Below are 55515 nucleotides of genomic sequence, written 5' to 3' on the forward strand. Positions count from 1 at the left end.
GGCCGCGGCTGGGTGCTCTCGGCCGCAGCCGGCGCGTTCGCCCTTGAGTTGCTGTTCACGCTGCTGAACTTCCTGGGCGTGGCGTCGACCTGGCGGGATACCGTGCAGGGCGCCATCATCATCGTCGCTGTTGCTGCCGCCGCGCAGTCCTGGCAGCGCAAGCGGCGCGGGGGCTCTGCGGCCGCGCATTCCGAACAACACATCATCGCGGCACCAGAGCCCGCTGAGGGCACCGACAAGGGAGGGAACTGACATGACGGGAAAGCGTCTAAGTACCGCGGTCGCGCTCACAGCGGCCGCGTCGTTAATAGCCATGACCGGCTGCACCACCGATCCGTCCATCACCGAGGAGACCGGCGGCCCCGGCGGCGCGGCCAGCCCGTCACCGGCGGAAACCACCGAGGCCTCCACGGAATGGTTCGACCAGGCCGTCTACGACGAACAGTTCGAACAGCGGACGGCGGAATTCCAGGGCGATCCGGAGCAGCCGTGGCTTCAGTACATCGACGGCGAGATGACCGACACCGCCGACTTCGCCTCCGAGGGCGCCAAGAAGGTCTGCTTCGCCAACGCGTCGATTTCCAACCCGTGGCGGCAGACCGGCTGGATCACCATGAACCAGCAGTTGCAGGTGCTGCAGGACGAGGGCGTGATTTCCGAGATGGAAACCCGCGACGCGCAGGACGACTCGAACACCCAGATTGCCGACATCGATTACTTCATCAGTGAAGGCGACTGCGACGCGTTCATCATCTCGCCGAACGCTACCGCGGCGCTGACGCCGGCGGTGGAGCGCGCCTGCGAGACCGGCAAGCCCGTTGTGGTGTTCGACCGCGGCGTGGAAACCGACTGCGCCACCACGTTCATCCACCCGATCGGCGGATTCGCCTGGGGCATCGACACCGCCAACTTCCTGAGCGAACGGCTGCAGGAAGGCGACAAGGTGGTGGCACTGCGCATCCTGCCCGGCGTGGATGTGCTGGAGCAGCGCTGGGCGGCGGCGGAGAAGATCTTCGAGGAGAACGGAATCGAAGCCACCGATTACTTCACCGGCGCGGACCCGACCGAGATCAAGAAGATCATCTCCGACGAGCTCGCTACCGGCGATGTCCAGGGTGTCTGGATGGATGCCGGCGACGGCGCGGTGGCTGCGATCGAGGCGTTCGAGGACGCTGGCAAGGACCTGCCGGTCATGACCGGCGAGGACGAGCTGAGCTTCCTGCGCAAGTGGAAGGACACCGGCATCGACGCGCTGGCTCCGGTCTACTCCAACTTCCAGTGGCGCACGCCGCTGCTGGCCGTGCAGAAGATCTTCGCCGGCGAGGAAATCCCGGCCGAGTGGGTGCTGCCGCAGGTTCCGATCCCGGCCGACGAGCTGGACGACTGGCTGGAACGCAACGACGGCATGCCGGACGGCCACTACGCCAAGTTCGGCGGCGAGGACCTGCCGGGCTACCCGGAGGTCTGGCAGCAACGCCAGATTCCGTAGAACTTGCGGGCCGGCCGGGCCCGGGGAGGGTGCCCGGCCGGCCCGCAACTGCCGGTTCGGACATCCGTCGGGAGCCCGGCGCGAGCCGGGCACCGATGGCGCGGCCCGCCAGATTCCGCGGGACCCCGTACGCGCCGGCGCGACAGCGTCCTGCGGCAACCGGACGATGTCCCCACCAGCAGCCGCAGACAAAGGAGAAGGATCAATGGACCGGCCGATCGGCATCAACACCTGGGTGTGGCAGTCGCCGCTGCGCGACGCCGAACTGCCCGGGCTGCTGGCGAAGATCGCCGGCATGGGCTTTGACGGCGTCGAACTGCCGCTGGAGAACACCGGCGACTTCACCGCCGACACCGCCCGGGACGCCCTCGCGGCCACGGGCCTGAAGCCCTACATCGTGGGCGCCATGGCACCCGGCCGCGAATTGGTCCTGGCCGACGCCGGGTCGGTGCAGGCAACCCAGGACTATCTGGCGGCCTGCATCGACCTGGCACACGACGTCGGCGCGCCGGCGGTGTGCGGTCCGTTCTACTCCAGCACGGGGCGCGTGTGGCGGATCGACGCCGAAGACCGCGCCGAAGCGTACCGCCAGCTGCGGGAGAACCTGGCGCCGCTGGCCGCCCAAGCCGAGGCGGCCGGCGTCGTACTGGGAATTGAGCCGCTCAACCGGTACGAGACCTCGCTGGTCAACACCGTGGAACAGGCGCTCGACGCGCTGGGACCGCTGCTCGGCCACGGGGTGGGGCTGGCGCTGGACAGCTACCACCTGAACATCGAAGAACGCTCCAGCGCCGCCGCCATCCGCGCCGCCGGTGAGCACCTGGTCCATCTGCAGGTGTGCGGCAACGACCGCGGGGCGCCGGGCGGCGACCAGACCGACTGGCCGGCGCTGGTCAAGGCGCTGGACGACGTGGGCTACGCCGGCCCGTTGAACATCGAGAGTTTCACCGCGGACAACGCGGCCATCGCGACGGCCGCATCGATCTGGCGACCGCTGGCGCCGAGCCAGGATCAACTGGCAGCGGACGGGCTGGCATTCCTGCGCAGCCTCTAGCCCGTTCCCGAGTCGGGGTGCAGCCCGGGCCCGGAGGGCAGCCCATCCCGCCGCACCACCGACCGACGAGCACGAAGGAGAAGACGATGACCGCCAATCCGGAGTCGCCGCCGCTGGGGGTGGCGGTGCTGGGACATGCCTTCATGGGCAAGGCGCACTCCAATGCCTGGCGCAACGTGTCCGCGTTCTATCCCGGTGGGCCGGCTGTGGCCCGGCGGGTCCTGGTCGGCCGGAATGCCGACGGGGTGGCCACGGACGCGGCCCGGTATGGCTGGGCGGAGGGCTCCACGGACTGGCGTGCCGTGCTCGAGCGCGACGACGTGCAGATCGTGGACATCTGCACCCCGGGCCACCTGCATGCCGACCTGGCCGTGGCAGCGCTGGAGGCGGGCAAACACGTGCTGGTGGAGAAGCCGCTGGCCAACTCGGTGGCCGAAGCAGAGCGCATGGCGGCCGTGGCCCGCGCCGCCGGAGCGGCCGGCGTCCGCTCGATGGTCGGCTTCAACTACCGGCGGGTGCCGGCGCTGGCCCTGGCGCGTCAATTGATCGCCGAGGGCAGGATCGGCGCCGTGCGGCAGGTGCGCGTCGCCTACCTGCAGGACTGGCTGGCGGACGACTCCGCCCCGATGACCTGGCGGTTGCGCCGGGAGACCGCCGGCTCCGGGGCGCTCGGCGACCTGGCTTCGCACGCGGTGGACCAGATCCACTTCCTGCTCTGCGCGCGGGTCACGTCGGTCTCCGCGACGCTCAACACGTTCGTCGAAACCCGGCAGGGACCGGACGGACCCGAACCGGTGACGGTCGACGACGCCGCGTGGGCCACCCTGCGGCTCGACTCCGGCGCGGTCGCCAGCCTGGAGGTCAGCCGGATGGCCGCGGGCCGCAAGAACGCGCTGCGGATCGAGGTCTACGGGTCCGCCGGGCACCTGGCCTTCGACCTGGAGCGGCTCAACGAGCTCTCCTATTACGACGCCGGTGCCCCGCCGGGGCTCGCGGGTGCGGCGAGGATTCTGGTCACCGAGGAGACGCACCCCTACCTGCAGGCCTGGTGGCCGCCCGGTCACGTGCTCGGCTGGGACCACACGTTCACCAGCCAGGCCGCCGATTTCCTGGCCGCGGTGGCAACCGGCCGGGCGCCCAGCCCAAGCTTCGAGGACGGCCTGGCGGTGCAAAAGGTGCTGGACGCCATGGTGCGCAGCGCCGCGCAGGCGGGCGCCGCCGTCGTCCTTTCCGAAACCGACACCCGCGCCGACTACGCAGGAGCAACCGATGGCACGTAATTTCACGCTGTTCACCGGCCAGTGGGCGGACCTGCCCCTGGAGAAGGTGGCGGAACTGGCCGCGGGCTGGGGCTACGACGGCCTGGAGATCGCGGTGTCCGGGGACCACCTAGATGCGTGGCGCTGGGACGACGACGACTACATCGCCGACCGGCTCGGCATCCTGGAGCGCTACGGGTTGCGGGTGTGGGCGATCTCCAACCATCTGAGGGGCCAGGCGGTGTGCGACGACCCGATCGACTTCCGCCACCAGGCGATCGTCGGGGCACGCGTGTGGGGCGACGGCGAGCCGGAGGGCGTGCGGACGCGGGCGGCCGAGGAGATGAAGCACACCGCGCGGCTGGCACAGCGGCTCGGGGTGAAGACCGTGGTGGGATTCACCGGGTCCTCGATCTGGCAGTACGTGGCAATGTTTCCGCCGGTTTCCGCCGATGTGATCGACGCTGGCTACCGGGACTTCGCCGACCGGTGGAACCCCATCCTGGACGTGTTCGACGAGTGCGGGGTGCGGTTCGCGCACGAGATCCACCCCTCCGAGATCGCGTACGACTACTGGTCGACGGTGCGGGCGCTGGAGGCCCTGGGGCACCGCGAGGCGTTCGGCATCAACTGGGATCCGAGCCACATGATGTGGCAGGACATCGACCCGGTGTCGCTGATCTGGGACTTCAAGGACCGGATCTACCATGTGGACTGCAAGGACACGAAGCTGCGGATCACCGGGCGCAACACGCGGCTGGGGTCGCATCTGCCGTGGGGCGACCCGCGGCGCGGCTGGGACTTCGTCTCCACAGGGCGCGGCGACGTGCCGTGGGAGGCCAGCTTCCGCGCCCTGGCGGCCATCGGGTACGACGGGCCAATCTCGGTGGAGTGGGAAGACGCCGGCATGGACCGGTTGCAGGGGGCGCCGGAAGCCCTCCGGTTCCTCAAGCGGTTCGACTTCGATCCGCCGCAGTCCTCCTTCGACGCCGCGTTTAAGCAGTAGGGACGGCGCGGGGTGGCACCATGGCCGACCCGTTCGCTCCCAGGTATGGGCCTAACTTCCCACGTCTAAGAACCCCGCAAGCCGCTGACCTGCGGCGATGCCGGAAGCATATTCAATGGGTGGGAGCGAAAGTGCTCCCTGCCTGCTGCCAGCCCCCTGCCTCCCGAACACGCTGGCTGTCCAGGTTCAACAGGAATTGTCCACGTTCTGGAAACCGATACGGCCCTGACCTGCGGCGATGCCGAACGGCCGCCCAAAACAAGGACAACCGGGCCCCCTGGCTTGAGCCGCGCTGACCTGCCCGCCGGATTCTCTGCAGCTGGCCAGGACCTTTAGTAGGCTGTGGCCATGCGCGAACTCCAGGCCACGATCATTGACGAACTGGGCGTCCAGCCCTCCATCGACCCGTCGCAGGAAGTCGCACGGCGCGTCGGATTTTTGAAGGACTACCTCAAGACCAGCGGCTCCAGAGGCTTTGTGCTGGGCATCAGCGGCGGCGTCGACTCCAGCCTCGCCGGCAAGCTGGCCCAACTGGCGGTCGACGAACTCGAAGCAGAAGGCGTCGAAGCCAACTTCGTCGCGGTGCGCCTGCCCTACGGGGTCCAGCACGATGAAGCCGACGCGCAGGCAGCCATGGATTTCATCCGGCCGAAAACCTCGTGGACGTTCAACATCAAGTCGGCGGTCGACGGCTTCGAAGCCGAATTCACGACGACGACCGGCGAGGAGATCACCGACTTCAACAAGGGCAACATCAAGGCCCGGGCCCGGATGATGGCCCAGTACGCGCTGGCCGGCCAGCACAACTACCTGGTGCTGGGCACGGACCACGGCGCCGAGTCGGTTACCGGCTTCTTCACCAAGTTCGGCGACGGCGCGGCCGACGTGCTGCCCCTGTTCGGGCTCAACAAGCGCCAAAACCGTCAGCTCTTGGAGCACCTTGGTGCCAGCGACCAGGTGGCGCACAAGGTCCCCACGGCAGACCTGCTGGACACCACGCCCGGCCGCACCGACGAGGACGAGCTGGGCATCAGTTACGACCACATCGACGACTACCTTGAGGGACGCGCGATCCCCGACGAGGTCGCCGAAAAGATCGAGCAGCGCTACCTGATGACCCGGCACAAGCGGACCACGCCGGTGTCAATCCTCGACAAATGGTGGCGGGGCTAGGCCGAACCGTCACGCGGCGGAGCGCTGCTGGCCAAAGCCTTTGACACCGTCGGCCCGGGCACCCGCTGACCCGTCAGCCGGCCAGGTAAAGCGCAGCCTGCCCGCTGAACCGTCACCCGGCCAAGCGCAGCCGGCCCGCTGAAGCGTCAGCCGACCAGGCTCTTCGCCCGCATCACGGCCTTCCGGAACTCTTCCTGGTTCTTCCTGCTGATCATCGCCCTGCCACCGGGGCTGGGCGCCTTGATGACGGTCGGGCGGGTGAACGCGCCCATGTGCTTCGTCCACTGGGTCTTGGTGAAGGTCCCGCACAGCACGACGGCTTGGAGACGAGGCAGCAGCCCCAGGACGGACTTCAGTGCCTTGACCCCGGCGATTGTCTGGACGGCTGTCGGTTCGGCGCCGTCGAGGAAAAACGGCACCGTATTCCAGAGGAGGACTCCCTCGTGCAGCCCCGCTTCCCGGCGTTCGTTCCAGCACCGCTCCGCCGCTTGGTCGGGGTTGTCTACTGAAACGAATCCCGGCCCCTCTGGAGTGACCGTTTGGCTCCCGGGGCTATCGAGCAGAAAGAGCACCCGCGCCTCAACGCCTGCATCCGCCGGGTCAAAATGCGGGACGGGCTCCGTGCGGGTCGGCGCATAGGCGTCCCGCCATTCCTCAAGCTTCTGTATGGACGGCTCGGACGACAGCATGGCTTGCCGCCGCTGCCGTTCGAGTGGATCTGCTAAAGACTGCGGCTTATCAGCAAACATCTGTCCAACATACCCCGAAGCCATAACCCCGTTGGAGGTCGGACGGCGAGCCCCGCCGCCCTGAGCGGCGAGCCCGGTCACCCCGAGCGGCGAGCCCAGCCGCCCCGAACGGCGAGCCCAGCCGGCCCGAGCGGCGAGCACAGCCTGCCGCCGTTGGGTAACGTAGCTGTTGTGAAGATTGCTACCTGGAATGTGAACTCGATCCGTGCCCGCGCCGACCGCGTTGAGTCCTGGCTGCAGCGCTCCGACGTGGACGTGCTGGCCATTCAGGAGACCAAGGCCAAGGATGAGAACTTCCCGTGGGACCTGTTCGAGAAGAACGGTTACGAGGTGGCGCACTTCGGCCTGAACCAGTGGAACGGCGTGGCCATCGCCTCCCGCGTGGGCCTGGATGACGTGGTCCGGACCTTTGACGGCCAGCCGCACTTCGGCAAGTCGGAGGACAGCGCCGCCGCCGAGGCCCGCGCGATCGGGGCGACGTGCGGCGGCGTGCGGGTGTGGAGCCTGTATGTGCCCAACGGCCGGGCGGTCAACGATCCGCACATGCCCTACAAACTGAATTGGCTCAAGGCCCTCAAGGAAGAGGCCGCCGGCTGGGTCCAGGAGGACCCGACGCTCAACGTCGCGCTCATGGGCGACTGGAACATCGCCCCGACGGACGACGACGTCTGGGACATCGCTTGGTTCCGCGCGCAGAACGCCACGCACGTGACCGAACCCGAGCGGGCCGCCTTCCGCGCGTTCGAAGAAGCCGGATTCGTCGACGTCGTCCGCCCGTACACGCCCGGGCCCGGCGTCTACACCTACTGGGACTACACGCAGCTGCGCTTCCCCAAGAAGGAAGGCATGCGCATCGACTTCATCCTGGCCTCCCCGGCGCTGGCCGCGCGGGTCACCGGGGCGATGATCGACCGCGAAGAGCGCAAGGGCAAGGGCGCCTCGGACCACGCGCCGGTCATCGCGGAGCTGGACTGAGATGAAGTTCCCGTACGTCTCCTACCTGCGGGTCTTCGAACCGCTGGATGTGTTCGACGACGATCAGCAGCTGCTCATCATGAGCCAGCGCGGCCGCGGCCGGGACGTGACGGAGGATCTGGACCGCGGTGACTCGCTGCGCCGGATCACGCGCACGGTGTCGGACCCGTTTCCGCACTCCAGCGACGACCTGATCCGGGTCCTGCATTATCCGACGCCCGAGGGCATCACCACGCCGCGGTACTGCCCCAACCAGCTGGCGGTCCGCAGCACCCTGGCCGCCGAATCGCTCTCCAGCAGCCTGCGCGATCCGCTGCTGGGGCTGCTGGTGCCCGAAGCGGCGCGGGACGCCCAGCAGTCCCGGCTGGACCCGGACAACTTCGTGGACGCACTGGCCAAGCTGCACACGCGCAGCTCCACCTGGGGCATCCCGTTCGGCTGGTTCGTGCTGTTCCGCGAGGACGACCACACCGAAAAGGTGGAGAGCGACCACACGCTGCAAACGGTCCGTCTGGCCGCCCCGGTCCCGCAGTGCATCGACCGGGCCCGTTACGCAGCGGCTTCCCTGGCCCTCGCCGCCCCGGGCCTGGACCTGCTGGAAGAACTGACCGAGCTGACCGAGTGGCTGGAAACCTTCACCGCGGACGGCATCGTGGAGCTGGATTACGGCCGCGTGGCCGAACTGGTCTACCCGGACGAATCGCCCTCGGACGTGCACGCCGGCATCGAATCGCTGGCCGACGGCGACATGACCGGCGCCGCCGCCGCGTACCGCCGCCTCGCCGGCCGCTGGATCAAGATCCGCCAACTCGCCCGCGCGTCCTGACCGCCGGCATGACGCCGGCCGACAATTACGACGACGGCGGCGCGGTCGAGGCCCGGACCACCAGCTCGTGGGGCTGGATCCGCGGCACGTCCAGCCGCGCCTTCCCCTGCAGTTCGGCCAGCAGCAGCCGCGCCGCGTAAGCCCCCTGCTCGTCCGGCCGTTGCCGGACGGTCGTCAGCCCCATCGGCTCGGCGAACTCGTGGTCGTCGATTCCCACCACGGAAACGTCCTCGGGGACCCGCAGGCCGCGCTCCTGCGCGGCCCTCAGCGCGCCGAAGGCCATCTCGTCCGCGGAGGCGAAGATCGCCGTCGGCCGTTCCCCGGGGGTATCGAGCAGCGTGCCGGCGGCAATCCTGCCGCCGGCGAACCGGAAGTCCCCCATGGCCAGCCATTCCGGCCGCACCCGCAGCCCGTGCCGGGCCATCGTGTCCCGGAAGGCCAGCTCGCGCCGGCGCGGCACATCCAAGTCGATCCCGTAGGCACCGCCGCCCTGCAGGTGCGCGATCCGCGTATGCCCCAGCCCGATGAGATGCTCGACGGCTTCGGCGGCCGCGGCGTTGTCATCCACACTCACGCTGCGCAAGCCGTCCACCTGGCCGCCCACGATCACGTTCGGATACTCCAGCGCCTGCAGCGCGGCCAGTTCGTCCGGGGTCAGCTGCATGCACATCACCAGCAGCGCGTCGATCCGCTTGCGCAGCATGGACCGGTGGAACACCCGTTCGCGGTTGATGCCGGTGCCGCCCAGGCTGAACACGATCAGATCGTAGCCGGCCGCCCGCAACACACGGTCCACGCCTTCCAGCGCGGACGCGAAGTACCACCGGTCGATCACCGGCAGCAGCACGCCCATGGCCCTCGTGCGGCCGGAGGCCAGGTGGGCCGCGGACGACGACGGCACGTAGCCCAGCGAGTCCGCTGTCGCCAGCACGCGGTCGCGGGTGTCCGTGGAGACCCCGGACAATCCGCGGAGGGCACGGGAAACCGTTGCGGTCGAGACGCCGGCGGCCCGCGCGACGTCGTCGATCCCGGTCACGGTGCGCTCACCCCTTAAGGCCACCAGCCAGCAGGCCGCGGACAAAGTAGCGCTGCAGGCCGAAGAACACCGCAAGCGGCACGATCATGGAAACGAAGGCGCCGGCGGTCAACCGGTGCCACTCGTCGCCGCGGGTGCCCGTCAGCTCGGCCAGCCGCTGGGTAATCGGGGCGACGTCGGCCGTGCCTCCGGAGAACACCAGCGCCACCAGCAGGTCGTTCCAGACCCACAGGAACTGGAAAATGCCGAAGGATGCGATCGCCGGCACGGACAGCGGCAGGATGATCCGCCAGAAGATCGTTGCGTGCCCGGCGCCGTCCACCCGCGCCGCCTCGATGACCTCACCCGGGATCTCGGAGATGAAGTTGTGCAGCAGGAAGATGGCCAGCGGCAGCGCGAAGATGGTGTGCGCGATCCACAGCTGGGCGTAGGTTCCGGCCGGCAGCACCTGGAACTCGCCGATCTTGAGGTTGATGAACAGCGAGAGCAGCGGGATCAGCGCCATCTGCAGCGGCACGATCTGCAGCGCGAACACGACGATGAACAAGGTGTCCTTGCCGCGGAACCTGCCCCAGGCGAAGACGTAGGCCGCCATCGAAGCGATCACCAGGGGAATCAGGGTGCCCGGGATGACGATCGCCAGCGAGTTGATGAAGTACTGGCCCAGGTTGGACGCGGACCCGCCTTGGGAGGCCAGCACGTCGGTGTAGTTCTTGGTGGTGAACTGCAGGTCGCCCAGGATGTTCCACCAGCCGTTGGCCTGGATGTTGTCTTCCGGGCGCAGCGAGGAAATGAACAGGCCGAAGGTCGGCACGGTCCAGATGACGGCGATGATGATCGCCGCGGCGGTGGCCCCGCGCGAGGTCAGGCGCTGCTTCACCCGCCGGGTGATCGGGATCTGCTGTTCGGTGGTGCTGGCCAGGACGGCGTCGGGAGCGGTCGGGACGGCAGGCGTTGCGCTCATCGGATTTCCCTCTGCTTCTTCAGCTGCCGGGCGTTGTAGATGACGATCGGCAGCACCATCAGGAACAGGATCAATGCCAGCGCGGCGCCGCGTCCGGGCTCATTGGCGCGGAACGCCTGCGTGTACATCTCGTTGGCCACCACCGATGTTTCGAAGTTCCCCGCGGTCATCGTCCGCACAATGTCGAAGACCTTCAGCGTGCCGATCGTGATGGTGGTGACCACCACGATCAACGCCCCCCGGATGGACGGGATGGTGATGGAGCGGAACTGCTGCCAGGCGCTGGCCCCGTCCAGCCGGGCCGCCTCCACGATTTCGGTGGGGATGCCCTTGATTGCCGCGGAGAGGATCACCATGGCGAAGCCGGTCTGGATCCAGACCATCACCGCGATCAGGAAGAACGTGTTCTCCGGCGCGTCCAGCAGGAACTGCTTGGGTTCGCCGCCGAACCAGACCAAAACCTGGTTCAGCAGGCCGATCTGTTCGCGTTCGCCGCCGCGGTACGTGTACATGAATTTCCAGATCACGCCGGCGCCCACCATGGAGATGGCCATCGGCATGAACACCAGCGCCTTCAGCGCCTTCTCGCCGCGCGCCCGGTCGATGAACACCGCGTAGGCCAGGCCGATGCCGGTGGACAGCAGCGGCACCAGGACGACCCACAGCAGCGTGTTGCGCAGCGTGACCAGCGCCTCGGGTTGGGTGAACATCCACACGAAGTTGTCCAGGCCGTTCGGCGTTCCGGTGCGGTCCGTGAACGCCAGGTACGTGGTTTGGATGGCCGGCCACACCAACCCAATGGCCAGGAGTACGACGGCGGGGGCCAGGAATCCGATGATCGTCGCCTTATCGCGGAACGACTTCGGGGCCCGGTCCACCAACAGCATGATCAAGGCGATGATCGCGGCGAAGACCGCCAGGGCGATCGCCACCTGCACGAGCTTCTCGCCAACGTCCTCCATGGCACTTGCCTCCTTGGTGCGTGGAAGGGACAGACCGTGCCGGGCCGCACCGCCTGCATCGGGTCACAGGCGGTGCGGCCGGGCTGTCGGTACCGGTTTAGTCCTTGGGCCAGCTGGCTTCGATGGAGTCCACGACCTCTTGCGTCGACTTGCCGTTGATCCACTCCACGATGCCGCTCCAGAAGGAGTTGGCGCCCACCGCGCCCGGCATCAGGTCCGAACCGTCGAACCGGAAGGTGGTGTCCTCCGACTGCAGCAGTTCGATGGACTGGCGGTCCAGGTCGCTGGCGGCCAGCGCCGGGTCGAGGCCCTTGTTGGCGCTGATCGCGGCGCCCTGCTCCACCCGGTTGTTGGCGAACTCCGCCGAGGCCATGAACTGCAGGTAGGCCGAGACCTCTTCGCTTTCGGTGTAGGCGGCCACGAACTCGCCGCCGCCGGTGATGGCGCTGGCGCCGGCCTCCTGGCCGGGAGTGATGAACGCCCAGACGTCGCCGTCCTCAGCCACGTTGGTGCCTTCCGGCCAGTTGGCGGCCTGGAACGTGGCCTGGTGGTGCATGGCGCAGGTACCGTCGATCACCGGGATGCCGCCGTCGTCCACCGAGGTGGAGATGATCGAGCGGACGTCGCCGATGCCGCCGTTGACGTAGTCCTCGTTCTTCAGGATGTCGCCGACGGCGTCGAACGCCTCGGCCACCTGCGGGTCGTTGAACGGGATCTCGTGGTTGACCCACTGGTCGTACACGTCCGGTCCGGCCTGGCGCAGCAGCGCGTCCTCGATCCAGTCGGTGCCCGGCCAGCCGGTGGCCTCGCCGGACTCGAACCCGGCGCACCAGGGCTTCATGGTGCCCTCGTCGGCGATGGTCTGGGTGAGTTCCATCATCTCGTCCCAGGTCTGCGGAACCTCCCAGCCCTTTTCCTGGAAGGTAGCCGGAACGTACCAGACGTAGCCCTTCACGCTGGCCAGCATGGGGGCGGCGTAAAAGGTGCCGTCCACGGTGCCGTAGGTCTTCCAGTCCTCGGACCAGTTCTCGTCGACCAGGTCGGACACCTCCTGCGGCGCGGGCTTCAGGTAGCCGGCCTCGGCCTGGGCGGCCAGCAGGCCGGGCTGCGGGAAGATCGCCACGTCCGGCGGGTTGCCGGCCTGGGCGCGGACGCCGATCTGCGTCTCGAACTCGTTGGATCCCTCGTACACCACGTCGATCCCGGTGCACTCCTCAAAGTCCACCCAGGAGTTCTCCAGCAGATCCTGCTCGGCATCGGTGATGGTCGAGTAGACGCTGACCTCGGCGCCGTCAAAGGTGCCGTAGGCCTCGTAGGCGGCACAGTCTGCGGCGGGCGCCGGTGACTCCTCGGATTCTGTCCCTCCCCCACAGGCGGAAAGTGTCAGTGCCATGGCGCCGAGCGCTGCCACCGGCAGAACGGCCTTTCTGGAGCGTGCAAAGTGCATGATGTGACTCCTTTGTCCGGTGGCCCCGAGAGAGCTGAACAGGTCAGAGTGCAGCCACCAAGTACCCATCTGATAACTCGTAACGTAAACGCTTACAGAGTGTGTCGCAAGGCACATTTTCGGGGCGGTGGCCTTCGATGCCGAATCGTGATCTGCGCCGCATCCGCGGTCTGTGCTGCCTGTTCGGCTGCAATGATCATTAGGCTGGAAGTGGTCCTGACCCCCCGAGTCAAGGAGAGCCAATGACCGCAGCAACCGTTCCCTGGTGGCGCGACGCCGTCATCTACCAGATCTATCCGCGCTCCTTCGCCGACCATAACGGCGACGGAATGGGCGACCTGGCCGGAATCAGCGCCAAGATCCCCTACCTGAAGAACCTGGGGGTGGACGCCATCTGGCTGTCGCCCTTCTACGTCTCCCCGCAAAACGATGCGGGCTACGACGTTGCCGACTACCGCGACGTCGACCCGCTGTTCGGCAGCCTGGACGACTTCGACTCGCTGCTGGCACGCACCCACGAGCTCGGCATGCGGGTGATTGTCGACCTGGTGCCGAACCACACGTCCGACCGGCACGAATGGTTCGTGAGCGCGCTGACCTCCGAGGCGGGAGCGCCGGAACGTGCCCGCTACATCTTCCGCGACGGCAGGGGCCCGGACGGCAATGAGCCGCCCAACAACTGGCAGTCGGTATTCGGCGGCGATGCCTGGACCCGGATCACCGAATCCGACGGCACGCCCGGCCAGTGGTACCTCCACCTGTTCGATTCCACGCAGCCGGACCTGAACTGGGAGAACCCGGAGGTCCGGGCCGAAATGGTCTCCGTGCTGCGGTTCTGGCTGGACCGCGGCGTGGACGGCTTCCGGATCGACGTGGCCCATGGCCTGGTCAAGGCCGAGGGCCTGCCGGATTGGGCGGCCAAGACCTCGATGGTGGCCGGTAGCGAGCGGCTCCCGGGCGAAGACGCGCTGCCCGGCGGCGACGGGGCGGCGGTCGGCCAACCCGCCGGCGCCTCGCCCACCCCCGATGCCCGTGCCTCCGGGGAACAGGTCCTGGAACCAGCCGGGGCGGATGCCCCCGGAGCGGCGGCACAACAGGTATCTGCGCTGCCGGAGGCCGGCGTCCATCCGGAGACTCCGCCCTACTTCGACCAGGACGGCGTGCACGAGATCTACCGCGAGTGGCACAAGGTCTTGGCCGAGTACGACGGCGACCGCATGCTGGTGGCCGAAGCGTGGGTCGAGCCGGTCGAGCGGCTCTTTGCCTACGTCCGCCCCGACGAAATGCAACAGGCCTTCAACTTCGATTTCCTGCTCGCGGGCTGGGATGCCCGGCGGATGGCCCGCAGCATCGAGGATTCGCTGGCCGCTGCAGCTTCAGTGGGTGCACCGAGCACCTGGGTGCTGTCCAATCACGACACCGTCCGCCACAGCACCCGCTACGGCCTGGCCGACCCCACCACCTTTCCCAAGGGCATTGGCCCCGGCGACGAACAGCCCGACGAGGAACTCGGTCACGCCCGCGGTCGCGCCGCTGCGCTGGTGATGCTGGCCCTGCCCGGCTCCGCCTACATCTACCAGGGCGATGAGCTCGGCCTTCCGGAGCACACCACCCTGCCGGAGGAAGTGCGCCAGGACCCGGCGTTCTTCCGCACCGGCGGCGAAGAGCGGGGCCGCGACGGCTGCCGGGTGCCGATTCCCTGGCGCGCGGAGGCGCACGGCTACGGCTGGGGCTCCACCCAACATGAACCGTGGCTGCCGCAGCCCGAGAGCTTCGCGCGCTATGCGGTGGACCAGCAGGTGGGAGTAGCCGCTTCCACCTACGAGTTGTATCGGGCGGCGCTGCGCCTGCGTGCGGAGCAGAAGCTGGGCCAGGGCAGCGTGGAGTGGGCCGCGGAGCACGATCCGGCGTCGGGAGTCCTCAGCTACCGCAACGGGACACTGCAGGTGCTGGCCAACCTGGGCAGTTCCGCCATCCGGCTGCCCGCGGGGGCCTCCATGGTCCTGGCCTCGCAGGAGGGCGCGGTCGCCAACGGGTTGCTGGAGCCCAACGGGGCCGCCTGGCTGACGCCCGCCGCCGACGGGCAGTCCGCCTAGCGGACGCGGTCGGCGCGGACCAGCCGCGAGCGCGCGCCGGCCACCAGGTGGATGACCACCGGGAAGCTGATCCCGATGGTCAGGTCCAGCGCTTCGACGAGGTCGGAGACTTCGTCCGCCACGGCCTGCGGGGATACCCCGAGGCGCGGAACCACCCGGACGCGCAGGCCTCCGCCGCCCTCGTAGTCGTAGGCGGTGACCGTTGCCTGCAGGATGCTGTCGCGTTCCCGCAGTGCGTCGCGGAGCGCCTGCTCGGCCACGGCGGCACTCAGCCGGACGGCGCCGGGTTCGCCTGCGCCGTCGTAGTCAGCGGCGATGGTGCCGGTGCGGCCCTTGCCCTGCTGGGCGGCCCACGCGATCATCAGCAGCACCATCAGGAGCAGCACCAGCGCCACCACAATCCACAGCCAGCTGTCCCGCTGTCCGGGCAAGGTGGCCGCGTCCAGCACCGTCCGCAGGTTGGCGCCGGCCTGTTCCGTGGCGGCGTGCCACCAGCCGGCGAGCGCGGGAACCAGTGCCAGCGCCAACGCGGTGCCGCCGGCCAGCATGAGCAGCAGCCCCAGAAGGGTGATCAGGATACGGTTCAGTGTCCGGGGCGTTTGGTTCACTGTCCCACCACCCCGGAACTGGAAACGAACACGCGCACCTGCGGAACCGGACTGATCCGCGCCCTGCGGACCTCGTCCTCCACCGCCGCCTGGACGGCATCCGCTTCCACCGGCTGGCCGGAGGTTGGCCGGAGCCGGACGTCCACCACGCCGCGCGAGACGACCACCAGCACCTGCTCGCGCGTCACTTGCGCCTCGATGCGGGCACGCCGCGCCAGCGACGCGGCGATGACTTCATCGTCCACCACCACCACGCCGCGGCGGCCGGGAATGCGGTGCCGGTGCAGGTGTCCGGGGAGCACGCCCTGCAGGAAGAAGAGCAGACCCAAGAACAGGATCAGCGCACCGGAGGCGCCCAGGACGGTGGGCGCGATGTTCCCCGGCAGTTGGTGGATCCAGCCGGCCATCTCTTCCGGCGAGGCCAACCACGGGCGCTGCCCGATCGACTTCAACGCCGCTTCGAGCAGCAGGTAAAGGCAGGCCAACGCGACGAGAACCGCGGCGATCACTGCTGCGGTAGCGCGGGAACTGCGCAGTTCGCGGCCGGCCAGGCGCTCGTCGGCCGGGCGCTGGTCAGCCGATCGCTCGCCGGTTTTGAGGTTGGTGCTGCTCACCGGACCCGGCCTCCTTCCTGCACGCGGATGCCGGTGACCCTAATGTCCACCCGGCTCAACTTCGAACCGCTGATCCGGGAGATTCTCTCCAGGATGGTTCCCTTGGCGGCGTGTGCCCGGTCCCAGACCGATCCGCCAAAGCCGTCCACCAGGTGCGGGTCCCGCACCACCCGGTTCAGCGAAGGAATGCCCATGGGAAGCGCCAGGGACAAGGCGAGGGAACCGGCATCGTCGCGCCACGTCGCGCGGATCAGGCCCGGTGAAATTCCCAACAGCTCTGCCGCAACCCCCTGCGCGGTGCTGGTCAACGCCTGCGTGCTGACGCGGGTGTGTCCGGCGTAGCGTCGCCCGGGCGGCCCGGCGGGGAGCGACGCCGGGGGCGGTGAGTACGGGCGGTCCGCGAGCGGCGGTCCTTCCGGGCGGGGAGGCATCTCGTCGGCGTCCACAACGGGGTCCGTCATGAAGACGAGCGGCGTCCGGTCAGCGCATCGCGGATGCTGCGCCAGTCAAGCTTGCCCTCCGCGGCGCGGCCCAGCAAGGCCCCCACGATCAGGAAGACCGCCATCAGCAGGAAGCCCCAGAAGTCAAAAACCAACGCGGCCCACGCCAGCACTGCGCCGACGGCCATGCCGACTACCGTGTAGCTCATCCTTGCTCCTCTCGCCGTCCCGAACATCCTGCTACTGGGCGCCCTGTCGGACAGGCTTCTCGGCCGGCGCCTTGGCGTCCAGGCCGGGCACGTGGACGTCGTTGATCTCCACGTTCACCTCGATCACGTCCAGCCCCACCAATTGCTCGACGGCGGTGTACACAGCCGCGCGTACGCCGCCCGCCAGTTCCTGCAACGGCTTGCCGTAAACGGCCACCAGGCTGATGTCCACGGCAACCTGCGTCTGGCCGACCTCCACATGGACGCCCTGGCCGGCGTCGCTGCCGCCCACGACGTCCCGCAGCGCACTCAGCGCACGGGCTGTGCCGCTGCCCAGCGCGTAGACCCCCGGGACGGAGCGGGCGGCAACGGCCGCGACCTTGGCCACGGCGGCTTCGGAAATGGTGGTGCGGCCGGGAGCGTCCGGGATGCCAACGGCTGCAGCCTGGTCCGGGTCCACGGCTGCCTCCCCGGACGGCAGTCCGCCCGGGACCCCGACGGGTGCGGTGACAGGGTGTGCCCCGGGCGATACTCCGGCGGACGGGGCAGCCGGCCGATCCTCGTTGTGCATCTGTTCTCCCCTGACGCTGTGATGACTCTCAGGGCAAGCCTAACGCCTCATTCCCCGCAGTGTTCGGCCAGCCAGTCCTCCACCGGTTGCAGGGCGTCGGCAAACCCGGCGGCGTCGAAGTGGCCGGTTGCAGCTGCGTGGTCCAGCTGGTCCTCCACCCGGTCCAGGTCGTCGCCCAGCCGAGGCGGAACGCCGCGGCTGAATTCGTCCAGCTCCTCCTGCAGCGCCTTCAGGTCAGAGTCCTCCACGCCGGTCATGAAGCCGAGCGGGACCAGCAGCAGGGAGGCGACGTTTGCGGCCACGGCGGCACAAGCGTGGTCCCGGCTTTCGTAGTTTCCCCAGTCAGTGGCGCCTCCGTCGGATCCCCCGCTTTCGCCGGCGGGGCCAGCGGAGTCCGACGGCGGTGCCTGGCCGGGCGATGCCGTAGCGGGTTGTTCAGTGGCGGGGGCTGGTGCCTGGGGTGTCTCTGCAGGAGCCGTCCCTTGGGTGGCCCCCGAAGCAGTGGGGGCGGGCGCCGTCCTCGTTGATTCCGACGCTGGTTCCGCGCTGCTGCAGGACGTCAGCAGGACGGCGGTTGCCAGGCCGATCGCGGTCGCCTTTAGAAGGGCCTGCACTATGCTCCACGCTCCAATCGTCCCCCCTGGTCCGGTGCCTCATCAGGTGCAGGCGGCAATGGAACCCCTTCCATGGTAGGCCAGTGACCCTGAGTGGAGACTGGGAACTTGGAGCGGACTGAAGCTGACGGGCAGGCCGCCGGCGTGCCGAGTTACAGGGCCAGTTTCCGCCCCGGAGTGGGGATGCGGAGCCGGTCTTCGAGGCCGGTGGCGGAGAACCGGGCGCGGAGTTCTTCGTGGCCTTCGCTCAAGTGCTTCCAGCCCTCTGCGTGGACCGGCACGACGGTGGCCGCGTCCAGTTTGCGTGCCGCCTCGACCGCGGCGTCGGCGGTGAGGGTTAGCGCGGCGTTGTCGAAGGCTCCCACGCGGGCGGCTCCGGCGAAGAGCACCGCCGTGGTGACCGGAGCGAAACGTGCCGCGACGGCGTCGACCGCGTCCAGCGAGGCGTTGTCGCCGCTGACGTAAACAGTCGGCAGGTCGGATCCTGTCAGGACGAATCCGGTCACGGTGCCGGTCACCGGTTCGCATCCTTCCGGTCCGTGCCGGGCGGGGACGGCGGTGACCGTGATCGTGGTCCGGTCAGCGGCCTCGAGCACCGTCCGCTCCCACGGGGCCATGCCGGTGACCGTCGCGAGCCGGTCTGCTGCCTCCAGGGTGCCGAGAACCTTGGCTCCGCCGGATTCCACCAGGCGCCGGCCGGAGGCGTCCAGGTTGTCCGGATGCTGGTCATGCGAGAGGAGGATGGCGTCCACCACCGGCAGGTCTGCGACTTGAACGGCGGGCCCGGAGGTTTTCACCAGCGTTCCGGCTGTTGTCGGGTACTCGCCGGGTTCATCAAAGGTGGGGTCGGTCAGGAACGTCCAGCCGCCGAACTCCAGCAACGCTGTCGGACCGCCAATGTGGGTGATTGCGGTTTCGTTCATGCACCCATGGTGCCCGACGAAGCCGGAGGTGGACAGAGTGGCCGGGCACGACGAAGCCCCGCGTCCTGAACCAGGACTGCGGGGCTTCGTTTTTGCTGGTGGCTCCGACCGACACGGCGAGCCGCGTCCGCCAGTGTCGGATACGCAACCATGGGAAGCGGCCTAGGTTATTTAGGAAATGGAGCTCTCGTCGGGGCACGGCCAAGCTTCGGCCTGGCCCCGGACGGACTGCCTAGAAGATCGAGCGGTTGACCAGGAAGCCGTAATACCGATCATCGATCGGCCGCAGCGGGTCACCTATGAACCCGTAGCGCGGGTGTCTCAGGTTGTACTTCCGAATCTCTTGCAGGAATTTCTTCATCACGGCCTTTCCTGAGCCCCTGCACGTCCTGTCGTCGAGGCACAGAACCACCGATCCGGCGACTGCTGGGCTGGCGAAGCTGGTACCGTCCCACGCGGCAACCCCGCCCCCGATGTCGGTGGTTAAATTGCACACTCCGGGAGCGGCGACGGTGTGCTTCCTGTCTTCGCGCAGGGTAGCGAAGTTCGAGAAGGGCGCGGCCGTGTCATCGAACCCGAACTCGGTGGATTCGTCACTGAAGCACAACGGTGCCACCCGGCCCTTGGGCCGGCCGTCAAAGTCGGCCATTGCAGTCACGGTGATCACCTCGTCGTAAGTTGCCGGAACACTTTGCGCCAAGTCGGTGCCCTCATTTCCCGCGGCCACAACGTGCGTCACGCCTGCCCTGACCGAGCGACAGAATGCCATATGGAGGGGGTCTACGCCTTTCCCGCAGTTCGGGCTGTCGGTGCCTTCCCTGCCGATGCTCATGTTGGCCACCCTAATGTCGTTGTGCCGGTCCTTGTCCATCCGGGTCGAGGTCACCCAGTCGACGGCACAGATCAATTCTGTATCCGTGGTGAAGTCAGCGCCTTCCTCGAACACGCGGACCGACCACAGTGGCACGCCTGGGGCTGCGCCGATGACCCCGATGTCGTTGTTCTTGGCACCGAGCACCCCTGCCACCCCTGTGCCGTGCCCCAGCGGGTCGCCGTCAAAGGGGGGCTCCGGGACCGGTGTGCCTGAGGTGCAGTCCATCTGCCCGCGCACGTTCAGGTCCGGGTGGGTGCCGTCGACCCCGGAGTCGATGACCGCCGCATTGACCTTGATCCGGTTCCGTCCGTCCTTTCCGGCCGCTTCCTTCAGCGAGCCGCCGATGCGCAGCCACCAGAAGGGCGCAAGCTCCTCCGATCCCCGCACCGGCTCCGCTGGCAGCTGAAAGGTCGTTGCGCGGGTGATGAAGTCGACAGCCACATCCGCGTCCACCCTTTCCGCCTCGGGGGCCGTCATGGTGCCGGCATAGCCCTTCAGGGCGTATTTGTAGGTGTGGGATTGGGTGAATCCATATTTTTGCCGGTGACCGGCGGCCATCGCGTCCACGTTCTTGACGCTGTCCTTGAGGATCACAATGTAGCTGTGTTCCTCCTCGGCGGCGAAGGCGGACGGGACGAATGGGGCACCTCCGGCGGCCAGGACAACTGCCATCGCCGCGCCGAGCACTGCCCGAATGTACTTCCTGTTGGACGGGCCATTCCGCTCCTTGGCGGTTGGTTTGCGGTGCTGGGACTTGTCGTTGAGATTCGACATTGCGCCTCCATGAAGATATTTCCACTGGCAGGTGCCCCCGGTCACTCTAATCACAGTGACCTTGGGAAAACCTTGGGGGAAGGCGCGCCCTGAAACAGAACGTCGGGGAGGCTCTATCCCCGCTGAATCGGGGCGAGGGGGCTGTCTCAGGGCATCGACACTACGCCCCGGGCGGGCGCGTTTTTCCACTGCGCGCCGCAATCGCCAAGTCCGAGCGCGACCGTCGAGCACATCCCGTACAACCTCGCGGGCGCCCGGGCACGCAGTCGCAAGGGCGGGGTCGGTTCAAGATGACGCGTCGGATGTTAGCCGAGCCATGACCGCGATCTTCGGGACTCTGGATCAACTTGCCGGCCGGGGAACGCAGGCGGCGTTTTGGTGGAGGAAGTTACTGAGAAACCATTAGAAGCCTGCCACCCAGTTTACGGGGAAGGGTCGGGAAACGAGTTGCCGTGCGACACGCCCGGAAAAGGAAAAAACCCCTGAACTTCTTTGAGTTCCAGGGGTTTTCCTCTATGTAAAGCGGTGGCTCCGACCGGCGTCGATCCGGTGACCTTTCGATTTTCAGTCGAACGCTCTACCAACTGAGCTACAGAGCCGTGGCAACATCTTGCGATGATCACCGATGGCCTTCCGAATCGCTCCGGAAACCAAAGCGACCCTGACGGGACTTGAACCCGCGACCTCCGCCGTGACAGGGCGGCGCGCTAACCAACTGCGCTACAGGGCCTTGCATTTTTTACGAGACTCAATCCTACCAGCCTTTCGAAGCGGTTCTGACCACTCCAGCGGCTGCCATTCATGACGTCTCGCGTACCCCCAACGGGATTCGAACCCGTGCCGCCGCCGTGAAAGGGCGGTGTCCTAGGCCGCTAGACGATGGGGGCCAGGACCACTTGGGATTCATTTCCCCGCTGTGGACCTATAAAACTATAGGGCCTGTCCCGGGAAAAACCAAAACCGGCCACCGTGGCCCGCCGAGGCCTGCACAGGGGCGCTTTTAAGGCCGCCGCCCGCGGGTAAAGTCGGCTGCATGCCGATGGAGTTGTCCCTGCCGGAATTTGAGGACGCGGTGAACGACGCGATCGACCAGATCCCGGAAGACATCATGCGCGAGATGACCAACGTGGGCATCTTCGTCGAAGAGGAATACATTCCGCAGCCGTGGGAAGACCCGGAGACGGAACTGCTGGGCGTCTACGAGGGCACCCCGCTTACCGAGAGGGACCACTGGTGGGACGCCGGGTCCATGCCGGACCGAATCGTCGTCTTCCGGGGCCCCCTCCAACGGATGTGCTCTTCCCGGGAAGAATTGGTCCACGAGGTCCTGGTGACCGTGATCCACGAAGTTGCCCACCACTTCGGCATCGACGACGACCGCCTCCACGAACTGGGCTGGGGCTGACACCCGCGCCGCTCAGTTGAACACAGCAGGCCGGCGGAAGCTGGCCGGCTTCCTCGCCTGCCAACCGCCTGGCTCGACGCCTACGCGGACGACGCGCCCGCTCGGCACCTTCGCAGAGGACCGCACTCCTCGGTGGATCATGCGCGCCTTCCCCGCCCTGCAAGCCAGCTGTTATTGGGGAAACGAGGGGGGCCGACACGCCCACTCATCGTGAATGCAGTGCAAATGACACTGGTGTTGTTTATGTTACTGCTGGGACAAATGTTGCAACTGTGAATGAAGTTGCATATCCTCAACGTGCTGTGTGAATGCAGTTCGGTCTAGTTGGGGTGCCACCCGTTCGCACATTGACCGCTCCGGTCCCAAGGCCGGCCGTCCTGAAAGGGCGCGTGCATTTACCGCGCTCCTAGTAAGGACCCGTTCGGATGAGGCTGCTTCCCTCGGGGCGTCCTGCCCCGCATCGATCGACGACGCCAATACGCGCCGTCGCGCTCTTCTCGGCTACCGCCCTGTTAATCTGCGTTCCGGCCCTGGCGCCGGCCGTCGCCGCACCGGCGGGACAGTTGCCGCAGGTGACGTCGCAGCGGATCATCCTGCCGGCGGCGCCCACGCTGCCGTCCGGCGAGGAGATCGACGACGCCAAGAGCGATGCAGCTGCCACCCAGGCCCTGGTGGACCGGATCGAAGAGCAGCTCAGGGCCGCTTCCGGAAACCTTGCCAACGCGCAGTTCGATTCCATGCGTTCCCAGAACGCCTACAGCGAGTCCCTGCTGAAGCAGCAGGAGCGGACCGCCGAACTCGATGACGCCAAGGCCAAGGCCTCGCAGGCCGCGGAGTACTTCGAGTCGGTCAAGAATCAGGTGGGACAGCTGGCCGGTGAGCTGTACCGGAACGGCGGCGTCAACCCCGCCCTCAGCTCGCTGCTGGACAGCAAGGCCGCCGGCGACGTGCTCTACAAGGCCTCCACGCTCGACGCCCTGACGGCGAACCGCTCGCAGACACTGAGCGAATCCCAGCAGGCCGCCCAGCTGTGGGCATCCTGGGAGCTCTACGTCACGCAGGCCGAAGAGGCCGCGCGGGATGCGGCGGTAGCCGCGGAGGCCGCGGAATCGGACGCGAAGGCCGCCAGCGCCGCACAGGAGCAGCTCGTCGTGCGCTACGAGGAACAGCGGCAGGCCCTCCTGGTGCATCTGGCCGAACTGCGCGGGACCAGCACCGGCGAAGAGGACGCACGCATCACCGCCCTGGAGCGCGCCGAGCAGGAACGAGCGCTCCAGGCGTTGGTGGAGCAGTCGGCGCAGGAGGCCGCTGCCGCCCAGCGGCCCTCCGGAGGCAGTTCCAACGCGCAGGGCTCCACGGTTGCAGCGGCCAGTGAAGAAATCACGCCGGCCCGGCCAGCCGCTCCAGCCGCACCGCCGGCAACCTCCCGGCCAGCCGCTCCGTCCACGCCGCCAGTCACGTCACGGCCCGCGGCGCCTGCGCCGTCCCGGCCTTCGACGCCCGCCCCGGCGCCGCCTCCGCCCCCGGCCCCTCAACCGGCCCCGAAGCCCAAGCCGAACCCGGTACCGCCGGCAGCGGCTCCGGCCCCCGGCAGCAACGCGGGCATCGCCAACGCTGCCATCAACTTCGCCATGGCCAAGCAGGCGAACAACAAGAGCTTCTACGATTGGGGCGGCAGCGGCCCGTGGGGCTATGACTGCTCGGGGCTGACGCAGGCGGCGTTCGGCAGCGCTGGTCGATACCTCCCCCGCGTGGCCCAAGCCCAGCTCGACAACGCACCGCACAAGGTGCCGCTCGCCCAACTTCAGCCGGGCGATTTGGTTTTCTGGGGCGAACCGAATGCCATCTGGCACGTGGCCATCTACATCGGCAACTGGCAAGTCGTACATGCGCTAAATGACAAGGATGGTCTGACGGTAACGAACATCAGCCACATGTACGGCAAGCTGCACACGGTCGGGGCGCGCTGGGCCGTCTGAGGTAGACGCGGCCTTAACGGGCCGGGCCCGGAACCTCTTGGGTTCCGGGCCCGGCCCGTTTTCAAGCTGCTGCTATTCGGCGTCCGGCAGGGGACCGAAGTTCCGGCGGTCGTCCAGGCGCGGATCGTGCTTGTCGGGCACTACCATGACGGGCCCCTTGGCATGGTGCAGCACACCCTGGCTGGTGGAGCCGAGCAGCATGCCGGCGAAGCCGCCGCGGCCGCGGGTGCCCACCACCAGCAGTTCGGCGGTGCGTGACGCCTCGATCAACAGTTCCACCGGGGAGCCGTCCTGTACTTCACCGATGACGTGCAGCCCGGGGAAGTGGCTCTTGAGCCACGCCACGCCCGCGTCGAGCTGCTCACGGATGTCCGCATAAAGCGCTTCGCGGTCCAGCGGTGCCGGCACCCAGGCCAGCGAACCGGTGAACGGCGGCACGGCGCATACGACCTTCAGCGGATAACCGAGCCGCTCGGCCTGCTCTGCGGCCACCAGGGTGGCGTTGCGTGCCTGCTCGGAACCATCGACCCCGACCACGACGACCTTCTCGACGTCCTCGGGGCGGATTGCCTGGTCCTTGAACCGTGGAACCTCAATATCCAGGTCGCCGAGCCGCGGTGCGCAGGCCAGCGGAATCGTCACCGTCGGGCAGGAGGCGTGGGCCGGGACAGCGCTGCTGACCGAGCCCAGCAACCGGCCCATGAAGCCGCCGCGACCGCGCGTACCGACCACGATCAACTCGGCCTGTTCGGAGAGCTCCAGCAGGACTCCGGCGGCGTCGCCGGTTTCCACCCGGGCATCGATATCCAAGCCGTAACCGGTGACTTTGGACACTGCCTGCTCGAGCACGGCTTCGGCGCCTTCGCGGATCACCGAATCATCCAGCGTGGCATAGCCGGCATCCATGCTGGAGGCAGCGAAGACCGGAACGGTGTAGGCGGTCACGACGTGCAGCGGGGTCCTGCGCCGTTGCGCCTCCTCCGCAGCCCAAACCAACGCGCAGATACTCTGATCGGAGCCATCGACTCCGACGACAATGCCGCGGGGTGCGGCGCCCTGTCGGGCGTCTGAACCTGTGGCTTCTGTCATTCGTTCCGCCTCCCTCAACGTCGCACGGGCATCCTCGCCCGCTACCCTCAGCTTACTCTGATACAAGGCGCTTCTCAGTGGCCGAAAAGTTATGTAGGCTTCGATGAAAATTGTGTTAAATAACAGTTTCACAATGCGTGTGCGGGCGGTCCGTTCGCCGTCCGAGGTTCTCCCTACTGTCCAAGGAGTCCGTGCAGTGAGTGGCGTTTCCGTACCAGAAGTGCCTACCGAATACACCACCACGGTGGTCATCGGTTCCGGGCTGCCCGGGCTGGCCGTGGCGAGTGAACTGAGCCGCCAGGGCGTGTCGTCGATCGTCGTGGAGGGGTTGCTCCCTCAGCCGGCCGACCACGGCCGCCGGTCCCCGTTGGCTGATTCGGCGCAACGGAGCGAACGCAACGACCTGCTGCGCTTGCTGCAGGCATACGCCGCGAGCCACGCGCTGGACATCCGCCACAGCACCCACGTTTGCGGCGTCACCAAGACATCGGAGAAAACAGCGCCAGCGGCACCGGCGGATGCGCCCACGCCGCTGGATACCCGCGCGGCCCACGTGCCGGCGATCAGCAGGGACAAGGACCAGAAGTGGGTCATCCGGACCGAAAACGGCTTGCTGGTAGCCGATTCCATCGTCCTGACGGGCTGCGCGCAGAACCAAATGCGCCGGTTGCTCCGGAGCCTGGGCATCGCGGCCGGCGAAAACGTTGTCTCCGTCCTGAAAGCGATCAGCCTCTACCTGGTCGGCGTGGCGGACCTGCTGGCCCCGAGCACACGGGAGATCATTCGGCAGGCGAAAGTGGCCGGCAATGCCATTGCTTCCACCTCCCGGCCGGCCATCGCCTGACTTCGGGAAGGCGTGGAACAGCGGCGTCGTACGCCGCCGCGTGCCGTAGGGGCTAGAATTTTGGGGAAAATCCCGACCATACCACTTACCTGTGGAGGACATTCCCCATGCCCCAAAAGGGAGCAGTAGCCGCCAAGACTTCGGTGCTCGACCGGTACTTCGAGATCACCAAGCGCGGCTCCAACTATTCGCGCGAAATCCGCGGCGGCCTGGCCACGTTCTTCGCAATGAGCTACATCGTGGTGCTGAACCCGCTGGTCCTGGGCGGCGCCGATTCAACCGGCGCCATGCTCGGCGCCGAACGCGTCGCGGCGGTCACGGCCCTCGTGGCCGGCGTGCTGACGATCGTGATGGGGGCCTGGGCCAAATACCCGTTCGCCCTCGCTACGGGCCTGGGCGTCAACGCCTTCATCGCCATAACCGTTGCCACCAACCCCGGACTGACCTGGCCGGATGTGATGGGCCTGGTGATCCTCTCCGGCATCACCATGCTGATCCTGGTCCTGACCGGTTTCCGGACCGCCGTGTTCAACGCCGTGCCGCAAAGCCTCAAGACCGCCATCGTGGTGGGCATCGGCATGTTCATTGCCCTGATCGGCCTGGTCAACGCCGGCTTCATCCGCCGCATCCCCGACGCAGCGGGCACCACCGTTCCCGTCGGCCTCGGCTTCGACGGCGTCCTGCTGGGCTGGCCTACCCTCGTCTTCGTCTTCGGCCTCATCCTGACCATCGCGCTGGTGGTGCGCAAGGTCAAGGGCGGCATTCTGATCGGCGTCATCGCCGCCACCGTGCTCGCGGTGGTCATCGAAGCGGTGGCCGACGTCGGCCCGTCGATGGGTCCCGACGGCCCCAATCCGCTGGGATGGTCCCTGGTGGTGCCCGAGCTGCCGAGCGGCAGCTGGGTGGGGCTGCCCGACCTCAGCCTGATCGGCCAGGCCAGCCTCTTCGGTGCCTTCGGGACGCTGGGTATCACCGCCGCTTCCCTGCTGGCGTTTGCGATCCTGCTGAGCATCTTCTTCGACGCCATGGGCACGATGGTCGGCCTGGCCAACGAGGCCGGGCTGACCGACAAAGAGGGCAACATCCCGCAGGTTGACCGGGTGCTCATGGTTGACGCGGTCGGCGCGATTGCCGGCGGCGCCGGTTCGGTCTCCTCCAACCAGATCTACGTCGAGTCCGGCGCCGGAATCGGCGAGGGCGCGCGCACCGGCCTGGCCAACGTTGTCACCGGCCTGCTGTTCCTGGTGGCCATGTTCTTCACGCCGCTGATCTCGCTGGTGCCGTTCGAGGCAGTGGCGCCGGCGCTCGTCGTCGTCGGTTTCATGATGGTGGCGCAGGTGGGCAAGATCGACTGGTCCGACTGGGGCGTGGCCATTCCGGCCTTCCTGACGTTCACGCTGATGCCCTTCACGTATTCGATCGCCAACGGCCTGGGCGCCGGCTTTATCGCCTATGTGCTTGTGCGCACGTTCCAGGGCCGGGCCAAGGACATCCACCCGCTGATGTGGGCGGTGGCCGCGGCCTTCGTGCTCTTCTTCTGCATGGGCCCGGTCGAGCAGCTCATCGGCTTCCGCTGACCGCAGGTCCGCCGAGGCGAAAGGGACCGGTACCGCCCGCAACGGGTGGCACCGGTCCCTTCGGTTTTGCTCGCTTGGCTTGCGCCGTCGCGCCTAGGCTTGGGCCCGCACTTCCGATTCCGTGCGGGCCAGGTCGGCCCGGTCCAGGTCGCGCAGGGAGGCGCCCTTCGTTTCGCGGGTGAAGATCACTGCCACGACGGTGATGGCCGAAGCGACCACCAGGTACAGAGCAACGGGCAGCCAGTGCTCAAAGTCCTTCAGCAGCGTGGAAGCGATGATCGGGGCGAGCGAACCGGCGAAGATCGAGGTCACCTGGTAACCCAGCGAGACACCCGAGTAGCGCATCCGGGTCGGGAACATCTCGGCCATGATGGCCGGCTGGCCCGCATACATCAGCCCGTGCACGGCAAGTCCCAGGAAGATCGCGGCCAGGATGATGACCGGGCTTTGCGTATCGAACATCGGGAAGGCGACGAAGGCCCAGACCCCCGACAGCACGGCGCCCGCCATGTAGACCGGCCGGCGGCCAATGGTGTCCGACAGGCGCCCATAGAAGGGGATCACGACGAAGTGGAAGGCGTGCGCCAGGATCAGCAGGCCCAGCACCGTGGTGACGTCGAAATCGTGAACGGTCTTCAGGTACGTGATGGAGAACGCCACCACGATGTAGTAGATGATGTTCTCCGCCACGCGCAGCCCCATGGCAGTGAACACGCCGCGCGGGTACTTCTTCATCACTTCCACGACGCCGTAGGAGGTGGACTTCACCTTGGCAGACTCGGCCTGGGCTTCCAGGAAGATCGGCGCCTCGGTGACCTTGGTGCGGATGTAGTAGCCGACGAGCACGATGACTGCAGAGAGCCAGAAGGCAACGCGCCAGCCCCAGGCCTGGAATTCGGCCTCGGAGAGAATGCCTGACATCACCCACAGCACCACCGTGGCCAGCATGTTGCCCATCGGCACACCCGCCTGGGGCCAGGACGCCCAGAAACCGCGCTTGGCCGCCGGGCTGTGCTCGGCCACCAGCAGGACCGCGCCGCCCCATTCGCCGCCGATGGCAAAGCCCTGGACGAACCGCAGCACCACCAACAGGCCCGGCGCCCAGTAACCGATCTGGTCGAAGCCTGGCAGGCAGCCCATCAGGAACGTGGCGGCACCGATCAGGATGATGCTCACCTGCAGCAGCTTCTTCCGGCCCAGCTTGTCGCCGAAGTGGCCGAACACGATCCCGCCCAGCGGCCGGGCGATGAAGCCGACCGCGAAGGTGACGAAGGCTGCGATGATCGCGTCCAGTTCGGTGCCCGCATTCGGGAAGAACAGGGCGCCGAAAACCAGCGTGGCCGCGGTGGCATAGAGGAAGAACTCGTACCATTCCACGACCGTGCCGGCCATGGAAGCGGTGACGACCTTGCGCAGGACCGACGGCGGCGACTCGTGCGTCGCGCCGGAGCCGGGTCCGGTGGGGGTAGCGTGGGCGCTCATCATTCTCCTTGCATGGCGTGCGGATACTGCGGCGCTTGCCGCCGGGACTCCCCCCGCACGCTGTGAGTGTGGTCACAATTAGACGAAGCCGAGTATTCCCCCTTCCCGCATGTGCATCAATGACAAACGTTGCAGGCATGGTCTGCAAAGATGCAGATATGCCTCCCGCACCCCAGCCCGCCAAGCCGGACGACCTGATCATCCTTCTCGCCGTCGCCCGCACCGGCCGGTATACCTCGGCGGCCGAGAACCTTGGCCTGAACCACACCACCGTCTCGCGTCGCATCGCTGCCGTCGAAAAGGCCCTGGGCGGCCGCGTGTTCTCCGGGGCGCCGGGGGGCTGGGAGCTGACCGACCTGGGCCGGAAGGCGGCAGCGGTGGCCGAGCGGATCGAGGAATCGCTGACGGAGCTGGGCCGCACGCCGGATCAGGCCGACCGGTTGGCCGGGGTCGTGAGGATGTCTGCCACCGACGGTTTCAGCGCGTTCGTCGCCGCCCCGGCGATTGCCCGCCTGCAACAGCACCATCCCAGGCTCAGCGTGGAGATCGTTACCGCCGCGCGCCAGGCCTCGCAACACCGGCCGGGCCTGGATTTCGAAGTCGTGGTCGGGCGGCCGCAGGTTATTCGTGCCCGATCCATCCGGCTGGGCAACTATGTACTCGGCCTCTACGGTTCCCGGGATTATCTGGCGGAACACGGCTCACCGGACAGCGTGCGCGCGGCCATGAACCACCCGCTGGTCTATTTCGTGGACTCCATGCTGCAGGTCGACGATCTTGACGCCGCGCGCCGCTTGCTGCCGGCGATGGCCACCGCCCTGGGTTCCACCAACGTGTTCGTCCACGTAGAGGCAACCCGCGCCGGCGCCGGCCTCGGCCTGCTGCCCTGCTTCATGGCCAACCGCCACCCGGATCTGGTCCGCATCCTGCCGGGGGAACTGGAGGAGCGGCTCGGTTACTGGCTGGTGGCCCGCCCGGAGTCGCTGCGGCAACCGGCGGTGGCGGCGGTCGTTGATGTGCTCAGGCGCGAGACCCGCAGCCGGGAAGCTGAGCTGATGGGGAAGGGTGCCGAGAGCAAGCTCCGGTGAAAGGATTAATGACCGAGATGCCGGGCACTGGACCTAACTTGGGGGGATTAGGTTGTCAGCACCCGGCATCCGGCGCCGGATTGAATCCGGCTGAGCAGACATAGCGCTCCAGCCACCATCCATAGTGTCGAAGCCGTTCTTTCTATGCCTGCCTCCGGAGAGCCAGCCGCAAGCGGCTCACTCCCGGGCCTAGTACGGCCGCTGCACGGCCGTTCGTGTCCATCTTACAAACAAATTCCGGCCGAAGTCATAACGTTCCGGGAAAGGCCCCTAATTGGCCGGTCGGTCTTGCCGGATCGCCGATCCTCTGCAAAACTTCTCTACCCTCGGCCCGTCCCACAGCTGTGCCGGCACGGCACCGTGCAGCAACGCCCGGACGAGTCCCGGACCGGTTTCCAGCGGCTGGTCGCTGGCCGCGATCACCACGTTTCCGTGCCGGCGGCCCTTGAGCATTGGCGGATCGGCAATGATCACCCGATGTTCGAACACCTCGCCGATGGTCGCGGCCTCCTCGCGGGCACCGGCCAGCTGGGGCGTATCGCCGCAGTTCACCAGGTAGACCCCGCCGGGCGAGAGGACGCGCCGCACCGCCCGGGTGAATTCCAGCGTGGTCAGTCCGAACGGCGTCTCGCTGCCGGAGAAGACGTCGCGGACGAGCAGGTCCCGGCTGTCCTCGCTCAGTGATTCGGTGACCGCCCTCGCTTCGCCCACCCTGATGCGCACCAACGGCGCACGCGGGATGTCGAACCACTGGCGCACCAGATCGGCCAGCTTCGCGTCGATCTCGACGACGACCTGCCGCGCCTCCGGGTAGGCGGCCGCCAGGTAGCGGGCCATTGAGCACGCCCCGCCGCCTAGGTGGAGGGCCCGCAGCCGTGCCTCGGGGCCCCAGCGGGATGCGATCAGCGCCGCCATCCAGCGCATGTATTCGAAGTCCAGCCGCAAAGGATCCCCGACCACCACGTGGGAGGACTGGACGCCGTTGATCTTCAACAGCCAACTGTCCGCCGAATCAGGCTCGCGGACCAGCTCGGCTATCCCGGAGGAAATTTCATAGCGCCCCTCGGCGGGCCCGCCTGACGCCTCCGGCTCCCGTGCCGTCTCGGCACGGGTGCTTCGCCGCGCCATCGGCTACTTGACCAGCGCTAGCGCGAAGCCGTCCCAGCCCTTGCCGCCCACGGTCTGGATCGCGGTGGCGTCCAAGCGTTCGTCGGAGCCCAGCAGCGCCAGTGCATCGCGGGTACCGCGGATGTCGCGCTCCTCCGCGCTGGCGTCGCCGCCGTTGGTCAGCACCTTGCCGGAACGGACCACGTTATCCACCACAATCAGGCTGCCGGGGCGGGTCAGCTCCAGGGCCCACTCAACGTAGTGCCGGTTGTTTTCCTTGTCCGCGTCGATGAACACCAGGTCGAACGGCCCGACGCCCTCTTCGGCCAGCTGCGGCAGGGTTTCCAGCGCGGCGCCCACCCGGATGCTGACTTTCTCCGCGACGCCGGCGGCCTCCAGGTTCCGCTGCGCCACCTCGGCGTGCCGCGGTTCGTACTCGCAGCTGACCACTTGGCCGTCGTCCGGCAGTCCGCGGGCCAACCAGATGGTGCTGTAACCACCGAGCGTGCCGATCTCCAGCACCTTGCGCGCACCGGTCAGCCTGGCCAGCAGCATCAGCAGCTTGCCCTGGGTTGCGCTCACCTCGATCGCGGGCAGGCCTTCCTGTGCGGCCCCCTCCCTGGCCGCGACCTGGGACTCGTCCTCACCCACCAGGGTGACGGTCAGGTAGTCTTCGACCGCGGTCCACGCCGCTGCCGACTCAACGTCCGGCATGCCCGGCTGGGCGGTCACTGCTGCTCCTGCTCGGCGATGGCAGCCTCCAGCCGGTCCACCTTGCCGGTGAGCTCGCCGTAGTACCCCGGACGGATGTCTGCCTTAAGCACCAGCGACACGCGCGATCCGTGACGGCCCACAGCCTCGGTGGCACGCTTGATCACCGCCATGACCTCGTCCCACTCGCCCTCGATGGTGGTGAACATCGCGTCGGTATGGTTTGGCAGGCCGGATTCCCGGACGATCCGGACGGCCTCGGCAACGGCGTCATGGACCGAGGCGTCATGGGGCGCGGGACCGGCAACGGGCACCCCTGAGGGGGCAACAGAGAAGGCTACAAGCATGGCTTCAGTCTTCCACAGCACCCCAGCCGGCGCACAGGTCCGGTGTCACCTGCCGCAACCCTCAGGCAGCCTGGCGTGACCAACTTTACATGCTTTTGCATAAAAATCCGGGGGTTTTGAACTAAACTGGAGGTGCGGATGTCGCACCCGCACAGTTCCGCCGCTTGCCCGCGGAATGCCACCATCCCCGCCGAGCCACAGGAGACCCCATGAAAGCCTGGCAGTTCACCAATACCCACGAGCCGCTTGAACTGAAGGAAGTCGAGGAGCCGACCGCCGCACCCGGCGGCGTCGTCATCGACATCAAGTCGGCCGGGCTGTGCCACTCCGATGTCGGCATGCTTGAGGACGAGGGCTGGCTCTCGACGCTGGCCAAGCGCCCCATCACCCTCGGCCACGAGGTTGCCGGCGTCATCACCGAGGTCGGCGAAGGCGTCACCGACTGGAAGGTCGGCGACCGCGTGGGCTGCTGCCCGACCACCCCGGCCGGCGCTCCCGGCTACGCCTTCGACGGCGGCTTCTCCCTGAAGACCGCCATCGACCAGCAGGCCCTGGTCCGCATCCCGGACAACGTCAGCTTCGCCCAGGGCGCGGCCGGCACCGATGCCGGCATGACCAGCCACCACGCCGTGATCGCCAACGGCCAGGTCAAGGCCGGCGACAAGGTCGGCATCATCGGCTTCGGCGGCCTTGGCTCCATTGGCGCCCGCGTGGCCGTGTTGGCCGGCGCAGACGTCTACATCGCCGAGGTCAACGAGAAGATCTGGGACCAGGCCAAGGAGATCGGCGCCAAGGACGTGGCGAAGTCCATCGCCGAGTTCAAGGAGATCGGCTTGGACGTCATCGTTGATTTTGCCGGCTTCGGCACAACCACCGCCGAGGCCATCGAGACGGTCCGCCGCGGCGGCCGCGTGGTCCAGGTCGGCATGGGCCGGCTGGAATCGACCATCAGCACCAAGGCCCTGATTCTGTCCGAGCTCACCCTGGTCGGCTCGCAGGGCGGCACCAGGGACGACGTGCAGGGCGTCTACGATTACTTCGCCACCGGCAAGCTCACTCCGACCATCACCGAGATCACCTTCGAAGAAATCCCGGAGGGCCTGGAGAAGCTCAAGAAGGGCGAAGTCGTCGGGCGCCTGGTCGCCAAGATCGCTGACTGACCCTTAACTGAAAGATTGACGACGGCGGTGCGCACCGCCGTCGTCAATCTGCTTTAAGCCGTATTCCGCGGTCGCGGGCCGCCCTCGGCTACCCCCAGCCGGCCAGGCGGAGCAGCGCGGCCGCGCCGGCACCGGCGATGACCACCACCAGGAACGGCGCGCGCAGCAGCAGGGCGACGGCGGCGGCCAGCAGGGCCCCGACCCGTGCGTCGAACGCCAACTGCTGGCCGGTGGAGAAGGCGTTGACGACGGTCAGCGACGCGAGCAGGCCGATGGTCATGGTGGCGGCGATGCGGGACATCCGCTGGTTCTTCATCCACTTGGCGGGCACCAGATAGCCTGCCAGCTTCGTGAGGTAGGAGATGAGGCAGGCGGCCAGTATCCAGATCCACAGGCTCATGGCGTCTTCCTTCCGTCCCCGGCCGGATCGTCGCCGCCCGCCGCCCGGCGCTCGGACCTGGCGAGCGTGTGGGGCCCGTCGTGCTCGGAATACGGCTCGTCGTAGGGCTCGATGTCCGGCGCCATCCCGGCGGGAATGGGTTTGTGGGTGAACCAGCCGATGGCGGCCGCGACCGCCGCCGCCACCAGGATGGGCACGCCGCTGGGAACGAACGGTACGGCAAGCAGGGTGGCCAGGGCGCAGGCAATCGCAATGGCAGCCGGTTCCTTGCCTTTCAGCCTCGGCCACAGCAGCGCCAGGAACGCGGCAACGGCGGCTCCGTCCAGGCCCCACCGCCTCGGGTCGCCCAAGGCGTTGCCGGCCAAGGCACCCACCAGGGTGAAAAGATTCCACAGCAGGAATATGCCCACGCCGGCGGTCCAAAAACCGCGCCGCTGCTCGCCGGGGTCGTCCTGGCCGGACGCCGTGGCGGTGGATTCGTCGATGGTCACGTGGGCGGCCAGCGGCCGCCACCAGCGGGACGGGGAGACGAGCGCGTTCATCTGCATGCCATAGATGCCGTTGCGGATACCCAGCAGGGCGGAGGCCGTCATGGCGGCCAGGCCGGTACCGCCGCCGCCGACCACTCCGATGAACGCGAACTGGGAGCCGCCGCTGAACAGCAGCAGGCTCAGCGCCATGGTCTGCCAGAGGTCGAGTCCCGATGCCACCGACAGCGCGCCGAAGGACACCCCGTACAGCCCGGTGGCAATGGAGATGGACAGCCCCACTTTCACGGCCGGGGACTGGAGAAACTTCACCCGTCTACAGTAGCCGGGAAGGCTGCCGCGGTGCCCCGCCCCCAGCCGTGGATATCGCTGTGGAAACTGTGGACAGGGCCGGGGACTCGGCTGCGGCTACACGGCTTCCTGCGCGTGGCCGTTGATGGCGTCCGCCGCACGGATCAACGCCAGGTGCGAGAACGCCTGCGGGAAGTTGCCGGCCATCCGTTTGTTCACCGTGTCGTACTCCTCGGCCATCAGCCCCAGGTCGTTCGCGTAACCGACCAGCCGGTCCATCAGGTCGCGGGCGTCGCCGATCCGCCCGGAGCGGGCATACTGTTCCACCAGCCAGAAGCAACAGGCCAGGAACGGGTGCTCGCCCGGAGCCAGCCCGTCCAGCCCCGACTCGGTCCGGTAGCGCAGGATCAGTCCGTCCGCATCCACCAGCTCCCGCTCCAGGCGGGCGACGGTACCCAGCATCAGGTCGTCGTCGTACTTCACGAAGCCCACCTGCGGCAGCACCAGCAGCGAGGCGTCCACCTCGGTGCCGTCATAGGTCTGGGTGAAGGAGTTGATCTCGCGGTTGAAACCGTGCTCCATGATCTCCTCGCGCAGCGTGTCGCGCAGCTCCGCCCAGTGCTCGGCTTCGCCGTCCAGGCCGTGCTCCTGCACCGCCCGCACGCCGCGGTCGAACGCCGCCCACATCATCACCCGGGAGTGGGTGAAGTACTTCCGTTCGCCGCGCATCTCCCAGATGCCCTGGTCCTTCTGGTCGAAGTGCTTCTCGATGTAGTGCAGCATGGCCTTCTGCAGCGGCCAGGAGAAATGGTCCTCGGTGCCGCCCATGTTGCGCAGCTTCTCCAGCGCGACCATGACCTCGCCGATCACGTCCGCTTGGTACTGGCCCACCGCTCCGTTTCCCACCCGGACCGGTGCCGACCCCTCATAACCGGGCAGGTGCGGGATGATCCGTTCCTCCAGGTCGCGTTCCCCGGCCACCCCGTACATGATCTGCAGGTCTTCCGGATCGCCGGCCACCGCGCGCAACAGCCAGTTGCGCCACTGCAGCGCCTCGTCTTCGTAGCCGTGGGTCATCATCGACTCGAGCGTCAACGCCGCATCGCGCAGCCAGACGTAGCGGTAGTCCCAGTTCCGTTCCCCGCCGAAGGACTCCGGCAAGGAGGTAGTCGGCGCGGCGACGATCCCGCCGGTCGTCTCGTGCGTCATCGCGCGCAGCACCAGCAGCGAACGCTTGACGATGCCGTGGTAGTCCCCCTGGGGCGGGAACCGTGAACACCAGTCCTGCCAGTACTGCACCGTTTCCGCGAGCGCTACATCGACGTCGATCCCCGGCGGCACCGTCCGGTGGGACGGGAACCAGCACAGTTCAAAGTCGACCGTCTCGCCGGCCTTGACCGTAAATTCGCCTTCGTGCCGGCGGTTCGCGGCGTGCGGCAGGTGCTCCCCGTGCAGCACCAGCGCGTCCGGGCCGGCGATGGCGACGATCGATTCCCGGCCGGTGGTTTCGTCGTGCACGCGGTTCACCCACGGCACCACGTCCCCGTAGTGGAACCGCATGATCAGCTCCTGCCGGATGGTCATTTCGCCGGAAAGGCCCTCGACCCTACGGACAAGGGATGCCCGGCGGTCGCCCACCGGCATGAACTCGGTCACCAGCGCCTCGCCGGTGTCGCTCTTCCAGCGGGTCTGCAGCACAAACGTCGACTCAATATAGGAGCGTTCAACGACGACGGCGGACGGCGCCTCTGCTGCTTCCGCTGCCTGTGCTGCCTCCGTGGCGTCGTTGCGGTCTCCCGCAGCCTCGGTGCGGGCCGGTGCCGACACAACGCCGCCGCGGGACAAGGTGTCCGTGACGGTCGAGCGGGCGGCCCCTGCCGCCGTCGGGCCGCCGGTGGCGCCGGCGGCGGCCAGGGATGCGCCGGCTTCGGTGGCGCCGGTGGCCGCCACGGATGCACCGGCTTCGGCGGTGCCGGCCGCGTCGCCGGTTTGTCCGGCTTCCGCGGCCCCGGGCCTCACCCCGGCGGTCTTTCCGGCCTCGTCCGTCGCGGACCGCCCGGAGTTCTCCGGGGCTGCCGACACTGCTTCATTTTGTTCCCGCGTGGAGACCGGCGGCCTGCTGCGTTGGGTTTCCAACGGGTCCTTGCCCGGTTTGCCGTGCACATCCGTCCCCGTCGGTTCCCCGCTCTGCGGGTGCGCACCGTCCGGGGCCAGCAGCCAGCGGCCGTGCCCGGGGTACCCGAGAAGCGCACCGAAGACGGAGGGAGAGTCGAAGCGGGGAAGGCAGAGCCAGTCCATGCTTCCGGACCGGGACACCAAGGCTCCCGTGTGCAGATCCGATATGAGTGCGTAGTCCTCAATTGGAGATGCCATTACTCCACTCAATCACACGGGACCCCGGTTGCGGCAACGGCAACTTTTCAGGCTGGTGCGGCCTGCAGCTGCCTGCGAACCGCGGCCGGCCGGTTGGTAGTAATTTCGCCGAAGCTCAACTCCCGGCACAGCTCCACGTCCTGCGGATCGTCCACCGTCCAGACGCGGAACTGCGTGCCGGCGTCGAGCCAGCGGCGGATGAGCGGCAGATGCGAGCGCACGTAGTCCACGCCGGGTCCAGCCCACCCGACGCGGTGCGCCTCGATCAGCCCTTCGCCTTCGGACAGCGCCCGCCGCAGCAGTACCGCGACGGCGCCGACGGTCAGCTCGCCCATCATCAGGCTGGCCTTGAGTTCCTCGGCGTCGATGTCATCCAGGAGTTGGCAGAGATACTGGCCGGGTATGTGCTCGGCCAGGTACTTCACGGCGTCCGGATGGAAGCTCATGAAGGACACCTGGATATTGTCCAGCCGGGAGGTCTCCGGATCCCAGCCCTCCGCCATCAGGTACTTGAGCACCTCGTCTTCCAGCTCCTGCCCGTACGGGCTGGGGTGCTTGAGCTCTATGGCCAAGCCCAGCGGCCGGCCGGCGTCCCGCATCAGGTCAACCAGGTCGTCCAGCGTTACCAGTTGGTCGGCCGTGCCGCCGTACTCGGCCGGAATCGGTGTGCCCTTCCACGAACTGACGTCCAGTTGCAGCAGCTCGTCCAGCGTGTGATCGGACACGTTGCCGGTACCGGTGGAGGTGCGGTCCAGCGTGAAGTCGTGGAAACAGACCAGCCGGCGGTCTTTGGTCAGGTGGATGTCGCACTCAATCCCGTCGGCGCCGTCGGCGATCGCCTGCAGGTAAGCGGCCCGCGTGTTCTCCGCATACTGCTCGCTGGAACCACGGTGGGCGTAGATCCTCTGGTGCATAAATTCACCGTACGCGATGACCGGACATCCGGACCCGCCGTAGGGTTGACTGATGGGTGAACGAACGATGATCGTTCGGCAATTCGGTTTCGGAGGCAACATGGGCACTCAGACGGGCGGCGGCGTCGCACCTGAAACGGCGGAAGGGCAGACGGCCGGATTCGCGGCGCAAAACATCCCCGGGAGCGTGCCGAGAGGCGGAACGAGCCAGGTTTCCGTGTTGCCGGACAGCGTCCGTGCCGCTGGCCTGCGGCGGATGAAACTGCTCGCCACGGGGTTGCTGCTGGTTTTGGCAGTGGTCTTCGTGGTGTCCTTCGCGCTGCAGGACCGCTACCCGTGGCTGAGCTATGTCCGGGCCGCGGCCGAGGGCGGAATGGTGGGCGCACTCGCGGACTGGTTCGCCGTGACCGCACTGTTCAAACACCCGATGGGGCTGAAGATTCCGCACACCGCGATCATCCCGCGCCGCAAGGACCAGATCGGCGCGAGCCTGGGCCAGTTCGTGGAGGAAAATTTCCTGGCCGAGGACGTGGTCAAGGCCAAGATCGGCTCCCTGGGGATCACGGCGAAGGCCGGTCTCTGGCTGGAACGGCCGGAAAACACCGAACGGATTGCCCGCGAGGGCGCCACGGCGATCCGCGGAGCCTTGACGGTCCTCAATGACGAGGACGTGCAGGAACTGATCGAGTCACTGGCACGCCGGCACCTGATCGACCCGCAGTGGGGACCGCCGCTGGGCCGGCTGGCCGAGCACCTGCTGCGCGACGGCCACCACCTGAAGCTGGTGGACCTGCTGCTGGACCGCGCCGCCGACTGGGTGCTGGACAACCAGGACACGGTGGCGCGGCTGGTGTCGGACCGCTCGCCGACCTGGGTCCCGCCGTTCCTGGATTCGCTGGTCGGCGACAAGGTGCATCTGGAGTTGTACAAGTTCCTCATCGCGGTGCAGGCCGACCCGGATCATCCGATGCGCCAGCAGTTGGACGGGTACCTGAACTCGCTGGCGCAGGACCTGCAGCACGATCCGGAGATGATGGCGCGGGTGGAAGCGATCAAGCACAACGCCTTGGGCGACCCCGAAGTGCGTTCACTGGCGGCCCGCACGTGGGAGACGCTGAAGACCGCTCTGTTGGAGGCGGTGGAGGATCCCCAGAGTGGGTTGAGCCTGACATTCAAGCGGGCGGTCCGGGACTTCGGCCACCGGCTGGCCACCGACGCGGAACTGGCGGCCAAGATCGACGGCTGGATCGAGGAGTCCGCCGGGTACCTGGTCCGCACCTATCGTTCGCAGATTGCCGCCGTGATCACCGAAACGGTTGAGCGCTGGGATGCGCAGGAGACGTCGCGGAAGATCGAACTCCAGGTGGGCCGCGACCTGCAGTTCATCCGGATCAACGGCACCGTGGTCGGCTCCTTGGCCGGGCTGGCGATCTTCACGGTGGCCACCGCCGCCTTCGGCTAGCCGGCGCTGGGCTCCCTGTGGAGCATCCGCTCCAGTTCGTGACTAGCGCTCCGGTTTGAACCGGAGCCCGAGCCCGAAACGGAGCGCAAGGTCCACCTCCGGGGGCCCTAGCCCGCCCAGAGAAAGCGGAGCCGTTGGCCGGGCCTGGCCTGGGCCAGCAGCGGGAGGTCGGCCGCTTCCACCACGGCCGGCACGGGGTAACCGCCGGTCACCGGATGGTCGGCCAGGAATACGGTGGGCAAGCCCGACGGCGGCACCTGCACCGCGCCGGTGACCATGCCTTCGCTGGGCAGTTCCCGGTCGACCGCGCGCTGCAGCGGCCGGCCGAGCAGGCGCAGCCCGATCCGGTTGCTCTCGGCGCTGACCGTCCAATGGCCCAGCACCAGGCACTGGCGCGCGTCGGCGGTGAACCAATCCAACCGCGGGCCGGGTTGCAGCCGCACTGTGACGGCAGCGGCGGGCGGCACCGGCACCGGCGTCCAGAGGGAATCGACGACGGGCCGTTGGACCGTGCCGCGTCCGTGGCCGACGACGGGCCATTGGCCCGTGCCGGCGGGCGCGGCGGCGACGTTGGAACCGGTCCGCGCGGCCGGTTGAACGGCCCCGGTCTCCACCACGTCCCCGTCCCGCAGCGGAGCCGGCCCCATGCCGGAGAGCAGATCCGTGGCCGCCGATCCCATCAACGTGTCGGCCACGATGCCGCCGGCCACCGCCAGGTAATACCTCAGCCCGGACGCGGCGGGGGCGATTTCCAGCCGCTGGCCGGCACGGACACGGAAGGGCCGGTAAAGATCCGGGTGGTCCTTCCGCGACCGGCCCGCTGCCGGTGATTTCCCAGCCGGGCCCGCCACCGAAAGTTTGCCCGTGGCCCCGGTCACCGCCACCACCGTGTCGGCGCCGAACTGCAGGACAGCGCCGCCCAGCAGCAGCTCCAGCCCCGCCGCAGTTTCGGGGTTTCCGACCAGGCGGTTGGCCGTGCGCAGTGCCCGGTTATCCAGTGCGCCGGACGGGCTCAGCCCGATCGCGGCATGGCCCGGCCGGCCGAGGTCCTGGACCAGGAGTTGCGGTCCCGCCGTGACCACGGTGATCACCGGCTACACCGCCCTGAACCGCACGCGCGTTCCCGGCGCAATCAGCGCCGGCCGCTCCCGCGCGGCGTCCCACAACCGCTCTTCGGTCCTGCCAATCAGCCGCCAGCCACCGGGCGACGCGGACGGGTAGATGCCGCTGAACTCGCCCGCCAGGCCGACCGATCCGGCCGGCACCCGGGTCCGCGGTTCGGCCAGCCGCGGCACCTGCAGCGGGTTTCCGGGGGCCACCAGGTAGGCGAAGCCCGGCGCGAAGCCGGTGAAGGCGGCACTCCATTCGCACTGCTGGTGCCGGTGCACCACTTCCGCCTCGCTCACGCCCAGGATTCGCGCCACCTCCGGCAGGTCCTCACCGGAGTAGTCCACCTCAACCGTGACCTCGTCGCCCGTGGTGCGTGCGCCGCCGTCGTGCGGTGGTGTCTGTTCCAGCCAGCGGCGGACGGCGTCGGCGGCCGCCGGATCGTCGAAGGTCACCAGGATGGTGCGGGCCGCGGGAACCAGCTCCGTCACGCCTGGCGGCGGCGCAACCTTGAGTGCGTCGTAGTGGGCCAGGACGTCGTCGAGGGTGTCGAATTCGGCGAGCAGGGCGCCCGCGCCGAAGGGCAGGATCCGCACCCTACCGTCCAGGGGTGGGGGGCCCGGAGGGAGTGGGAACGGGTGCCGCGCCGGCGGCGCGGGAATCGCCGGCGGCGGGCGGGCGGTGGCCGGCCCCGTTGCCGGCCGCACCCGTGAAGGGACGCAGCGGGATCCCGGCCGCGGCCAGCCGTTCCCGGACCAGCCGCGCCATCGCCACCGCGCCCGGGGTGTCGCCGTGGACGCAGAGCGAATCCGCGGCTCCGCTACGGGCGAAGTCCACGGCCCGGTCGGCAATTTGCTCCAGGTCTTCCAGCAGGGCGCCGGGCTCGCCGCGCGGAATCAGCGTTCCGTCCGCCCGGTAGCCGCGATCCACGAACGCCTCCCGGAACACCGGGAGTCCAGCGGCGGCCGCCAGCTCAAGCGCCGCGGATCCGGGCAGCCCCAGGAGGGGAAGCCGGGGGTCGAAGGCGCCGATGGCCTCGACCACCGCCGCGGCCTGGCTACGGTCGTGGACTATCCGGTTATAGAGCGCGCCGTGCGGCTTCACGTAAGCCACGCGTGCTCCCGCGCTCCGGGCGATCCGGTCGAGGGCGGCGAGTTGGGCAGCCACGTCGACGGTCAGGTCGGCCGCCGCGACGTCCAGGGTCCGGCGGCCGAACCCGGCCCGGTCCCGATAGGAAACGTGCGCGCCCACCGCCACCCCGTGCTCCACGGCGCGGCGGCAGCTGGCCAGCATCGTCTCGTCGTCGCCGGCATGGTAGCCGCAGGCGATGTTCGCGCTGGTGATCAGCGGAAACATCGCGGCGTCGTCGCCCATCAGCCGCCCGTCGACCGATTCCCCGAGATCGCTGTTCAGGTCGATCCCCGGCCAACCCCCCGATTCAGCTCCGCGTACCGCCTCGCCGCCGCCGGAAGGTCGGCTGCCGGATGCTGTCACGGCCCGGTTCCCTCCTCGTCGGGTCTGCCGGCGGAGCGGCTGCGGGCGTCGCCGTCCTGGTCAGCGGACGCCTCGAGGGCCGCCGGCGTCTTCCGCCTGCGGCCGGGCAGCCTCTCCAGCATGCCGGCGGCTACCCGGCCGGGCACCGCCGGCAGCTCGCCCAGCCGGTACCGGTTGTCGGATAAATCCTCCACCAGGGACATCGGCAGCACCAGCGGGGGCTCCCCGAAGGCGGTCCGGGTGGCGTCGATGACGCGCCGGCCCATCACGTGGTTGCCGGCACCCCCGACCGCCGCGCCGATGCCGAAGGGGACCGCCCGGCCGAGCATCGCCGTCCCCTGCTTGGCCAGCAGTTTGGTCAGGAAGCGCTTCTTCAGGCTGTCCACCAGGGAGCTGACCATGCCGGAGGGCATGCTGCTGCCGACCGCGTTTCCCCAGGCCCGCGACGGATTTCCGCCGCGGCCGCCGGCCTGCCCGGCGAACTCCTTGATCAGGGAGCTGCCCTCGTCGCCCATCAGGATGGCCATCACCATGGCCTGTGAGCGCTCCGGGTTCTCCGTATCGATGCCATGCAGTTCGGCGATTGACTGGGCGAACAGGGCAGTGGCTTCCAGGAAGCCCACAGTTGCCGCCGCGGAAAGGCCCAGTGCCGCCACCGTGCCCACGCCCGGTACGACGGCGGATGCCCCTACCGCGGCACCGCCGGTGGTCACCGCGGCCAGGTATTTCTTTTCCAACTTCGCGGCCAGCTCGGCCGGCGTTGCGTCCGGGTTCTTGCGCCGCAGCCGGTCCAAGTGGGCCAGCACCAGCGGCCGCTGGACGTCCAGCGCCTTCATGATGCCGGTCGTCACGCCGGGCTTTGGGTTGCCGTGCTTGTCGAATGCCGCGTCGGCGGCGACGCGCATGGCTGGATTGATCTTCCGTCCTCTGGCCACAAACCCTCCTGGAGCAATCAGCACCGTGATGGTGTTCCGGCCTTAAGCGTAAGTCACCGGTTGCGGGACGTTCCTCCCAACACCAAGTATGCTGACAAAGCACCGCGTACTTCCTGTACGACGGCCGGAGGCAGCGCCTGCTGCGCCGGCCGCCCAACCTAAAGGAGTTGCTGGCTATGAGAATCGGATCATCCATTGCCTTGATTGCTATCGGCGCAATCCTGGCCTTCGCCGTTGCTGATGTCGTGGATTTCATCGACCTGACGCTGATCGGCTGGATCCTGATGGGTGTCGGCGTGCTCGGCCTGATCATCTCCATCATCATGGCCATGCCGCGCCGCGAGCACCGCGTGACGGAAAGCCGCCGCGTCGAGGATCCGAACACGGGCGAGACCATCCGGCGGGACGAAACCCGCGGCCTCTAAGCACACAGGCTGAGGCACCCGCCTGCCCGCGGGCCCCACGGCCCGCGCGCGGGCCCGCCGTCGGCGATCAGCGGGGTTTTTTGCTGCCCAGCGCCACGAGGGACAGCACAATGCCCGCCCCGCACACCAACGTGGCCAGGTAGGCCAGGCCCACGCCGTCCTCGCCGCCCATGCCCAGCGTCAGGCTGAGCGGCAGCCAGAGCACGGCCCAGCCGAGCACCGCGAACAACGGTGCCTACCGCTCGCCGCGGGCCGTCCAGCGGTAGGCAAAAACCGCGAGGACGACGACGGCGATGGCTCCGGCCAGAGCGAAGCCCGCCAAGGTGCCGCCGCCCTCCGGGTCCTGCCGCGAGCCCAGCGAGAAGGCTGTCAGGGTGTCGATGGCCACGACGATTACGCCCACGGCGATGGCGAACTGCAGGACGTTGCCGGCCTGGATCAGCAACATCCGCCGCACGTCGGGCCTCATACCGTATTCCTCCCGTAGCTCCGCCCGCTTGGGGCCCCTCCTGCCACCCTATAGAAGGCAGGCAGCGCACCCGGCTCGCCGGGCGTCATCCGCAGGACCGGCTTGCCCTTAAACACGGCGCACCTGGAAAGAGGGCAGTGCCCCGGCGCAATCTTCCACCGGGGCACTGGTAGGCGCTCTAGCCGGCAGCTATTACCAGCGGACCTTTTTCTCGGGCGGTCCCTGCCGGCCGCTGGCGTGCTTCGGCTTGTGGCTGTTGCCGATGCTGTGCCAGCCGGCCAGGTCGCCGGCATTGGCCGCGCGGCGGGAGGCCAGCTTCGCCTGTTGGTCCTCGGTCAGTTTGGCCGCGGCGGCCGGAGCGAGGTGGATGTTTAGTTCACGGGATTCGGCGGGCTTAGGCGCACGCGGATCGATGTCAGTCATGGCTCTCCTTCGGTATTTTCAGGAGCCTGCTGGAGACTGGTCCGCCGCACCAGTCGTAAAGACTAAAGACGCCACAATACCCGGAGCATCATCCGGGCGAGAGCGGGGGTGGGATCAGGGAACCACTCGCGAGGTACAGCCTCAGCAAGCCTTGTTTGGTTGTCGGCTTGACCGGTCCAAGACCTGGTTACTCGAAAATCAGAATTCCCATGGCGCACAGCCTAACAGCGCCGCCCGGCATCCGGTAGATTCAAGCAAAAGCCGGCGAGAAGGGGGACCATGTCCGCATCACAGTTCGACCAGCGGTACGACTCGATCTACCAGCGCGGCGGCGAAACGCCCGGCACTCCGCGGACCGCGGCCCGGCCGGCCGCGGCCCGGCTCCCCCAGCCCGTCACCGCGCCGGAGGTTCGGTTCAGCCCCGCATCCCCCTCGGCCGCGACGAATTCGACCGTTGCGACGGACCTGAGCGCCGACAGCGCAGCCCAGGCGACCGGGATTGCCGAAGTGATTCCGCCCGACGCCGTCGTGACGGCGGGGCCGGCAGGTGTGGCACGCAACCGCTGGAAGGTCAATCCGTTCCTGGCGGCGATGTGGGTGCTGGGCCTGGGGCTGGCCGGGTTCGGAGTGTGGGGTTCGATTGCACCGCACTTCATCGAGATGGACGCCATGCTCGGCCCCACCAGCATCTACGGGCCGCCGTGGATTTTCGTCCTGACCTCCATCGCGCCCATGGTCCTGGTCGCCGGACTGCTCACCGTCGCCGGCACCTTGACCTTGCACGCCGTCAGTTGGATGCGCCGGCACCCCTGACCGCACCGGCAACCCGGCGGCGGGACCCCGGCAGATCGCGTCCGGCGGATCCTATTCGGGGCTTTCGGGCCATTCGACGTGCGGCTCGTACTCCGGATGCTTGTGCAGCCAATCCGCAATGTACTCGCAGTACGGCGCGATCTTCCTCCCGCCGGCGACCACGTCGTCCAGCGCATGGCCTGCCAACTTGCCGGCGAGGCCCTGGCCGGCGAACTCATCGAACACCCGCGTATGGGTGAACGCCACGCTTCCGCCGTGTGCCTGAATATCGGTGTACCCGGCCAGGGACCCGGCGGCCAGCACCTCGTAGCGCCTGAGATCCTCGTTCAGCCGGAAGGAGAGGTTGTCAGCCATAGCCCGAGCCTGACACACCCGGGCGGCGGTGCAAATACACCGCCGCCCGGGTGGGCTGCCGCCGGCTAGATTAGGCCGTCGGCCAGGTGGTTGGGCGTGCCGAAGCGGTGCGCGGTGATGCTGACGGCCTGCTCGTGCAGGAACGGCAACATCTCCACCCGGCCGGCTTCGGTGACGTCGTGGGCATAGACCGCCACGTCCGGCCGCCCGCCGGTGGCGACGGCGAGCGCCTTGGCGTCGCCGCCAATCAACCGGATCCGCCCGGCGTTGAGCCGCGGCACCCGGTCCAGCCAGGCGTCGTCGTCCTCCACCGCCACGGCAAGATCCAACTCCGTAACCACTGCCTGCAATGCCGCGGGAAGCTCGACGGCGGTGGACACCGTTACCTCGGATCCCGCCTGCACGCCGGCGGCCAGCACGCGCACCAGCTTGGCCAGCGGCTCGCCGTCGGAGAGCCGGACCGTGACCGGCACGGGCAGGTAACGGAACACGTTGCGCTCGGCGGTCAGGCCGGACACGTCCTTGGCCACGCCGAATTCTGCGGTCCAGGCCGCCGCATCCGAACGCAGCGAGCGCTCCAGCACGGCGAGCTCGTCCGCGGACAGCGCCCGGCCCGCGCGCCGGGCCGCCTCCAATAGCTTCGCCGCCGCGCCGTCGAAGTCGGCGGTGGCCGTGGACGGCGCGGTCTCCCAGTCGCCGAGTCCGATCAGGTAGTTCGGTCCCCCGGCCTTGGTTCCGGCCCCCACCGAGGACTTCTTCCAGCCGCCGAAGGGTTGGCGCCGCACAATGGCGCCGGTGATCCCACGGTTCACATAAAGGTTGCCGGCCTGGATGTTCTGCAGCCAGTAGTCCAGCTCATCCCGGTCCAGCGAATGCAGGCCCGAGGTCAGGCCGTACTCGATGTCGTTGGTGATGGCGACCGCCTCTTCCAGCGTTTCGGCGGTCATCACCCCGAGGATCGGGCCGAAAAACTCGGTCAGGTGGTAGCGCGAGCCGCGCTTCACCCTGGTGCGCACGCCCGGGCTCCAGAGCTTGCCGGTCTCGTCCAGCTGTTCCGGCCGGATCAGCCAGCTCTCGCCGGCGCCCAGCGTGGTCAGCCCGTCCAGCAGCTTGCCTTCGGCCGGGGCGATGACCGGGCCCATCTGGGTGGCCGGATCCTGCGGATAGCCCACCTTCATGGAGGTGACCGCGTCCACCAATTGGTTGCGGAAGCGCGGCGACGTGGCGGCGGATCCCACCAGAATCACCAGCGAGGCCGCGGAGCACTTCTGCCCGGCATGGCCGAACGCGGAGTAGGCAACGTCCCTGGCGGCCAGGTCGAAGTCGGCGCTGGGCGTGACGATGATGGCGTTCTTGCCGGAGGTCTCGGCCAGCAGCGGCAGGTCCGGGCGGAAGGAGCGGAACATCTCGGCGGTCTCGTAGGCGCCGGTGAGGATCACGCGGTCCACATCCGGGTGCGAGACCAGCTGCCGGCCCAGTTCGCGCTCGCCCAGCTGCACCAGCTGGAGCACATCGCGCGGCACCCCGGCTTCGTCCAACGCCTCCCACAGCGCTTCCACCATCACGGCACCGGTGCGGGCCGCCTGCTTGGCAGGCTTGATCACGACGGCGGAGCCCGCGGCGAGCGCCGCAAGGGCGCCTCCGGCGGGGATCGCCGTCGGGAAGTTCCACGGCGGGGTGACCACGGTCAGCCTGGACGGAACGAATTCCGCGCCGTCTACCGTGTCCAGCATGCGCGCCAGCTCGGCGTAGAAGTGCGCGAAGTCGGCGGCCTCGGACACCTCCGGGTCTCCCTGGTCCAGGGTTTTGCCGGCCTCGGTGGCCATGACCTCCAACAGCCGGGCGCGGTTGGCATTCAGTTTGTCGCCGGCCTTGTGCAGCACCTCGGCACGTTCGGCGCCGCTCATCGCGCCCCAGCTCTTGGACTGCTCGACGGCCGTGGCAATCACCTGCTCCAGCTGCGCCTCATCCTTGACCTCGGCGGCGGCAACCGTATCGATGCCAAGCTTTGAGCCGGGTACGCGGGCCAGGATCTCCCGGCCCCAGGCCAGGTTGGCGGGCAGGGACGGATCGGTGTCCGGGATGTTGTCGAAGGAATCGACGGGCCGGGCGGGTTCGGGCTTGGTGCGGTCTTGCTGCCGGTTCGGTTCCGGGACGTCGTCGTCGAGGTTCTCGAGCGAGGCGAGGAAGCGCTGCTTCTCGCGCTCGAAGAGATGCTCGTTCTTACTGAGCTCGAAGACCGCGGACATGAAGTTCTCGTTGCTGGCGCCTTCTTCGAGCCGGCGGATCAGGTAGGCGATGGCCACGTCGAACTCGCCGGGGTGGACCACCGGGGTATAGAGCAGCAACGACCCGACGTCCTTCTTCACCGCTTCGGCCTGGCCCTGGGCCATGCCCAGCAGCATCTCGAAGTCAATGGCCCCCGCGAGGTGTCCTATGCCGCGCTGCTTGGCCAGCAGCCAGGCGAACGCGACGTCGAACAAGTTGTGCCCGGCGACGCCGATCCGCACGTTGCCGATCCGGTCCGGGTGCAGGGCGTAATTGATCACGCGCTTGTAGTTGGTGTCCGAGTCCTGCTTGGTTCCCCAGGTGGCCAGCGGCCAGCCGTGCAGCGACGCTTCCACGTGCTCCATGGGCAGGTTGGCGCCCTTGACCACGCGCACCTTGATCGCGGCGCCGCCGCGGGCGCGGCGGGCGGCGGCCCACTCCTGCAACCGGATCATGGCCTTCAGTGCGTCCGGCAGGTAGGCCTGCAGCACAATGCCGGCCTCCAGCTGCTCGAACTCCGGATTGTCCAGGATCCTGGTGAAGACCGCCATGGTCATCTCCAGGTCCTTGTACTCCTCCATGTCCAGGTTGATGAACTTGGGCTTCGGGGACCCGGCGGCCTGCCGGTACAGCGGCGTCAGGCTTTCGACGACGTGCTCCACCGCCTCGTCGAAGGCCCAGTGCGAGTGCGGTGCCACGGTGGAGGAGACCTTGATGGACACGTAGTCGACGTCGTCGCGGGCCAGCAGCCGTTTGGTGCCTTCGAGCCGGCGCTTCGCCTCGCGGCTTCCCAGGACGGCCTCGCCCAGCAGGTTAATGTTCAACCGAACGTCTTCCCGGCGAATCTTTGCGATGGCCGGGCCGAGCTTGGCGTCGGTCGCGTCCACGATCAGGTGGCCCACCATTTCCCGCAGCACCCGGCGGGCCACCGGAATGACCACATGCGGGAGGACCGGGGCCATGGTGCCTCCCACGCGCACGGCAGCCCGCATGTACCAGGGCAGGAAGGACGGAACCTTCGGTGCCAGCGCGGCCAAATTGCGGGCCGCAACACTTAGGTCCTCGGGCCGGATCACGCCGTCGACGAATCCCACGGTGAAATCCAACCCGTTCGGGTCATTCAAGACACCGGCCAGCTGTCGGGCGGAGGCGTCGGCGGGGACCTTCTCGGCCTCGGTCAGCCAGTGGCGGACCAGTTTGATGGAGTCGGCGGCGAGGTCGGCCATCTGCTCATCGGCCAGATGAGTGGTCTGCACCGGAGCCTCCTTCAGAGAATCGGTCACGGCAGCATCTGTCCCTTCAACGTAATTGCAATGCTCATTCAGGACCAGTATGGGACTAGACTTCGTGAAGTAAAAGCGATCTTTTCCGACTGATAATCATTGGTTTTCTTGATGGATGGAGTTGCCGTGCTGGATGTTCGGAGACTGCGGCTGCTGCGCGAGGTCAAGGTCCGCGGAACATTGGCCGAGGTGGCCGCCGCGCTGAACCTGAGCCCGTCATCCGTTTCCCAGCAGTTGGCCTTGCTGGAAAAGGAGGCAGGGGTGGCGCTGCTGCGAAAAGCCGGACGCCGCGTGCAGCTCACGCCGCAGGCCGAGATCCTCGTGGGACACACAGAGTCACTGCTGTCCACCCTCGAGCAGGCCGAAACGGACTTGGCGGCGTCGCTGACCACAGTGACCGGAACCGTCCGGCTGGCCGTGTTTCAATCCGCGGCCCTGGCCCTGCTGCCGGAGGCCCTCACCGCCATGCGGCAGCGGCACCCGGATGTGCGGATCGAGATGGTCCAGCGCGAACCGGAGACCGCGCTGTACGAGACGTGGGCGCGAGACTTCGACCTGGTCGTGGCCGAACAATACCCCGGCCACGCGGCACCGCACCATCCGGAACTGGACCGCAAGAAACTGACCAGCGACGCCATCCGGCTCGCGGTACCGCCCTCCGCCTTGGCCGGAACCACCGTCGCCTCCGTCGACGACGCCCGGAGGCTGCCGTGGGTGATGGAGCCGCACGGCACAGCTTCCCGGCATTGGGCGGAGCAGGCGTGCCGCCAGGCCGGATTCGAGCCGGATGTGCGGTATGAAACGGCCGACCTGCAGGCGCAGATCCGGCTGATTGAATCAGGCAACGCGGTGGCGTTCATGCCGGATCTGGTGTGGACCGGCCGGGACACCACCTGCATGCTGCTGGACCTGCCGGGCCTTCCGCGGCGCACGGTCTTCACGTCAGTGCGCCACGGCTCTGCCAACCGGCCGGCCATCCTGGCGTTCCGGGAAGTTCTTGAGGCAACGGCCCGGGAGATTGCGGCCTGAGGTCCGGGCCCGGACGCCGCCCCCTGGGCCGCTAGCTAGCGGCGCTGGTCCAAGCTGAGGTTTCCATGCACTGTCGCGTAGGCGCGCAGGCCTCCGGAAATGAGCGGCAGCCCCTGCTCCGGTGCCAGGATCCTGCGGGCCGGACCGTCTATGCCGTCCAACCGGAGCTGCACGAACAGATCCACCAGCACCGGGCCCAGGCCAGCCAGCTCATTCCGAGGCAGTACGGCACGGTAGCCGCCACCGTCGCGCCTGACGTCAAAGCTGACCTCGGCATCGGTCCCGCGGGCGCGTGCCACCAGCCTGACCGATTCGTACTCTGCGGCCGGCTCGAACACCAGCCCCAATGACACCGACTCCCCGTCAAGCTGCGGCAGCAGGGCACGCGGAATCGTTTTGAGTGCTTCCTCGGTGGCCGCCAACTGCAACAGGCCTGCTGCATCCCGGGCCCGGATGAGCTGCGAGCGCTGCCGGTAGGGAAATGTCAGCTGTTCTTCCAGGCGTTCCGGAATGTGTTGGTCCGCGAAGGCAGCGTGGGCCGCCACCCACCGCTGCCGCGTGCCCGGGGACATGGACCGGTACCTGGCGGGCACGTAGAAGCGGAGAAGTTTGCGCCGGTACAGGTCCAGCACCAAAAGCTCGGCATGCTCGGGGTCCGGATGGTTCTCCTTGATGATCCGCGCGATTTCAGCGACTGATCCGGTGTACCCCTCCGGGATGGCGCGCTCGGAGCTAATGTTGGTTCCATCGTCGCGGGTGCGGATGAAGTAATAGTCGTAGTCGGCCGCGATCGCGTTCCTCCGGGAGGCCAGATAGCAGCGGGTGAGCATCATGCCGTCTTCCAGCCGGATTTTGCCTTCCGGGAAGCGGATGCCGTGTTTATCCAGCAGCTCGCGCCGGATCAGCTTTTGCGGTGAGAGCGTGCCCAGTATTCTGCGCACCGAAACGTCCGGCAGGGTCTCGGTGAAGAGCGAGGATTGCACGCGCCGGCCACCGATTCCGACCATGCGCGGGGCCAGCACGTCGACCTGGTGCTTGTCGGCAAACTCGACCATCCGGCGCAGCGCTTCGGACCCCAGCTTGTCGTCCGCATCGCAGAAGAAAACGTAGTCGGAACTGCTGGCAGCGATCCCCACGTTGCGGGGCTTTCCCGGCCAGCCGCTGTTCTGCTGGTGGATGACCCGCCAGTTCGGATGCCGCGCGGCGTACTCGTCCAGCAGCTTGCCTCCGCCGTCGGTGGAGCCGTCGTCCACGGCGATGACCTCGAAGAGCGCCGGGTCCATGTCCTGTGCAACCAGCGACTCCAGCAGTTCCCTCAGGTAGGGCAGCGCGTTGAACACCGGGATCACCACAGCCACCCGCGCGGTCTGCGCACTGGCCGTCGGCCCGGAGTCACTCTCGCGCACGCGAAACTGCCCGGCGCGCGCCGCGATCCTTTTCAGCTTGCGCCGTGCGCCTGCCAGCTTGTCCTTGATGGCCACTCGGTCCCCTTCGATCGGTAGCAGTTAATGCATTCTGCCACTGCAATCGAACTGAATGCCGGTGAGTAGCGAATTCGCGACGGGTTTCCACTGCGCTGCAACCATTGACCAAGAGCACCTTATACAGAGTTGGTGCCCATCTCCGTCCCGAGGATTGCCGGCTACCTGGTGCGCAGGCTTCTTGCTGGTGTGGGTCGGGCCGCGGGTAAAGTGCTGGCTGCCGGAAGCTGGGATCGGCGGGTCCTTGCCGAGCCCGGCGGCGGCGCTGGCAGACTGTTTAGATGACCCCCGAAGGCCGCGGCAAGGACGTCTTCCGGCTCCCCGGCTTCTTCGCGTGGTGGACCGCCGAGACAGTCTCCGAGTTCGGGGCGTATTTCACCACGGTGGTCCTGCAGGTACTGGTGGTCCTGTCGCTCGGCGGAACGGCGGTGGAAGTGGGCCTGGTTAACGCCGCGCGCTGGCTGCCGTACGCCGTGCTGGGCCTGCTGGTCGGGGCGCTGATGGAACGGGGCCGACGTCGCCCGGTACTCATCGGCACGGATCTGGGCCGCGGGCTGCTGCTGGGCCTCATTCCGCTGCTCTGGTTGCTGGACCGTCTGGAGCTGCCGGTCCTGATCGCCTTCGTGGCCGGCTTCGGCGTACTGTCGCTGCTCAATGATTCTGCATCGCAATCGTTCCTGCCGCGGTTGGTTCCGCAACATGCACTGCTCCCGGCCAATGCGCGGCTGGACCAGAGCGCGTCCGTGGCCCAGGCATCGGGACCGGCCGTGGCCGGCGGACTGGTCGGTCTGCTGGGACCGCCGCTGGCGGTTTTGGTGAACTCGATGACTTATCTCTACTCGGCAGTTGTGGTTGGTCTGTTGAAGACTCCGGAACCGGCCCCACCCGCCACCACTGGCAGGCAGAGCCTGCGGGCCGACATCGCCGAAGGGCTGCGCTTTACCTACCGGCATCGGATGCTCGGGCCGCTGACCCTTTCAACACACGGCTGGTTCCTTGCCAACAGCGTGCTAGTGACCGTCTTCGTTCCCTATGCGCTGCTCGGCCTGGGCCTCGGCCCCTTCGAATTCGGTGCGGTGCTGGCCTGCGCCGGAGTAGGCGCCTTGATTGGTGCGTCATTCTCCAGCCGGTGGGGCCTGTCTTGGGGAGCCGGCCGCGTGGTGATCGTCTGCCGGGCTTCGATGGCTGTCTCCTGGGCGATCATCGCTATGGCCTCATCCATGGACGGCACCGGCCAGGCAATCTTCATCGTCGCCGTCGGACAGTTGCTGTGTGGCCTCGCCATGGGTGCCGAGAACGCAAACGAGATGGGCTACCGGCAGGCCGTCACACCGGACCGGCTCCAAGCGCGAATGAACACGACCACACGGTCCATGAACCGCGCGATGATCGTTATTGGGGCGCCGCTGGGAGGCTTGGCCGCCGATGCGTGGGGCTACCCGCCGATCCTCTGGGTGGCGGCTGCCTGCTTTGTGCTGGTGGCGGCAGGACTGGCGGCGTCCGACTTTCTCCACGCTCGCCACGGCGATCTCCCGGACGATCTCCCGCAACTGGCGGGCTAGCACCAGGCTTCACGGCAACACCTTGGTCATGCAAAAGCATGGGCCCGCCTTCCGCAGGATGCCCTGCGGAAGGCGGGCCACCGCCGTCGTCATCTGCCGTCAGTTCAGTGACGGCATTCCGTAGCTACCGGCCGGCCGGGGTGAATTGCCGGGCGCCGACGGAGTCCTGGCGCGGCTGCGGAGTCAGTTGGCCGGCTCGGCCTCGATGAGCGGGTAGACGCCGTTCTCGTCGTGGACTTCGCGGCCGGTGACGGGCGGGTTGAACACGCAGGCCATGCGCAGCTCGGTGGTGGCGCGGACCGTGTGCTTCTCGTGCCCGTCCAGCAGGTACATGGTTCCGTCCCGCAGGTCGTGGACTTCGCCGGTGACCTCGTTGGTCAGTGTGCCCTCGCCCTGGACGCAGTAGACGGCCTCGATGTGGTTGGCGTAGTGGAACGTGGAGGTGGTGCCCGCGTAGATCACCGTGTCGTGGAACGAAAAGCCCACGCCCTCCCCTGCCAGCACCATGCGGCGGCTTCGCCAGGTCTCGGACTTTACGTCGCGGTCGGTGTCATTCAGGTCGTTCAGGTTGGTAACAAGCATCGGTACTCCTCAGGTGGGGTCGGGAAGTTTCGTTGACGGTGTGCAGGGGCGGCTTGGCCACACGGTGCTGCGGGCGCCTGGGTGCGGCCGGCGCCCTAGAGGGCTCCGACCAGCTCCGGCACAGCGGTCACCGCGCGGGTCGCGTCGACCAGGATGTCCAGGCCGCGGTCCAGTTCGGCTGCGCTGATGGTCAGGGCCGGCATCAGCTTCACCACTTCGCCCTCCGGGCCGGACGTTTCCACCAGCAGGCCGTTTTCGTAGGCCACCGCGGCAATCTTCCCGGCGGTCTCGTCATCCGGGAATTTGACCCCGGCCAGCAGGCCGCGGCCGCGCACGCTGGCGCCCTCCACGAGGCCGGCGATCCGCTCCAGGCCCTCGTGCAGCTGCACGGCCCGGGCCTGGATTTGTTTCTGGAACTCGCCGGTCCGCCAGTAGGTCTCCAGCGCCGCCGTGGCCGTCACGAATGCCGGGTTGTGCCCGCGGAAGGTGCCGTTGTGCTCGCCGGCGCCCCAGACGTCCAGCTCGGGACGGAACAGCGTCAGCGCCATCGGCAGGCCGTAGCCGGAGATGGACTTGGAGAGGCAGACGATGTCCGGGGTGATGCCGGCTTCCTCAAAGCTGAAAAACGTTCCGGTGCGGCCGCAGCCGGCCTGCACATCGTCGACGATCAGCAGGATTCCGTGCTTCTTGCAAAGGTCGGCCAGGCCGCGCAGCCAGCCGGCCCGGGCGGCATTGAGGCCGCCTTCGCCCTGCACAGTCTCCACGATGATGGCCGCCGGCTTGTCCACGCCTGAGCCGCTGTCTTCGAGCACCCGCTCCAGCCACAGGAAATCGGTGGTTTCGCCGGAGAAGTAGTCGTCGTAGGGGATCTTGGAGCTGTTGGTCAGCGGAATGCCCGCGCCCTGGCGCTTCATCGAGTTTCCGGTCACCGACAGCGAACCCAGCGTCATGCCGTGGAACGCGTTGGTGAAGGAGAGGATGTGCTGCCGGCCCGTCACCTTGCGGGCCAGCTTCAGTGCGGCCTCAACCGTGTTGGTGCCGGTGGGGCCGGGAAACATGACCTTGTAGTCGAGGTTTCGAGGCTCGAGGATGACCTCCTGGAAGGTTTCCAGGAACGTGCGCTTGGCGGGGGTCTTCATGTCCAGCGAGTGCACGACGGCGCCGCTGGCCAGATACTCCAGCAGCGGCTGCAGCAGCTTCGGGTTGTTGTGGCCGTAGTTGAGCGCACCGGCGCCGGCGAAGAAATCCAGGTAGGTGGTCCCGTCCTCGGCGGTCAGGGTGCTGCCCTCGCCGTGGGTGAACACGGCGGGCCAGCTGCGGCAGTAGCCGCGGACCTCGGACTCAAGGGTCTCGAAAATGTCAGTCATGGAATACGCTTCCTTGCTCAGTGCGGCAGCGGGCGGCCCGGGTTGGGGGCAGCGCCGCAGCAGCCGCAGGTCGATTCATGCGGATGTGCGTTGGTGGAGGTCGTGCTTGGCCGGCGGCGGATGCCGGCAGGATTAATTGAGCGGGCCGATCCGGAACAGGTACTCGGTGTCGTGCCCGTCCGGGTAGAGCTCTTCGGTGAAGAGTGGTTCGCGTTCCATTGGCGCCTCGCGGCGCGACGCGAAGCCGGCGAACAGCCGGACGGAGGCCTCATTGTCCGCTGTGATGGTGGTTTCCACCCGCTCGGCCAGGACTTGTCCGGCCAGGCGGTCAAGCATGTCCGCCGCGAGCCTGCGGCCGCGGAATCGCCGGTCCACGGCCACCTGCCACACCATCAAAGTGCCTGGTTCATCGGGGCGCATGTAACCGGTGATGAAACCGGCCGGCTCGCCGTCCACTGTGGCGATGATCGACGTCTCGGCGAAGTCGCGGGTCCACAGCAGGTAGGAGTAGGACGAGTTCAGGTCCAAGACCTGGGAATCCTT

The 55515-nt window shown here is 67.8% G+C and carries 55 protein-coding genes and 3 tRNA genes (2 of these 58 cut by a window edge); 20 read left to right on the forward strand and 38 right to left on the reverse strand.

Annotated elements, in window-relative coordinates; translation table 11 throughout:
• The 6 genes from AC5RV3_RS11660 to nadE all read left to right on the forward strand — a co-directional run.
• Positions 1-252 carry the 3' portion of an ABC transporter permease gene (locus AC5RV3_RS11660; protein ID WP_494122270.1) on the forward strand. Its footprint begins 855 nt before the window's first position, so only the last 252 of its 1107 coding nucleotides appear in the window; its start codon lies beyond the left edge, outside the window; its stop codon occupies positions 250-252.
• Position 253: 1 nt separating this feature from the next.
• The gene (locus tag AC5RV3_RS11665; RefSeq protein ID WP_494122271.1) at positions 254-1489 is read left to right on the forward strand and encodes a substrate-binding domain-containing protein; all 1236 of its coding nucleotides are present in this window, start codon (positions 254-256) and stop codon (positions 1487-1489) included.
• 205 nt (positions 1490-1694) lie between these two features.
• Positions 1695-2543 carry a sugar phosphate isomerase/epimerase family protein gene (locus tag AC5RV3_RS11670; RefSeq protein ID WP_494122272.1) on the forward strand — a complete coding sequence of 283 codons (849 nt, stop codon included), beginning with the start codon at positions 1695-1697 and terminating at the stop codon, positions 2541-2543.
• Between the two features lie 86 nt (positions 2544-2629).
• Complete coding sequence (locus AC5RV3_RS11675) at positions 2630-3823, forward strand: Gfo/Idh/MocA family protein (RefSeq protein ID WP_494122273.1); 1194 nt, start codon at positions 2630-2632, stop codon at positions 3821-3823.
• Positions 3813-4808: a sugar phosphate isomerase/epimerase family protein gene (locus tag AC5RV3_RS11680; RefSeq protein ID WP_494111059.1), complete on the forward strand. Its 996-nt coding sequence runs from the start codon at positions 3813-3815 to the stop codon at positions 4806-4808. Before AC5RV3_RS11675 ends, AC5RV3_RS11680 begins: the two co-directional genes overlap by 11 nt.
• A 348-nt stretch (positions 4809-5156) precedes the next feature.
• Positions 5157-5981: an NAD(+) synthase gene (nadE, locus tag AC5RV3_RS11685; RefSeq protein WP_494122274.1), complete on the forward strand. Its 825-nt coding sequence runs from the start codon at positions 5157-5159 to the stop codon at positions 5979-5981.
• A 146-nt stretch (positions 5982-6127) separates the two neighbouring features.
• Here nadE and AC5RV3_RS11690 read toward each other — a convergent pair whose 3' ends face one another.
• On the reverse strand, positions 6128-6730 hold the full coding sequence (locus AC5RV3_RS11690) for a uracil-DNA glycosylase (RefSeq protein WP_494122275.1): 603 nt from the start codon (positions 6728-6730) through the stop codon (positions 6128-6130).
• Between the two features lie 171 nt (positions 6731-6901).
• Between AC5RV3_RS11690 and AC5RV3_RS11695 the strand changes: the two genes are divergently transcribed.
• Positions 6902-7705 (forward strand): exodeoxyribonuclease III, encoded by an 804-nt coding sequence (locus tag AC5RV3_RS11695; protein WP_494122276.1) that lies wholly within the window; start codon positions 6902-6904, stop codon positions 7703-7705.
• A gap of 1 nt (position 7706) precedes the next feature.
• Positions 7707-8531 (forward strand): DUF8083 family protein, encoded by an 825-nt coding sequence (locus tag AC5RV3_RS11700; protein ID WP_494002000.1) that lies wholly within the window; start codon positions 7707-7709, stop codon positions 8529-8531.
• A gap of 25 nt (positions 8532-8556) precedes the next feature.
• On the opposite strand, the gene AC5RV3_RS11705 is transcribed toward AC5RV3_RS11700, so the two are convergent.
• The 4 genes from AC5RV3_RS11705 to AC5RV3_RS11720 all read right to left on the reverse strand — a co-directional run bounded on the left by AC5RV3_RS11705 (position 8557) and on the right by AC5RV3_RS11720 (position 12940).
• A complete protein-coding gene (locus AC5RV3_RS11705) occupies positions 8557-9567 on the reverse strand; it encodes a LacI family DNA-binding transcriptional regulator (protein WP_494122277.1) in 1011 nt (336 codons plus the stop codon).
• A 7-nt stretch (positions 9568-9574) separates the two neighbouring features.
• Positions 9575-10531 (reverse strand): carbohydrate ABC transporter permease, encoded by a 957-nt coding sequence (locus tag AC5RV3_RS11710; RefSeq protein WP_494122278.1) that lies wholly within the window; start codon positions 10529-10531, stop codon positions 9575-9577.
• On the reverse strand, positions 10528-11493 hold the full coding sequence (locus AC5RV3_RS11715) for a carbohydrate ABC transporter permease (protein WP_494111052.1): 966 nt from the start codon (positions 11491-11493) through the stop codon (positions 10528-10530). The genes AC5RV3_RS11710 and AC5RV3_RS11715 overlap by 4 nt, the downstream gene beginning before the upstream one ends.
• Positions 11494-11590: 97 nt before the next feature.
• On the reverse strand, positions 11591-12940 hold the full coding sequence (locus AC5RV3_RS11720) for an ABC transporter substrate-binding protein (RefSeq protein ID WP_494122279.1): 1350 nt from the start codon (positions 12938-12940) through the stop codon (positions 11591-11593).
• Between the two features lie 242 nt (positions 12941-13182).
• Between AC5RV3_RS11720 and AC5RV3_RS11725 the strand changes: the two genes are divergently transcribed.
• Positions 13183-15036, forward strand: coding sequence for a glycoside hydrolase family 13 protein (locus AC5RV3_RS11725; protein ID WP_494122280.1), 1854 nt, complete (start codon positions 13183-13185; stop codon positions 15034-15036).
• On the opposite strand, the gene AC5RV3_RS11730 is transcribed toward AC5RV3_RS11725, so the two are convergent.
• From AC5RV3_RS11730 to AC5RV3_RS11780, 11 genes are all read right to left on the reverse strand, one after another.
• Positions 15033-15644: a hypothetical protein gene (locus tag AC5RV3_RS11730; RefSeq protein WP_494111049.1), complete on the reverse strand. Its 612-nt coding sequence runs from the start codon at positions 15642-15644 to the stop codon at positions 15033-15035. The two genes, AC5RV3_RS11725 and AC5RV3_RS11730, sit on opposite strands and share 4 nt — an antisense overlap.
• Positions 15641-16258: a hypothetical protein gene (locus AC5RV3_RS11735; RefSeq protein WP_494111048.1), complete on the reverse strand. Its 618-nt coding sequence runs from the start codon at positions 16256-16258 to the stop codon at positions 15641-15643. The genes AC5RV3_RS11730 and AC5RV3_RS11735 overlap by 4 nt, the downstream gene beginning before the upstream one ends.
• Positions 16255-16719 (reverse strand): hypothetical protein, encoded by a 465-nt coding sequence (locus tag AC5RV3_RS11740; RefSeq protein ID WP_494122281.1) that lies wholly within the window; start codon positions 16717-16719, stop codon positions 16255-16257. Before AC5RV3_RS11740 ends, AC5RV3_RS11735 begins: the two co-directional genes overlap by 4 nt.
• Complete coding sequence (locus AC5RV3_RS11745; RefSeq protein ID WP_494122282.1) at positions 16716-16907, reverse strand: hypothetical protein; 192 nt, start codon at positions 16905-16907, stop codon at positions 16716-16718. Before AC5RV3_RS11745 ends, AC5RV3_RS11740 begins: the two co-directional genes overlap by 4 nt.
• Positions 16908-16938: 31 nt before the next feature.
• Complete coding sequence (locus tag AC5RV3_RS11750) at positions 16939-17478, reverse strand: Asp23/Gls24 family envelope stress response protein (RefSeq protein WP_494122283.1); 540 nt, start codon at positions 17476-17478, stop codon at positions 16939-16941.
• A gap of 47 nt (positions 17479-17525) precedes the next feature.
• Positions 17526-17780 (reverse strand): hypothetical protein, encoded by a 255-nt coding sequence (locus AC5RV3_RS11755; protein ID WP_494111044.1) that lies wholly within the window; start codon positions 17778-17780, stop codon positions 17526-17528.
• 464 nt (positions 17781-18244) lie between these two features.
• Positions 18245-19015, reverse strand: a complete 771-nt coding sequence (locus AC5RV3_RS11760; RefSeq protein ID WP_494122284.1) for an MBL fold metallo-hydrolase — start codon at positions 19013-19015, stop codon at positions 18245-18247.
• Positions 19016-19247: 232 nt separating this feature from the next.
• The gene (locus tag AC5RV3_RS11765) at positions 19248-20663 is read right to left on the reverse strand and encodes a S8 family peptidase (RefSeq protein ID WP_494122285.1); all 1416 of its coding nucleotides are present in this window, start codon (positions 20661-20663) and stop codon (positions 19248-19250) included.
• Between the two features lie 526 nt (positions 20664-21189).
• Positions 21190-21262, reverse strand: a tRNA-Phe gene (locus AC5RV3_RS11770).
• A 57-nt stretch (positions 21263-21319) separates the two neighbouring features.
• Positions 21320-21393: transfer RNA gene (locus AC5RV3_RS11775), tRNA-Asp, on the reverse strand.
• Positions 21394-21477: 84 nt separating this feature from the next.
• Positions 21478-21550, reverse strand: a tRNA-Glu gene (locus AC5RV3_RS11780).
• Positions 21551-21702: 152 nt separating this feature from the next.
• Between AC5RV3_RS11780 and AC5RV3_RS11785 the strand changes: the two genes are divergently transcribed.
• Together AC5RV3_RS11785 and AC5RV3_RS11790 are read left to right on the forward strand one after the other, a co-directional pair.
• On the forward strand, positions 21703-22068 hold the full coding sequence (locus tag AC5RV3_RS11785; protein WP_494111139.1) for a metallopeptidase family protein: 366 nt from the start codon (positions 21703-21705) through the stop codon (positions 22066-22068).
• A 425-nt stretch (positions 22069-22493) separates the two neighbouring features.
• Complete coding sequence (locus AC5RV3_RS11790; protein ID WP_494122286.1) at positions 22494-24047, forward strand: C40 family peptidase; 1554 nt, start codon at positions 22494-22496, stop codon at positions 24045-24047.
• A gap of 72 nt (positions 24048-24119) precedes the next feature.
• Here AC5RV3_RS11790 and AC5RV3_RS11795 read toward each other — a convergent pair whose 3' ends face one another.
• Positions 24120-25136 carry a universal stress protein gene (locus tag AC5RV3_RS11795; RefSeq protein ID WP_494122287.1) on the reverse strand — a complete coding sequence of 339 codons (1017 nt, stop codon included), beginning with the start codon at positions 25134-25136 and terminating at the stop codon, positions 24120-24122.
• Positions 25137-25332: 196 nt separating this feature from the next.
• Here AC5RV3_RS11795 and AC5RV3_RS11800 point away from each other — a divergent pair, with 196 nt between their 5' ends.
• Positions 25333-25980: an FAD-binding protein gene (locus tag AC5RV3_RS11800; protein WP_494122288.1), complete on the forward strand. Its 648-nt coding sequence runs from the start codon at positions 25333-25335 to the stop codon at positions 25978-25980.
• Between the two features lie 107 nt (positions 25981-26087).
• The gene (locus AC5RV3_RS11805; RefSeq protein ID WP_494122289.1) at positions 26088-27557 is read left to right on the forward strand and encodes an NCS2 family permease; all 1470 of its coding nucleotides are present in this window, start codon (positions 26088-26090) and stop codon (positions 27555-27557) included.
• Between the two features lie 93 nt (positions 27558-27650).
• On the opposite strand, the gene AC5RV3_RS11810 is transcribed toward AC5RV3_RS11805, so the two are convergent.
• Positions 27651-29039 (reverse strand): MFS transporter, encoded by a 1389-nt coding sequence (locus AC5RV3_RS11810; protein WP_494111038.1) that lies wholly within the window; start codon positions 29037-29039, stop codon positions 27651-27653.
• A 158-nt stretch (positions 29040-29197) separates the two neighbouring features.
• Between AC5RV3_RS11810 and AC5RV3_RS11815 the strand changes: the two genes are divergently transcribed.
• Positions 29198-30127 (forward strand): LysR family transcriptional regulator, encoded by a 930-nt coding sequence (locus AC5RV3_RS11815; RefSeq protein ID WP_494122290.1) that lies wholly within the window; start codon positions 29198-29200, stop codon positions 30125-30127.
• Positions 30128-30397: 270 nt separating this feature from the next.
• Here AC5RV3_RS11815 and AC5RV3_RS11820 read toward each other — a convergent pair whose 3' ends face one another.
• From AC5RV3_RS11820 to AC5RV3_RS11830, 3 genes are read right to left on the reverse strand one after another with little or no spacing between them, the layout of a single operon-like run.
• On the reverse strand, positions 30398-31255 hold the full coding sequence (locus tag AC5RV3_RS11820) for a spermidine synthase (protein ID WP_494122291.1): 858 nt from the start codon (positions 31253-31255) through the stop codon (positions 30398-30400).
• Between the two features lie 3 nt (positions 31256-31258).
• The gene (locus AC5RV3_RS11825) at positions 31259-31948 is read right to left on the reverse strand and encodes an O-methyltransferase (RefSeq protein WP_494122347.1); all 690 of its coding nucleotides are present in this window, start codon (positions 31946-31948) and stop codon (positions 31259-31261) included.
• 14 nt (positions 31949-31962) lie between these two features.
• Entirely contained in the window at positions 31963-32292 is a 330-nt protein-coding gene (locus AC5RV3_RS11830; protein WP_494111035.1) for a thiamine-binding protein, read from the reverse strand.
• 209 nt (positions 32293-32501) lie between these two features.
• On the opposite strand from AC5RV3_RS11830, the gene AC5RV3_RS11835 reads away from it, so the two are divergent.
• Positions 32502-33452, forward strand: coding sequence for a zinc-binding dehydrogenase (locus AC5RV3_RS11835; protein WP_494122292.1), 951 nt, complete (start codon positions 32502-32504; stop codon positions 33450-33452).
• A gap of 88 nt (positions 33453-33540) precedes the next feature.
• Here the strand turns inward: AC5RV3_RS11835 and AC5RV3_RS11840 are convergent, their stop codons facing one another.
• The 4 genes from AC5RV3_RS11840 to AC5RV3_RS11855 all read right to left on the reverse strand — a co-directional run bounded on the left by AC5RV3_RS11840 (position 33541) and on the right by AC5RV3_RS11855 (position 37918).
• Positions 33541-33852 (reverse strand): AzlD domain-containing protein, encoded by a 312-nt coding sequence (locus AC5RV3_RS11840; RefSeq protein WP_494122293.1) that lies wholly within the window; start codon positions 33850-33852, stop codon positions 33541-33543.
• On the reverse strand, positions 33849-34652 hold the full coding sequence (locus AC5RV3_RS11845; RefSeq protein ID WP_494122294.1) for an AzlC family ABC transporter permease: 804 nt from the start codon (positions 34650-34652) through the stop codon (positions 33849-33851). The genes AC5RV3_RS11840 and AC5RV3_RS11845 overlap by 4 nt, the downstream gene beginning before the upstream one ends.
• 96 nt (positions 34653-34748) lie before the next feature.
• A complete protein-coding gene (locus AC5RV3_RS11850; protein WP_494122295.1) occupies positions 34749-37004 on the reverse strand; it encodes a glycoside hydrolase family 15 protein in 2256 nt (751 codons plus the stop codon).
• Between the two features lie 47 nt (positions 37005-37051).
• Positions 37052-37918 (reverse strand): glycerophosphodiester phosphodiesterase family protein, encoded by an 867-nt coding sequence (locus AC5RV3_RS11855; protein WP_494122296.1) that lies wholly within the window; start codon positions 37916-37918, stop codon positions 37052-37054.
• A 100-nt stretch (positions 37919-38018) separates the two neighbouring features.
• Here AC5RV3_RS11855 and AC5RV3_RS11860 point away from each other — a divergent pair, with 100 nt between their 5' ends.
• On the forward strand, positions 38019-39380 hold the full coding sequence (locus AC5RV3_RS11860) for a DUF445 domain-containing protein (protein WP_494122297.1): 1362 nt from the start codon (positions 38019-38021) through the stop codon (positions 39378-39380).
• A 107-nt stretch (positions 39381-39487) separates the two neighbouring features.
• Here AC5RV3_RS11860 and AC5RV3_RS11865 read toward each other — a convergent pair whose 3' ends face one another.
• The 4 genes from AC5RV3_RS11865 to AC5RV3_RS11880 form a co-directional block, all read right to left on the reverse strand.
• Positions 39488-40471 (reverse strand): 5-oxoprolinase subunit C family protein, encoded by a 984-nt coding sequence (locus AC5RV3_RS11865; RefSeq protein ID WP_494122298.1) that lies wholly within the window; start codon positions 40469-40471, stop codon positions 39488-39490.
• A gap of 3 nt (positions 40472-40474) precedes the next feature.
• A complete protein-coding gene (locus AC5RV3_RS11870; protein WP_494122299.1) occupies positions 40475-41083 on the reverse strand; it encodes a 5-oxoprolinase subunit B family protein in 609 nt (202 codons plus the stop codon).
• A gap of 1 nt (position 41084) precedes the next feature.
• Entirely contained in the window at positions 41085-41906 is an 822-nt protein-coding gene (locus AC5RV3_RS11875) for a LamB/YcsF family protein (RefSeq protein WP_494122348.1), read from the reverse strand.
• A gap of 71 nt (positions 41907-41977) precedes the next feature.
• A complete protein-coding gene (locus tag AC5RV3_RS11880; RefSeq protein WP_494122300.1) occupies positions 41978-42916 on the reverse strand; it encodes a hypothetical protein in 939 nt (312 codons plus the stop codon).
• Between the two features lie 176 nt (positions 42917-43092).
• Between AC5RV3_RS11880 and AC5RV3_RS11885 the strand changes: the two genes are divergently transcribed.
• Positions 43093-43341, forward strand: a complete 249-nt coding sequence (locus AC5RV3_RS11885; protein WP_494122301.1) for a DUF6458 family protein — start codon at positions 43093-43095, stop codon at positions 43339-43341.
• 67 nt (positions 43342-43408) lie between these two features.
• Here the strand turns inward: AC5RV3_RS11885 and AC5RV3_RS11890 are convergent, their stop codons facing one another.
• From AC5RV3_RS11890 to AC5RV3_RS11900, 3 genes are all read right to left on the reverse strand, one after another.
• Positions 43409-43561: a hypothetical protein gene (locus AC5RV3_RS11890; protein ID WP_494122302.1), complete on the reverse strand. Its 153-nt coding sequence runs from the start codon at positions 43559-43561 to the stop codon at positions 43409-43411.
• A gap of 15 nt (positions 43562-43576) precedes the next feature.
• Positions 43577-43810, reverse strand: coding sequence for a hypothetical protein (locus tag AC5RV3_RS11895; RefSeq protein WP_494122303.1), 234 nt, complete (start codon positions 43808-43810; stop codon positions 43577-43579).
• 192 nt (positions 43811-44002) lie between these two features.
• On the reverse strand, positions 44003-44233 hold the full coding sequence (locus AC5RV3_RS11900; protein ID WP_494122304.1) for a hypothetical protein: 231 nt from the start codon (positions 44231-44233) through the stop codon (positions 44003-44005).
• A gap of 279 nt (positions 44234-44512) precedes the next feature.
• Here AC5RV3_RS11900 and AC5RV3_RS11905 point away from each other — a divergent pair, with 279 nt between their 5' ends.
• Positions 44513-45046: a hypothetical protein gene (locus AC5RV3_RS11905; protein ID WP_494122305.1), complete on the forward strand. Its 534-nt coding sequence runs from the start codon at positions 44513-44515 to the stop codon at positions 45044-45046.
• Positions 45047-45097: 51 nt separating this feature from the next.
• Here AC5RV3_RS11905 and AC5RV3_RS11910 read toward each other — a convergent pair whose 3' ends face one another.
• Positions 45098-45400 carry a GNAT family N-acetyltransferase gene (locus AC5RV3_RS11910; RefSeq protein ID WP_494122306.1) on the reverse strand — a complete coding sequence of 101 codons (303 nt, stop codon included), beginning with the start codon at positions 45398-45400 and terminating at the stop codon, positions 45098-45100.
• A gap of 65 nt (positions 45401-45465) precedes the next feature.
• Positions 45466-48894 (reverse strand): bifunctional proline dehydrogenase/L-glutamate gamma-semialdehyde dehydrogenase, encoded by a 3429-nt coding sequence (locus AC5RV3_RS11915; protein WP_494122349.1) that lies wholly within the window; start codon positions 48892-48894, stop codon positions 45466-45468.
• A 183-nt stretch (positions 48895-49077) separates the two neighbouring features.
• On the opposite strand from AC5RV3_RS11915, the gene AC5RV3_RS11920 reads away from it, so the two are divergent.
• Positions 49078-49980, forward strand: a complete 903-nt coding sequence (locus AC5RV3_RS11920; protein ID WP_494122307.1) for a LysR family transcriptional regulator — start codon at positions 49078-49080, stop codon at positions 49978-49980.
• Between the two features lie 35 nt (positions 49981-50015).
• On the opposite strand, the gene AC5RV3_RS11925 is transcribed toward AC5RV3_RS11920, so the two are convergent.
• Positions 50016-51461, reverse strand: coding sequence for a glycosyltransferase family 2 protein (locus tag AC5RV3_RS11925; protein ID WP_494122308.1), 1446 nt, complete (start codon positions 51459-51461; stop codon positions 50016-50018).
• Between the two features lie 281 nt (positions 51462-51742).
• Between AC5RV3_RS11925 and AC5RV3_RS11930 the strand changes: the two genes are divergently transcribed.
• On the forward strand, positions 51743-53023 hold the full coding sequence (locus tag AC5RV3_RS11930) for an MFS transporter (RefSeq protein WP_494122309.1): 1281 nt from the start codon (positions 51743-51745) through the stop codon (positions 53021-53023).
• 183 nt (positions 53024-53206) lie between these two features.
• Here the strand turns inward: AC5RV3_RS11930 and AC5RV3_RS11935 are convergent, their stop codons facing one another.
• From AC5RV3_RS11935 to ectA, 3 genes are all read right to left on the reverse strand, one after another.
• Entirely contained in the window at positions 53207-53605 is a 399-nt protein-coding gene (locus tag AC5RV3_RS11935; RefSeq protein WP_494023912.1) for an ectoine synthase, read from the reverse strand.
• A 95-nt stretch (positions 53606-53700) separates the two neighbouring features.
• Positions 53701-54972: a diaminobutyrate--2-oxoglutarate transaminase gene (gene ectB, locus AC5RV3_RS11940; RefSeq protein ID WP_494122310.1), complete on the reverse strand. Its 1272-nt coding sequence runs from the start codon at positions 54970-54972 to the stop codon at positions 53701-53703.
• A gap of 132 nt (positions 54973-55104) precedes the next feature.
• Positions 55105-55515, reverse strand: partial view of a diaminobutyrate acetyltransferase gene (gene ectA / locus AC5RV3_RS11945; RefSeq protein WP_494122311.1) — the 3' portion only. Its footprint extends 99 nt past the window's final position; only the last 411 of its 510 coding nucleotides appear in the window; its start codon lies beyond the right edge, outside the window; it ends in the stop codon at positions 55105-55107.

It is taken from the genome of Arthrobacter sp. Y3221114 (assembly GCF_059092625.1).

Coding starts and splice junctions, on each gene's coding strand:
- AC5RV3_RS11860 (WP_494122297.1), top strand. CDS start 38,019: ATGGGCACTCAGACGGGCGGCGGCGTCGCACCTGAAACGGCGGAAGGG.
- AC5RV3_RS11805 (WP_494122289.1), top strand. CDS start 26,088: ATGCCCCAAAAGGGAGCAGTAGCCGCCAAGACTTCGGTGCTCGACCGG.
- AC5RV3_RS11710 (WP_494122278.1), bottom strand. CDS start 10,531: ATGAGCGCAACGCCTGCCGTCCCGACCGCTCCCGACGCCGTCCTGGCC.
- AC5RV3_RS11820 (WP_494122291.1), bottom strand. CDS start 31,255: ATGGCGCGGCGAAGCACCCGTGCCGAGACGGCACGGGAGCCGGAGGCG.
- AC5RV3_RS11725 (WP_494122280.1), top strand. CDS start 13,183: ATGACCGCAGCAACCGTTCCCTGGTGGCGCGACGCCGTCATCTACCAG.
- AC5RV3_RS11795 (WP_494122287.1), bottom strand. CDS start 25,136: ATGACAGAAGCCACAGGTTCAGACGCCCGACAGGGCGCCGCACCCCGC.
- AC5RV3_RS11840 (WP_494122293.1), bottom strand. CDS start 33,852: ATGAGCCTGTGGATCTGGATACTGGCCGCCTGCCTCATCTCCTACCTC.
- AC5RV3_RS11825 (WP_494122347.1), bottom strand. CDS start 31,948: ATGCCGGACGTTGAGTCGGCAGCGGCGTGGACCGCGGTCGAAGACTAC.
- AC5RV3_RS11900 (WP_494122304.1), bottom strand. CDS start 44,233: ATGACTGACATCGATCCGCGTGCGCCTAAGCCCGCCGAATCCCGTGAA.
- AC5RV3_RS11720 (WP_494122279.1), bottom strand. CDS start 12,940: ATGCACTTTGCACGCTCCAGAAAGGCCGTTCTGCCGGTGGCAGCGCTC.
- AC5RV3_RS11790 (WP_494122286.1), top strand. CDS start 22,494: ATGAGGCTGCTTCCCTCGGGGCGTCCTGCCCCGCATCGATCGACGACG.
- AC5RV3_RS11760 (WP_494122284.1), bottom strand. CDS start 19,015: ATGAACGAAACCGCAATCACCCACATTGGCGGTCCGACAGCGTTGCTG.
- AC5RV3_RS11680 (WP_494111059.1), top strand. CDS start 3,813: ATGGCACGTAATTTCACGCTGTTCACCGGCCAGTGGGCGGACCTGCCC.
- AC5RV3_RS11835 (WP_494122292.1), top strand. CDS start 32,502: ATGAAAGCCTGGCAGTTCACCAATACCCACGAGCCGCTTGAACTGAAG.
- ectB (WP_494122310.1), bottom strand. CDS start 54,972: ATGACTGACATTTTCGAGACCCTTGAGTCCGAGGTCCGCGGCTACTGC.
- AC5RV3_RS11855 (WP_494122296.1), bottom strand. CDS start 37,918: ATGCACCAGAGGATCTACGCCCACCGTGGTTCCAGCGAGCAGTATGCG.
- AC5RV3_RS11785 (WP_494111139.1), top strand. CDS start 21,703: ATGGAGTTGTCCCTGCCGGAATTTGAGGACGCGGTGAACGACGCGATC.
- AC5RV3_RS11670 (WP_494122272.1), top strand. CDS start 1,695: ATGGACCGGCCGATCGGCATCAACACCTGGGTGTGGCAGTCGCCGCTG.
- AC5RV3_RS11740 (WP_494122281.1), bottom strand. CDS start 16,719: ATGACGGACCCCGTTGTGGACGCCGACGAGATGCCTCCCCGCCCGGAA.
- AC5RV3_RS11665 (WP_494122271.1), top strand. CDS start 254: ATGACGGGAAAGCGTCTAAGTACCGCGGTCGCGCTCACAGCGGCCGCG.
- AC5RV3_RS11750 (WP_494122283.1), bottom strand. CDS start 17,478: ATGCACAACGAGGATCGGCCGGCTGCCCCGTCCGCCGGAGTATCGCCC.
- AC5RV3_RS11915 (WP_494122349.1), bottom strand. CDS start 48,894: ATGGCCGACCTCGCCGCCGACTCCATCAAACTGGTCCGCCACTGGCTG.
- AC5RV3_RS11745 (WP_494122282.1), bottom strand. CDS start 16,907: ATGAGCTACACGGTAGTCGGCATGGCCGTCGGCGCAGTGCTGGCGTGG.
- AC5RV3_RS11910 (WP_494122306.1), bottom strand. CDS start 45,400: ATGGCTGACAACCTCTCCTTCCGGCTGAACGAGGATCTCAGGCGCTAC.
- nadE (WP_494122274.1), top strand. CDS start 5,157: ATGCGCGAACTCCAGGCCACGATCATTGACGAACTGGGCGTCCAGCCC.
- AC5RV3_RS11700 (WP_494002000.1), top strand. CDS start 7,707: ATGAAGTTCCCGTACGTCTCCTACCTGCGGGTCTTCGAACCGCTGGAT.
- AC5RV3_RS11715 (WP_494111052.1), bottom strand. CDS start 11,493: ATGGAGGACGTTGGCGAGAAGCTCGTGCAGGTGGCGATCGCCCTGGCG.
- AC5RV3_RS11810 (WP_494111038.1), bottom strand. CDS start 29,039: ATGAGCGCCCACGCTACCCCCACCGGACCCGGCTCCGGCGCGACGCAC.
- AC5RV3_RS11930 (WP_494122309.1), top strand. CDS start 51,743: ATGACCCCCGAAGGCCGCGGCAAGGACGTCTTCCGGCTCCCCGGCTTC.
- AC5RV3_RS11690 (WP_494122275.1), bottom strand. CDS start 6,730: ATGTTTGCTGATAAGCCGCAGTCTTTAGCAGATCCACTCGAACGGCAG.
- AC5RV3_RS11850 (WP_494122295.1), bottom strand. CDS start 37,004: ATGGCATCTCCAATTGAGGACTACGCACTCATATCGGATCTGCACACG.
- AC5RV3_RS11935 (WP_494023912.1), bottom strand. CDS start 53,605: ATGCTTGTTACCAACCTGAACGACCTGAATGACACCGACCGCGACGTA.
- AC5RV3_RS11675 (WP_494122273.1), top strand. CDS start 2,630: ATGACCGCCAATCCGGAGTCGCCGCCGCTGGGGGTGGCGGTGCTGGGA.
- AC5RV3_RS11905 (WP_494122305.1), top strand. CDS start 44,513: ATGTCCGCATCACAGTTCGACCAGCGGTACGACTCGATCTACCAGCGC.
- AC5RV3_RS11885 (WP_494122301.1), top strand. CDS start 43,093: ATGAGAATCGGATCATCCATTGCCTTGATTGCTATCGGCGCAATCCTG.
- AC5RV3_RS11830 (WP_494111035.1), bottom strand. CDS start 32,292: ATGCTTGTAGCCTTCTCTGTTGCCCCCTCAGGGGTGCCCGTTGCCGGT.
- AC5RV3_RS11815 (WP_494122290.1), top strand. CDS start 29,198: ATGCCTCCCGCACCCCAGCCCGCCAAGCCGGACGACCTGATCATCCTT.
- AC5RV3_RS11765 (WP_494122285.1), bottom strand. CDS start 20,663: ATGTCGAATCTCAACGACAAGTCCCAGCACCGCAAACCAACCGCCAAG.
- AC5RV3_RS11895 (WP_494122303.1), bottom strand. CDS start 43,810: ATGAGGCCCGACGTGCGGCGGATGTTGCTGATCCAGGCCGGCAACGTC.